We start from the raw sequence: 57,671 nt of genomic DNA, 5'->3' as shown, positions 1-57,671 counted from the left end.
AACCCGATAAGCGCACGCCCTGCATGACCACCTTCATCAAAGGCATCGTTGCCTACCCGTACTGGAACGTACCGAAAGGGATTGCGATAAAGGAGATGCTGCCCAAGATCAAAAAGGATGTTGGCTTTCTGTACAATCAGAACTTACAGGTGCTCGACGCACGCAACCGGGAGGTCGATCCGGAAGAAATTGACTGGGAGAGTCTCTCCGAAACAAATTTCCCGTACCGGATTCGGCAGGCTTCGGGTTGCGAAAACTCACTTGGGCTGATCAAGTTCGATCTGGAAAATCCGCTCGCTATCTATCTGCACGATACCAACGGCCGCGATCTGTTTACCCTCACCAACGACCGCTGGCGTAGTCATGGCTGCGTTCGGGTGCAGAAACCGGTTGAACTGGCCAATTTTGTGCTGGGTAAGCAAACCTTCGACGCCGGTTTCATGAACCGCTGCCTGATCGATCAGAAACCGCAGACCTTAGCCATGCCCAAGCCATTTCCGGTCTTTATTACGTATAATAGGGCAGATGTTGATGCGGCTGGGCAGCTCCGGTTTTATAAAGATGTGTACGCCTTAACAACAAAGGACGCTCAATAACCCGCTCGGCTGAATAGAGTATTCTGGGATGCTAAAGGGCTTAGGTGCCAACGTTTTAAGTTTGAAGGCTCATTGACGGATAAAAAAGTCTATGGGTTCTTCCAACGCTTGTTTAGGTAATGGAGTCATTCAGGCGCAACCATTACACATAGTACCTTATGAAAATTGTTTTTTTTAGTCTGGCTTTGCTGGGATTATTGACAGCGTGTGACAAGCAGGCAAACGTAACGCCAAACCCGGCATCGGATCAGAAAGTAGCGTATCAAAAAAGCGTTCGACTGGCGGGTACGGCCCTGGATTTAAAAGTAGCTCAGGTGGCCGATAGCCGGTGCCCAATCAACGCCCGGTGCATAACGGCTGGTTCGGTTAACGTGTTGTTCGAAGCCAGCGAACAGGGCGCAACCCAGCAGGTGGAAGTTGATTTGCCCGCTTACCCCGATAAACCGGTTCAGAAGCAGTTCACGGTGAACGGACAGACGTACCAGCTGAATCTGAGCGAAGTGCTGCCTTACCCCGAAGTGGGAAAGGAAATCAGACTCGAGGATTATACCGTACAGGTGTCTGTAGAAAAACAGTAATCGGGTCTGCGTGGATTGATACGTACCGACCTGCGAACCAAAAGCCCCGCCTATATCCCGGCGGGGCTTTTTTTCAAAGTAACGTAGGATGCAGCAGCTGGTTATATCACTCGGTTTTTAGAGGGGGACCAACCACCCGCATCTGGTTAGCTCCGAAAATGGCGGCAACTTCTTCCTGAGAAGGCTCATGCGTCAGGGCGGCCATGCTAACAAAGAAGTCTTCCAGTTTACCGGCTGGTTGCAGGATCACCAGCATCTTGCCTTTTTCGGCGACCTGTGTCCAGGCATGGGGGACATTGCGGGGAAGAAAGATACTGTCGCCTGTTTTTAACTGATGGATTTCTTCGCCTACCCGAAAGCGGTAAACTCCATCCAGTACGTAAAAGATTTCATCCTGCGACGGATGTATATGCAACGGTGTTCCTTTGCCGGCCGAAAGCGAAGTTTGTTCAAATATGGCCAGATCGCCATCGGTGTCACTACCCGAGATTTTTACATCCAGTACGTTAGCGTTAACGCCTTTAAGCTGAATATGGCCGTGCTTTCGGCCTTCGCCCGCCATAACTCTGAACCCTTTGCTACGTTGGAACGCTTTCTTTACTCCTGAAAAGGAAGGAGCGGTTATCAACGCGGAAAAGGCAGTGATAAATCGGTTTCTGTTCATTGTTCCAGAGCTAATGGTGAATTAATTGCTTTTCCAGGGCGAAATCGCCATCAGAGCCCGCAAAAAGAACAGTAGTGAGTGATATCCGCCTGGCTGTACATAGTGAATGTACGACAAGGTCTGTGAAAACGGCTGATGCGTTTAGTTTTCGGTTCGCGTTCACCAGTCCGTCATAGGTAATGACGACGGGGCTGGCTTTACAGACGGTTGAAACCTAAGGCCTGGCGGGGTAATTTGGAATATTCCGACCGAGGTAAATAGGCCGCTCGGCTTTAAACATATTGCCTGTGTCTGTAAGCTTCAGGATACCACTGCCACCGCGATTGTCCAGTCTACGTCGTTTGTCGGTGGTAAGCAGCGGGTCATCGTCAAACACGAACTCGTCGATATAATATTCATGCAATCCCGGTTCTTTAACAGTGATGTGAATGTGAGCCGGTTCGCTGAGATTGGGGTAGGGGGCAGGCCGAAGTGTAACAAATTTGTACTCACCCTTCGGGTTGGTTCGCAGCCACCCTCGAATGGACCCGTGTCGTTTACCCCACCCACTAGCCCCATCTTTGGCTATATAATGACCTGTTTCATCAGTATGATAAACATACAGAACGACCCCTGGCGCGGGTGTTTTGCCGTCGGCTTTGTAAACAATGCCATTAATGCCCAGCGGTTTCTTGCCAGTCCAGGTAACGCTGGGCATTCTTAAAAAACTCTCCAGCTTGTCGAAGGGTACCGGACTTTCATGAATGGCTTCGCAGCCTTCACAAGGCCCACCAACGGGTGAGCTCTGACCAAGGGCGCTTTGAGCAGCCAAGCTGCCGAGCAGTAGTATGCGTATTGACCAAGGATTCATAAGTCATCCGAAGGGCTTGATAATGAAGCAAAAGAACCAATTCTGATACTCATCACTAAAATGAAAAAACTCTATCTGATGTAATGCCGATCGCTACGCAGGCTATGAATGGCGATGGTATGAATCCAGTTCGATCACTGTGTTTTGAATATTTCAGGGATGAACCGGCCCAAAAAAAGCACCCAATTAGTTTAGGTGCCTTTGGTATTCATATCAACAAATCATTTGATTAAAGCGAAGCGATTGGGGTGTTGGCTTCCGCTAAAAAGGCTGAATTCTTCAGATAATCGGTATTCGGGTAATACACAAAAAGGCACGTACCATCTTTCACGGCCTGAATGATCCCCTTCGATTCCGCATACGGTACCGCCGGGCAACCCTGACTGCGGCCTAACCGGCCCGTTTTGCGAATGAAATCTTCGCAGACGTAATCGGCGCCGTGTAAGACAATATTCCGGTTGTAGGCGTTATCGTTATAGCCTTTTTCCATTCCCTGCAATTGCAGCGACAACCCATGTTTACCCATGTAGGTTTTTAGGGTCTGATAGAATCCCAGGCTGGTCTGGAATGATGACTGCGTATTCGAAAACTGATTCGGCACCAGATCGCCCGAATTGCGTCCGTGCGAAACATACGTATTAAATAAGAGTTTCTTATTTTGCAGGTCAACAACGTAGAGCCGTTTCTTGGTCGAAGGCTGGCTCATGTCGACAATGGAAAGAACCGGTTTGGTGGCTCCCATCTTCTGCCAGCCGCGCAAGGCATACTCAAATACACTTTTCTGCAAACCTGTGTGGCTCAGATTCAGTTGATCGTACACATCCAGGTGAGCAACCGTTCTGGAATCAGCCGCCTTTAGAGTGGTCGGCGCAGTTATGGCAACGGTACGGATGGTTTTAGGACCTGAGCTGCCAAAGTTGAAAAGAGCGAGCGTAACCAGCAGCAAAAGAACTTTCTTCATAAGCACAATCGGTCGTTATGGGTTTTATGAGGAAATCTACGAATAAAACCGTTTTGATGACGTTTTAATTCGCAAAAGGCACTACATTTTACTATGACCACCCCCACTACGTATGAACAGGCCGTGCGCACCGAACTCATTCGCTGGCAGCAGGCAATGCAAAAGCCGCCCTCGCGGGTAGGGCGATTATCGACGGCCGTGCAGCGTCGAATCAACCGAATGATCCCGCAAAAAGTACACGACGTAGTCACCGCAGCCATCAAGCAGATGACGCGGGCGGTGTTGTTTGGAGCCGAATTTTTCACGGGCGCACCCGCCGAAGGGCTGACGCTCAACCAGCGCGACGGGGCTGTGGCGGATCGGATCGAGTTTTACAAAAAAGCTGGAGCCGCGGAGGGCGGGGTGACGGGGGCTGGCGGGTTGTTACTGGCGTTTGCCGATTTTCCGTTGCTGCTCACCCTGAAAATGAAGATGCTGTTCGAAATCGCTACGTTATACGGCTACAAAGTGACCGATTATCGCGAGCGGGTGTATATTCTGTACATTTTCCAACTGGCTTTTTCGAGTCAGGAGCGTCGGCAGGCTGTGTATCAACACTTGGCGAACTGGCCGGAGCACAGCCGACAACTTCCTGAAGATATTAACCAGTTCGACTGGCAGACGTTTCAGCAGGAGTACCGCGATTACATTGATCTGGCCAAAATGGCGCAGCTCATTCCGGGCATTGGTGCCGCCGTCGGTATTGTTGTCAATTACAGGTTGCTCAATCAACTGGGTCGCACCGCCATGAACGCCTACCGGATGCGGCTGCTGGGCGAGAACAAAGCCATTGATAAGAGCAGCACTGACCTGCCTTACTTGTAGCATTATCCTGTTCATTTCTTAGGAATTGTGCTCGCTTGCTCCGCCAGCTTTTTGTGCGATTTATAGCCCAGAAACGTAACGGCAGGGTGCTGACCACCTATCGTGTTTTGCAACATCGGCTCAATTATGCTCAGGCCATTCTCGCTGTTGGTGAAGTAAACCACCGCCTGCTTCGAATCGCTGCTGGCAGCAACGTAACATTTGAAGTTGCCATTGTCGCCCCAGTGCCAGAAGTACTCACCCGCTGGCGTTTCTTCTACCCCAAAGCCTAGTCCCCAGTACAGATTTGTCGATAACGTATCGCTGCCTGAAAGTCGCCTGGGCAGGCGGGTCTGGTGCGAAAGCATCTGCTTAACAGTGCCTGCTTTCAGGCCCTTCGCGTCCAGAATCGCCAGAATAAACCGGGCGTAATCATCCGCGGTCGTCTGCAGCGAATACGCCATGTTCGCAACGCCTGATTTACCTTTTGGGTCGGGTTCGCCTTCCTCGTTATGAGGCAGGGCGAAATTAGCGTTAAAGGCGGTCTGCCAGACGTAGCTGCTGCGGTTCATGCCGAGTGGGATAAATACGCGCTCCGTCATAAGGTCGTTTATGGCCTTGCCCGTGATTTTTTCCACAACCTTTTGTAAATACACGAACCCTTCGCCCGAATACCCGAATCGTTCGCCGGGGGCGGCAATCATCGCCAACTGTTTCGACCGCCGGTTCTTCCGCCAGTTAGGAAAGCCGGTCCGGTGACTCAACACCAGTCGGGCGGTAATCTGCTTGTAGCGTTCGTCGTCGGCCACGTCCGGATACGGGAGGTACTCGTATAAGGATTTATCCAAATCCAGCATCCCCTGCTCTACCAACTGCAAAACGGCATAGGTGAATACGGGTTTGCTCAATGAGGCCGCGTCAAAAATGGTCGCTGAGTTTACGCGCTGCGTCGAATCGGATTTGGTGAGGCCATAGCCCTGGCTGTAAGCCACTTTCCCGTTTTGGATAATGGCAATAGACAACCCCGGTATACGAGCACTGACCATCAGGCGCATTATTGACGAATCGAGTGTGGCCGGGCGCAGATCCGGTTGTTGAGATTGTGCCTGTACACCGAGGGTCAAACACAGCAGCAGGGCGGTGAATCCCGTAGAACGTAATGAAGCGATGAGTGTCATGAGCGGATGGGAAGAGAACGCCTAAATGATGCAGTGTATGCTACAAACGTTGCCTGCTTATATTGCCTGCAAGGCCGTGCTACGGGATTGATCAGAGCTTATAGACCAATTGGGTTAATAAACTCAGTTCAAACGAAGGGTTGTACGTAGCCGAACCACCGAAGCGGCCCATGTTGTACGTCCAGGTGGGTTGTACCGAAAGCGCATAGCGGCTATTGATCTGATAATCGACTCCTGCGCTCAGAAGCGGCTGGAAGACGGGACCTTTACCCGTATCCAGCCGAAGGCGCTGCGTTGGTTCATTAGCACGCGCCACCACTACGCGTGACGTAAAGGGAAAGTCGACCAGTACGCCAAGACTGAAATACGGAGAAAGCCGTTTGGTCGAGGAGCGGTAATTGATTAATAACGGCACCCGAACCGCGCGGCTGCTCACCGTCGACGCACCTTCGCCCATGATCGGCAGGCGCTCCTGGCGAACACTCAACTGCCCATACCATACCCCCGACGCTACGGACCAGCCGGGCGCATAAGTATAGTGCACCATTACACCGGCCGAGTAACCCGTCGACCAGCGTCGGCCGTTGATGAAAATGGGTTCAACAACCTGGCCGTTGCTATTCGGGTAAAAGTAACGGCGGACGTAGCTGGTACTGGCAAAAACAGGCGCGGCTGTTACCGAAACCGACACCGTTTTCTGGCCGAAAGCGTAGGCGTTACAGAGCGTTATCAGCAAAAGCAGAACGTACAGCGGTTTATTCATCACGGAGAGAGCGGTTTCGACCCGCTGCTAAAGATACATGGACAACCGATTGCTCCTGTTAACTTCGTCCGAAAATTACCCAGCTGATTCCCCAAGCCATGCTCTTCCTAGGCCTCAGTATCTTGTTATCGGTGTTGTTGCTGCTGAACTTTCGTCTCTTTCCGCGCTACGAGGTCAATACGTTTCAGGCCATCGTGTTCAACTACCCCGTCTGCTTCCTGACGGGCTTACTGCTACTGCCAGCTGGTCAGTCGTTCTCGATTGACTTCAGTCAGACCTGGACGTGGCTGGCGCTGGGGCTTGGCGTTGGCTTCATTCTTACGTTCCTGCTGTCGGGGGCGTCGACGCAGCGCATGGGCATTACCGCTACGTCGCTGGCCAATAATCTGTCGCTGGTGATACCGGTCTGCTTCAGTCTGTTCGTGTTCAAGGTAGGCGGGAAAGTGTTTGATGGGCTGAACTACCTGGGGCTGGTGCTGGCTGTTGTCGCCGTTGGGCTCAGTACCTATAAAAAGCCGGAAGCCCAGCCAGTTCAGGGACCGGTAGCCGAAAAGCGGAATCGACTCAACCTTAACGTCCTGCTGCCGGTCGCCGTGTTTCTGTTTTATGGGGCAACGAATACGCTCATTAATTACATGAATCTGCACTACATTCCCTCAACGGATCAGACAGTTCAGGTTACGCTGACAATGGTGGTCGGCGCTATTGCGGCCGGTCTGCTCATGTTGGGCGTACGAATCATTCAGGGAAAAGAAACCATCCAGCCACGAAGCCTCATCGGAGCTGTTACGTTAGGCATTCCCAACTTCCTTAGTTTTTACACCTTGCTGCTGGCGTTATCAGCCTTCGGTGGGAATGGAGCCTTTGTGTATCCCATCTACAACATTGGCGTAATTCTGGTCGCTGCGCTCACGGCGGCTATCTTTTTTTACGAAAAACTCACGACTGCCAACAAAATCGGTTTAGTACTGGCGATTCTGGCTATCGGATTGATCTCGTGGCAGGAGCTACGCACCATCTGATTCGTTACCTACTGACAAAAGCTGATACTGGTCCAAATGGCGATGGGGAGTTGGTATGCCCAGTACTTCGCAGATTAGCAAAAACGTACTGGCTAAACAAAGTAGGTCAGTTGTCGGGGGAACACCGATTGCTGCCGAGACAATAGCGCAGCCAGTACGTTCGTCTCGATTGGCGGGCCAGGCAGCTTGCGATCTATGTTATTGGTCTGAGCTTTAGATGGATCTTTGGGCTTGCTGATGATTACCCCTATTTTATTCGCCTTTTTGCAAATTTTGTCATTAATTTACTCGTAAACCGAAGTAAGGCGTTTTGGATCAGCGACAACGTATTATCGACGAGAATGAGTATTTGCTAAAGCTCTGGCATAAAGCACAAGCCGGAGACAAAGTGGCGTTTTGCCAGTTAGCCGAAAGTCAGTACAGTTCCCTGTTCGCCTATGCAACGAATTTTACGAATGACCGGGAGTTTATCAAAGATTCGATCCAGAACATATTCATTCGCATCTGGGAAAAGCGGGCCGTTACGACCATTCAATTCATCGCCGTCTACTTATTCAAATCGCTGCGTAACGAGTTGCTGCAGGAGTTTCGGCGGAGTAAACAGCCATTTTCTTCGGTCTATAGTCAGGAAGTAAGCGAATTGTCGGACTGGCAGACCATTGAGACTGAGATCGAACAAAGCGAAACGGATTCCGAAAGCCAGCGCCGAATTCGGGAGGCTATCGGTACGTTGCCCAAACGGCAGCAGGAAGCCGTTTTTCTTAAGTTTTACAAGGGACTGGAAAACGACCAGATTGCCGAATTGATGGACATCAATCGGCAATCGGTCGCTAATCTGTTGTACAAAGCGTTGTGCGCGCTGAAAAGCCAGATGACCTTTTTCACGTACTGGATCATTCTGGTGCTTCTGCTGGCCAGCTGACTTTTCGGGCTTCTCCCTATTTCTGACGCATTACCCATTCCTGGCCGGGCTCATCGACGCGGAAGGTTTCAATATTGCCCTGGTCCTGGAGCGTTACGTAGGCAGTACGTCCGTCTTTGCCGCCGAACGCAATGTTCGTGGGCTTCTGCCCGATCAAGGTAATCTCCTGAACAACTGTTCCCTTAGGCGACACTTTGGCGACGGTGCCTTTGCCGTACCGAACGATATACAGGTTTCCTTTCGCGTCGCAGCGCATACCGTCCATGCCGAAATCCGGAAACTCGATCAGCAGGCGTTTTTTGCTCACCTGACCCGCAGGCGACAAATCGTAGGCCCACACTTTGCGCTGCGCCGACTCGTTCACGTATAGGGTCTTGCCGTCGGGGCTTACTTCAATGCCGTTCGTCGTGCCCATATTCGCTTCCAGCAGCGTCACGTTACCGTCCGGGTCGATCCGCCAGATGTTACCCGTGTTCTCTTTCCAGTTCGGGTCGCTGGCGTACAGGCGGTCTTTGCTGTCGATGGCGATGTCGTTGGGCTGGTTCATACGCGGTTCGTGGGCCAACGTACTGATTTGTTTGGTGCCAGCCGTCACTTTCAGGATGTTGTGCTTCGGGTAGTCGGCAATGAACATATCGCCCCGCTTATTGAAGCGAATGCCGTTGCCAATGCTGCCTGCGGGTAACTCGACAAATACGCTGGCCTGACCATCGGGAGTTACCTGGCCGATTGTGCCCTGCCGCGCGAAATTTACGGCGTATAACGTACCCAACTTATCAACCGCAGGGCCTTCAACGCCCGACGTAAAGCCGTTGGCAGGCGTCAAGATGCTGGATTTGAGGGCGGGGTTTTGCTGGGCGTTAGTCGAGTTTACGGCACCCGCCACCGCTAACGTACTGTAGGCAATCAACGAAAATAAGGATAAACGCATCGGCTGCTTGCTGAAGTTTTTTGGGTTATGAACGAGGTTTCTGCGTAACCACAACTGGATTGGCAATTCCGTTCAGATCATACACTATTTTTCCGTTACGGATGGTCATCTCGCAGGCTAATTTCTGTTTGCCTTCAATCCTGTAGCCGGTATAATCGAAGAAGCCAAAAACGCCCGTATCCCGTACCTCAAATTTGCCTTCGTGCAGGTTCAGGATGGCTATGTCGGCCACTGAACCCACCGACAGATGCCCCAGCTCTTCGCGCCGGATGGCTTTTGCCGGGCTCCACGTACTGGCTTTGATGACCTGCTGCAAATTCATACCCATCGCCAGGAATTTGGACATGACGTTAAGCATGTCTTTCATGGCGTTGTTCATGCTGCCTGTGTGAATATCGGTGCTGATCGTATTCGGTAAAAAGCCACTCTTGATAGCCGGGATGGCCTGCGAAAAGGCAAAGCTGATGCCGCCGTAGCCTACGTCGAAGATGAGGCCTTTTTTCTGGGCTTCCCAAACGAATGGTTTTACCTTGTTGTTGGCTACATCCACAATGGCTTCGCGGGTCTTGAGCTGACCAAAGCAGTGCGTATAGATATCGCCCGGCCGCAGGTGTTTCAGAAAAAGGTCTTCGAGCGACAAGGTAGGGGTGCTGCCGCCAAAATCGATCATGACGGGCATATTGGCCAGCTTCCCGGCTTCCACGGCCCGATCGGTTGGGGTCCAGTCGTAGCCGTTAAAATGCGCGAGTTTGACACCAACTACCTGCTCGGGGTACTTTTTGGCCATGTCTGCCGTTTTCTGAGCGTCCATGTCCTGGATGTTCTGTTCAAACTGACCGCCCCGCATCCCACTGCCGACTATGTTCAGCAGGGCCAGCACGCGCGTCTGCGACAGGTCGATGGTTTGCTTCTTGAACGTCTCGAAGTCGCGCCAGCCGGAGCATCCCGCATCCACGATGGTCGTTACGCCGTTCCGGAACGTAAAGCCGTCAGGAGGCAGGGCGTTTGGACCGTTGCTGTAGGTCTGGTCCAGATTGGTGCCAAAAAATACGTGCGTATGCATATCGATGATGCCGGGCGTTACGTATAGTCCCCTGGCGTTGACGACCTGTAAGGCACCTTTTGGGTCAATGGTTTTCGCCACCTGAACGATCTTACCTTCGTTAATGGCGACGTCCATGACTTCATCGATGTTGTTTTTGGGGTCAATGACGTGCCCGCCTTTGATGACAACGCTGTACGTCTGCGCAACAGCTGGCTGTCCAAACGAGCCGATAACTAGACACAGGATGAGATAGAGTTTCTTCATGGGTTGAGGGGTTCAACTTGGCTACAACGTGACTAATTCCAAAAAGCCCATCACAAACGTAATGGGCTTTTTGGAAGGATAATGTTAAACGGCTACTTTGGAAAGCTCTTCTTTCAGGCGCTTGGCTACGATTTTCTCCTGACCGGGTTTCAGCATCCAGACCGTAACGTTAATGTTACTCGGACCACCACCGCCGACTTCAATGGAGGGGTCGCCCTTCCGCAGGGCTTCCTGCAAATCTTTGCTGGTGATCTTGAGCCTGGTCGGGTCCCAGGCAATACGTAGCGTAGGGGTGTGGTTACCCAGAGGTGGAACATTCACCTCCGTTTTTACCCCATTGATCGACTTGACGGCATTGTCAACGTGCGCAATACCCTCTTCCCAACTCTTCCAGACTTTGTCGTGATCCTGGTTAATGAACCGCTCCAGGGCCACGTACATACCCAGAATTTCTTCTTTGTTGACTTTCATACCCCGGCCGATATTAAAACCGCGGGGAGGCATGTGAAGCCGGGCGGCTGCGATGATGTCTTTTTTGCCCATCAGCAACCCCGCGCTCTGCGGACCACGCATCGCCTTCCCGCCCGAAATCACCACGAAGCTGAAGCCCATGTCGTTAAAGCGCCACAGGTTTTCGACCGGCGGTACGTCGGCAGCAATGTCGATGGAGGTCGGGATGTTGTGCTTTTTGCCGAGCGCCACCCATTCTTCGTGCATGATCTTGCCTTTATCGGCTTCGATGTGCAGGAAGTGCATGAGCGCTGTCCGCTCGTTAATGGCCTTCTCAACGTCTTCGGCCGTTTCGACCGGGATGATCTTACAGCCGGTGTTGGTCAAGGCGTGGTTGTAGACGATGTCATGCGCTTTCTGGCAGATCACCTCTGTTTTCATGCCGGTACCGGCCAGATGCGGTAGTTTTTCGACCTTCTTCTGATCCATACCGGTCAGGATACCCGCCAGCCCCAGCGTCATCGCCGAGAAAGCTCCGGAGGTAACCACCGCCGACTCCGCATGCGTCATCTGGGCAATCTTCGCGCCTACCTTATCCTGAATTTCGTCGAGCAGGCAAAACTCTCTGGCTCCGTAATTGATGGCATCGAGCACTTCGTCGGGCATGAGTGAACCGGTCATGTACGTCAACGTACCGGCGGCATTGATGAACGTCCGTACGCCCAGCTCTTTAAACAAGTCGCGTTTGGGAGCGGCTGCCAGCGCTTCGGTAGCCGCTAAGGGTAAGCCACCGCCGAGTAGTCCACCGAGAACGGGAACACTCGACAAGCGCTTGATGAGTTTACGTCGGCTTAACATAGAAGTTGTCGGTACGGGTTAGATATAGGCAATGCAATCCATTTCAACCAGCGAATCGCCGGGAACGCCACCGTACACGGCCACCGTGGTACGAACGGGGGGCTTGCTGCCAAACCGACCTTTGTACACCTCGTTCATCGCTTTGTAATCGTTCAGATCGTGCAGGAACACGCTTACCTTCAAAACTTTCTCCATCGAGGAGCCCGCTTTGATCAGTTCTTTTTCCAGCTCTTTGAGAACTTCGTCGGTATGGACTTTAATGTCACCTTCTTTATGATAGCCTTTTCCGGCAACGAAGACCAGGTTGCCAAGCTTGGTAGAGCCCGAAAACAAGGGCACATCCTGATGATTGACTACGTTGAAGACTTCTTTTTCGGCGGCTGGTTCAGCTACGGCTTTGGCTGCGGTGCTCAGACCGGCAACTCCGGCTACAGATGCGAAAAGACGCTTAAGGATGGAACGGCGTTCTGCTTTCATGAGAGAATAATTGAAAATTAAACGGTTACTTTTTACGATTAACTGCGCCCTTAGGCTTATCTGTAGGTTTCTTGTCGATACTCTTTCTGACTTCCGTGACTTCACTGGCGGTGACAGCATCCGCTGCGTTGCCAAAATTGCTTCGGATGTGAGTCAACACTTCGGCAATGTCTTCGTCCTTGAGAAAACTGTGCTGCGGCATTACGTTGTTGTACGACTGCCCTTTTACTTCAATCGGGCCTTCCAGGCCTTTCAGCAGAACGGTGATCAACTTCTTTTTGTCGCCGGTAACCCACTCTGAGCCCGCTAACGGCGGAAACCGCTGCGAGTCGCCCAGGCCGTTACGTTGGTGGCAGGCCGAGCAGTAAACGCCGTACACTTTGCCGCCCGCAACCGGCTTGCCTTTATCCAGATTGTCGGCTATCAGGTCCGGATCACGGATGTTGGACATGCTCTTACGTTTATCCATCTGCGCTAGTTGCGCCTTGCCGAAGCTGGTTTTATCGCCTTTATACGTAATGCGCCAGATTTTGCCTTTTTCGGTTTCCGCTACGTACAGAGAACCGTCCGGCCCCATCGAAATTCCCATGGGTCGGTAGACGGCATCGCTGACGTTAACGATCGGGTCGACTTTAGCGAAACCGTCGGCGAACACCTCCCAATCGCTCGTTGGTGCGCCAGTATTTTTGGCCGGGACAAAGCCGATAAAATAACCGGCCTGCGGATAGGGAGCGCGGTTGGTCGAGCCGTGGAAGGCGATGAACGACCCGTTTTTATAATGCTCCGGAAAGCCATTTTTCGCTGTTGTGCCCTGATAGAAAAGCAGGTCGTTGGGAGCCCAGTGAGCAGAGAAACCGATGATCGGCTTTTCGTAGTCACCACAGCGGCCGACGGTTTTTCCGTCGCCACCGTACTCGGGAGCGAGGACTTTCTTGCCCTGAATCTGATCGTAGTAACAGTAGGGCCACCCGGCGTTCATACCGTCTTTAACGAGTAACAGCTCTTCGGCGGGCAACACGGCACTTTGCCAGGAAGTATACACCCCTGCCCACAGCATCAGCAAATCATCGCGACCATGCTGAAGGGCGTACAAGTTTTTGTCTTCGGGGTTCCAGTCCATGGCTACTACGCTCCGCAGGCCACTGGCGAAGCGATACCCATCTTTCTGCGTCTGGCCGATTTTGTTCGCATCGAACCGCCAGATTCCCCCGTGATCTTCGAGCATCGGGCAAGGGTCGATACCGGGTGAGCTGGGCATACGGTTCGTTTCCTGGCAGGCGTTGGAGGCCGCCCCGAACGGTACGTACATATTGCCTTTGTCGTCGAACGTAATGGGCTTGGCAATGTGCTCGTGCATGCCGTGCTTATGATCGTCGGTCAGAACAACCTCCATTGGCTCCTCCGGTACCAATTTGCCGGGCGTCAGTTTTTGGCGGTACACGTATAGTTCGGAACTGAAATAGAGGTAGCCGTTGTAAATCCGCATGGCCGTGCCGTAGGCCCGTTCGCGCGCGTTGCCGCCAAACGTTTTGATTACGTCGGCCCGACCATCGCCGTTGGTATCGCGGAGGGCGATAACCGACTCACCCTGGTCGCGGGCGAAGCGGGCTTTTACGTAGATGTCGCCGTTGTCGTTAACGGCAATGTGCCGGGCGCGGCCGGGCAGGCTGTCAACGACAACGGTAGCCTCGAACCCATCGGGCAGGAACAGACCGCCGTTTTCATCCGTCTGAGCGGGTAACCCGTTGCCGGATTCGCGCTGGACAAAACCAGCCAAGGCAACCAGCGTCAGGACTAATCCTTTGGCGTAAACTTTAGAGGTCATAGAAGGGAGGGAATAATGAATGGGTAAAGCCGGGAACGCTGTCTCATCTCCTCATCGTGTCACAATGGGGTTGGCAATGCCGTTTAGGTCATAGACTACCTTACCGCCTTTGATGGTCATCTCACATTCCAGCTTCTGCTTGCCCGCCATTTTGTAGCCCGTTTTGTCGTAAAAGCCGAAATTGCCGGTTCGCATACTGAAAATGGCGACATCAGCGATAGCGCCTTCTGACAGATGGCCCAGGTTTTCGCGGTGGATGACCTGAGCGGGCGTCCAGGTGCTGACTTTCACGACGCTCGGCATGTTCATACCCATCACCAGAAATTTGGACATGATACTGAGCATGTCTTTCATGGAGCCGTTCATGCTGCCCGTGTGCAGATCGGTACTGATGGTAGTGGGATAAAACCCACTTTTTACCGCCGGAATGGCCTGCGAATAGTTGAAACTAGCTCCACCGTAGCCCACGTCGAACACAATGCCTTTTTTGCGGGCTTCCCAGGCAAACGGCTTTACTTTTTTGGTCGCTTCATCCACGATCGTCTCGCGAACATTGCCTTCCAGCAGCGTATAGGCATGGGTGAAAATGTCGCCCGGCCGCAGGTGTTTGAGGAAAAGGTCAGCGAGGGGGAGCGGGGGGGTGTTGCCGCCGAAGTCGATCATCACGGGCATGTCAGCCAGTTTACCAGCTGCAACGGCATGATCGACCGGGGCCCAGCTTGGTCCCTGAAAGTGAGCCACCTTAAAGCCGACGACATCGTTCTTGTTTTCGAGGGCCACTTTAGCCGCCATCTTCGGGTCCATGTCAGCAGTGTCCTGCTCGAATTTACCACCCCGCATGCCTTCGCCGACAATATTCATGAACGACAGTACCCGCGTTTTTGACGGATAGATAACGTTCTGCTTGAACGTCTCGAAGGATTTCCAGCCCGCTCCTCCGGCATCGACGATGGTCGTTACGCCTACCCGAAACGTGAATCCATCGGGAGAAACCGCCACCAGCCCATTGCTGAGGTAGTGATCGGGTTCGGTGCCGTGGAAAACGTGGCCGTGAATGTCGATCAGGCCGGGCGTTACGTACATACCTTTGGCATCGACAACCTGCCTGGCCTGTTTGGCGTCGATTGACCTGGCGACCTTTACAACTTTGCCGTCGGTAATCGCTACGTCCATCAGAGCGTTGATGTTATTCTTCGGATCGATCAGATGCCCGCCTTTGATGACAATCGTGTAGGACTGAGCCCAGACCGAATTGCCAAGTAAACCAAGCGCAATAAAATAGGAATATAGGGTACGCATAGGTGCTGCGAATTGACGGATTATACTAGGCCGACGCTTTGGTAAATTCTTCTTTGAGACGAGCGGCCACGATTTTTTCCTGGCCGGGTTTCAGCATCCAGGTCGTGATGCTGATCCCTGCGGGTTCACCCACTACCTCGATGGACGGATTACCGTTGCGTAGCTGCTCCTGGAGCGCTTTGGGCGTGATTTTCACTTTGTCGGCCGCCCAGGAGATATGTAGCGTGGGGGTGTGGTTACCCAATTCCGGCGCAAAAGTTTGTGCCGATACGCCGTTCACCGACTTGGCGGTGTTGGCGATGTGCGCTGTTCGCTCTTCCCACATTTTCCATTCTTTCTGATGGTCCAGGTTCACGAACTTCTCCAGGGCGACGTACATACCCAGAATCTCTTCCTTGTTGACCTTCATGCCCCGGCCAATGGTTGAGCCGCGGGGGGGCATGCTGAGCCGGGCGGCTGCGATGTATTTTTTCTTGCCCATCAGCAGACCCGCACTTTGGGGGCCGCGCATCGCCTTCCCACCCGATACGCAGACCAGGTCGAAGCCCATGTCGTTGAACTTCCAGAGATTCTCGACCGGCGGTACGTCGGCGGCAATGTCGATCATGGTTGGGATGTTGTGCTTTTTGCCGAGCGCCACCCACTGCTGGTGCGTAATCTTGCCTTTGTCAGACTGGATGTTCAGGAACCAGAGCAGGGCGGTTCTGTCGCTGATGGCTTTTTCGACATCCTCAATTGTCTCTACCGGGATGATCTTGCAGCCGGTATTGGTCAGGGCGTGGGAGTACCCAATGTCGTGCGCTTTTTGGGCAATCACCTCCGATTTCATACCCGTGCCTTCGAGGTGCGGCAGTTGCTCTACTTTTTTCTGATCCATGCCCGTCAGGACACCGGCCAGGCCCAGCGTCATGGCCGAGAAACAACCGGCCGATACCACGGCCGACTCGGCGTGCGTCAGGGCGGCAATCTTTTCGCCAACCTTCGTCTGCACGTCGTCGAGCATCATGAACTCCTTCGACGAAGCCAGGATGGTATCAACGACATCGTCCTCCATGAGCGAGCCGGTCATGGCCGTATACGTACCGGCCGCGTTGATGAACGTCCGGATGCCTAACTCTTTGACCACGTTACGTGCCGCCAGCGCCGGAGCGGCTACGGCAGATCCGAAGGGTGTGGCCGTACCTAAAAAGCCGCCGAACAAAGGCAGGGCCGACAAACGCTTGATGAGACTTCTACGATTGAGCATAATTACAGGAGAGAGAAACAAAGAGATAATTAGTCAAAAATCCAGGTTCCGAATTTGTCGAATTCGTGGAAACTGCCACTCGTTTTTCGCCACGACCAGGTTGTGTAGCCTTTGTCGTAGTCAATCCGGTACAGGTTACCCCGCCATCGGCTGCCCGGCGTGGGCGGTGCCTGAACGAGAGGGGCCAGCAGCCGATACGGAATAAACACCTCGGCTGTCCAGCCGCTGATGGTTGCCTGGCTGATTTTGTCGCCACCCTGTACGCTGGTCGCATGCTGGGTTCTGGAATTGCCCTTGTAATTCCAGGGCTTCCATCCGTTAAATCGCCCGTTGATATTCGGTACCAAAATTGCCAGTTCGTAATTGAGGGGTGACAGTTCATATTCAAAATAGATCGGCACCGATGGGTCGGGCCAGATAAACACCTCCACTACGTCTTCTTTGAACAAAGCGGTAAAATCTTCCTCAATACTTGCCGTCAGCTTCTGGTCTTCGCACTGGAACAATACGTAGAGGCCGGTGACCGAGTACAGCAGTTTGGTATTGGTCGTCAGCATGCTCCCCGCCGATTCCTGAATTGAAATTGGTAGCCAGGGCGTCTTTGTCCAATTGAGGTGATCGCCTTTGCCGTTGACCTGAAAATCTTCTGTTTTGCGAATGTGAACTGCCGACGAGTCTTTCTCCTGCGCGTAGGCATGTGGGGCTACGTAGCACTGATACAAGGCCAGAAAAAGGAGTGCCCAACAGATTCGGTTCATGGCTGGAGTAACTGATTAATCGCAAAACAGAAGAAATCCGCGTCAGATAAAGGCAATGCAATCCATTTCAACCAGCGATTTGTTCGGTACGCCCGACCGTACACCTACTGTGGTGCGGACGGGTGGTTTGTTGCCAAAGCGGCCTTTGTACACCTCGTTCATCGCTTTGTAATCGTTGGGGTCATGGAGCAGAACACCAACCTTCAACACCTTCTGCATTGACGAACCCGCTTTCACCAGCTCTTTCTCCATTTCCTTGAGTACGTGATCGGTATGAGCTTTTACGTCGCCTTCAAAGTGAGCACCGATGCCCTGGATGAAGACCAGATTGCCCAGTTTCGTTGAACTCGAATAGAGCGGGTTGTCCGGCTGCGCGTCCAGATCAACGAGTTGGCTTCGGGTCAGCGATTCGGCGCGTGCAGTTGAGCTTGCTGTAAGTCCGGTCAGACTGGCTACGGATGCGAAAAGGCGTTTTAAGAGGGATCGGCGTTCGGCTTTCATGACGGTTTAATGAACGGATGAGTTAGTGTACCCTCGCCCGGCGAGGAGAGGGGAGAGGGTACTGGTAATAGTCAGAAAAAGCCAGAATTTACTTGTCCCACCAGACGACACTGGAAAGGGTATTGGTGCCACCCTGCCGGGTCCGCGCTTCAACGAAGTTGGCATTGTTGTAAATACCTTCCGAATCGGGAATCACAAAGCGGGTTGGAATTTGGCCGCCGGTAAGGTTTCCGGGATAATTCGTTGGGGTAAGTACCGGATAGCCCGTACGTCGCCAGTTGGCGAAGATCTCGTATTCGTCTTCCAGGAAAAGCGAAACCCATTTCTGGGTGCTGATCTGCTCAATCTGCTGGGCCACCGTTCCGCCTTTGTACGGATTGGCAACCAGATACGCGTTGATTTTCGCATCCGAAATGACACCACCCGTACCAAACAGCGACCACTGCCGCATGTTCGCTTTCACGGCGTTGGTGTACGCCACTTCGGCCGTACTGCCACTGTACCAGCCCCGCACGGCGGCTTCGGCCAGCAGCAGGTTCGTTTCCGCATTGCCCAGCACAACCAACGGCGCACTGTATTTCAGCAACGTATTGGGATTTGGTTCCGAGAACGAGTTGAAGTTAGCGGGCAGATTGTTGAAGGCCGCATTGGGCATACCACTCTGGCGAGCCGTTGTTGTATCGGCGGTAAACGTTTTGTTATCCGTCGTTGTCCAGACAATCGAAATGACGTTCAGCCGGGGGTCTTTCGTGTTTTTCAGGTAATCGATCAGCGTTTTTGCCAGTTTGCCGCCCTCTACGTTGTCGCCACCCGGCGTAATGTAATCCGTGCTGAGCAATCCGTTGGCGATGAAATTACGGCTGGCAATCTGCGACCCATCTACGTAGGCAATCACGGCGCGGTCGGCGTCATCGAGGATAACCCCACCGGCAATGGCTTTTTCAACCCAGGTTTTCGCCAAAGCCGGGTCAACCTGAGTTAAGCGCATTCCTAAACGAAGCATCAGCGAATAGGCAAACTTCTTCCATTTGGTAATGTCGCCACCGTACATCAGATCGGCATTGCCGAAAGTGACTTTGGCCGGGTCGAAGGCGGCAATCGATTCGTCGAGTTCCTTCAGCAGATCGGCATAAATAACCTGCTGCGTATCGTACTTAGGCGCGTAATTTTTACTAGCCAAGGCTTTCCCCGCGTCGAAATACGGGATGTCGCCGTATAGATCGGTCAGCCGGTGGAAAAGGTACGCTTTCCAGATGCGGGCGGCCGACAGCTTGTTTACATTGGCAGCGTTTCCCGATACGGCATCAATCACCTGACTAATCGAAATCACCGAACCTTGTCCGGCTGCAGTACCCGCGAAGGCATCCCAGCTGGCGGTCGAATAGTTGTAATTGAAGTACTTATCACCGGCCGCAGGCACCTCTTTATACGTAGCGAAATGCTGCATCGACTGACCGATGGTCAGGTAAGCCGCCCCCGTAAAATTGGTGCTTACCCCATCCAGCAGCGCTCTGGTAAAGAGGTACTGGGGAACAACCTGAGAATATTTATTGGGGTCTACGTTCATTTCCTCAAAGCCTTTGTCGCAGGCCGACAGCAGCAGAAATAATGGAGCCGAACAGAGTATCTTTTGAATCAAACGCTTCATGGTTCAGAGAATTACGTGATTAGAATTTCACCATTAGATTCACGCCCAGGCTACGGGTTCTGGGAACACCGAACGCTTCCAGACCCTGGGCATTCGTGCTGGTGTAGCTCGACTCCGGATCGAAATACTGGTTCTTTTTGTCCTTGTAGAGGATAGCCAGATTCCGGGCAACCAGCGAGATCGATGCACTTTGAATCTTCAGAAACGACAGTTTATTAACCGGAAGATTATAGCTCAAAACAACCTGGCGAAGCTTCACGAAGTCGTTGTTGAACATGAACAATGCCGTGTAGTTCTTGTCGTTGTCGTAATACGTATCCACCTCTTCTTTCTTCCAGGTTTTGGTGAAGGGAGCTCCTTCCGGCGTTACCCCCGTTACGGTGATGCCGGTTTCGCGACCGGGCAGGGTTTCCTGCGGCAAGCCGAAGCGATACGCATACTGGTACAGGTTTGAGTACACGATGCTGCCGAATTTGCCGTCGATCAGGAAATTCAGCGAGAAGTTCTTGTACCGGAAGTTATTGGTAATCCCCATCGTCAGCGGTGGCGTGCCCTGGCCGATTTCTTCCAGATCACCCCGGACGGCGTACCCACTGGCCGGATTGAAGACGACGTTACCGCCCGCATCGGTTTTCTTCCGATACCCCCAGACGGTTCCGTAAGGTCGATCCAATACGTTACGGACCAGGCCACCGCCTACGCCGGAGCCAATGTCGATGCCGGTCAGCCCTTCGGCCAGCCGTTCGATCTTGCTTCGGTTGTACGCCATGTTATAGCTCACATCCCAACTGAAATTACTCTGTTTGATGGGCGTTCCGGTGAGCAGCAGCTCAACACCCTTGTTGCTCAGTTCGCCTACGTTCAGCAGCGCCGAAGTATAGCCCGAAGACACCGCGATGTTGGTCGTTACAATATCATTCGTGGTTTTTCGGTTGTACAGCGTCAGGTCAATACCCAGGCGGTTGTTCAGGAATTTCGCTTCGATACCGCCCTCATACGTAGTAGAGGTCAATGGTTTCAGGTCGGGGTTCGGAACCTGTGACGACGATAGGACCTGCACCGGCCGACCGTTGTGGCCGCCCTGCTGCATGGAGTAGTACTGGTAGATCTGGTACGCATTTACGGTAGCGCCACCGACCTGCGCCCAGGAAGCCCGGAGCTTGGCAAAGCTGATCGCCTTGGGCAACTGGAACGCATCCGACAGGATGAACGAGCCGCCGACGGAGGGGTAGAAGATGTTGTTGCTCTTCGGATTCAGCACCGAAAACCAGTCCTGACGACCCGAAAGGGTCAGGTACGCTACGTTTTTATACCCAAAGTCCACCGAGCCAAATATGGAGTTGATCGCACTTTTCAGGTACGTCGGTGTCGTGGTCGAAGCGGCCAGATTGGTGTAACTGTAGAAGTAAGGAACCGTAAATTCGCTGCCCGCAATCTGGGTCTGGTCATACATGGACTGCTGCGCGTTGCCGCCCAGTAAAGCCGAGAAGCTCAGATTGTCTTTCAGGAAATTCGTGTTGTAGTTCAGCGTTAGCATCCCGTTCGTTTCCGACGACATCACTTTGCGGGCGTCATACGTACCGAGGGGTTGAAACGCGTTGTTGGTCGGCTGGACGTATTCGGACTGGAAGCTGTAGTAGTCCTGGCTGACGCTGCCCTTGATGGACAGATTATTCAGAATGTCGTACCGGATGCTTCCCTGGCTGAGAAACCGATTTTTCCGGTCGTCGTTCTTGAACTTGTTGACCACGAAATACGGGTTCGGTGCGGCCGGTACGGGGTTCCACTCCACTTCTTTACCCGTCACTGGATCATAACCCGGAGCCAGCGAACGAATGTCGACCGTATTAGCAATCAGGTACGTAGCCCAGTGCGGGTTCATATCCGCATACCCCACCTTTGGGCGGTTTATACCTTCTTCCAGATTGTACTGAAACACCGTTTCAATGCTCAGTTTTTTACCCAGAAACGCATTAAGGTTGAGGTTGGCAATACGCCGGGTGAACGACGAATTCGGGACAATACTGTTCGAACTGGTGTTATTGAGGCCCAGCCGGAAGTTGACGGTTTCGTTACCACCCGTAAAGGCTACCGAGTTGATATAGTTGCTGCCAGTCCGGTAAAAATTCTTCAGGTTATCTTTCTGAGGTGAGTAGGGGTGAAGCTGGCCGTCAACCTGAATCGTGGGCTGACCATCCATCCGGGCACCGTAGGACAGGCGACCGGTACTTTTAGCCTCGGTCAGGGTTGTGGGTTTTTTGCCGTCCAGGCCCTGGCCATATTCGTACTGCCAGTTTGGGATCACGGCAATGTCTTCGAAAGTTGTCGTGCTGTTTATTTCAATGCCCAGGCCTTTCTGGCCGCGCCCTTTCTTAGTCGTAATCAGAATAACGCCGTTCGACGCCCGGGCACCGTACAGGGCCGCAGCCGGACCGCCTTTCAAGACACTGATCGACTCAATATCGTCGGGGTTGATCCCACCAATGCCATCGCCCCGGTCGACGTTCATGCCATTACCATCCGACGCGGTGCCGCCACCGGGAATGCTGTTGTCCATGGGCATTCCGTTGATGACGTACAGGGGCTGGTTGTTGCCGTTCAGCGAGCCGTTTCCCCGGATGATGATCCGGCTGGAACCGCCCGGACCCGTCGACATACCCGTAGCGTTCACACCCGCAATTTTACCCGTCAGGGCGTTCGCTACGTTGTTTTCGCGGGCCTGCGTAAACTCGCTGCCTTTTACTTCGGAAACGGCATAGGCCAGGGCTTTTTTCTCTTTGGAGATACCTAAAGCCGTGACAACCACTTCACTCAATGTGCTGGATTCGGGTTCCAGATTTACGGCCAGGCTGGTTTGGTTGCCAATGGGTACTTCCTGCCGTTTGTACCCTACAAAGCTGAAGACCAGTACCGCATCCTCCTCGGGAGCATCAAGCGCAAACGTACCGTCGGCGATGGTGCTGGTCCCACGCGTCGTACCTTTGATCACCACACTAACACCGGGCAGTGGTGCCCCTTTTTCATCCAGTACAGTACCCGTTATTTTTCGTTTGGGAACTTCCGCCCGATCGGAAACTTTACTTTCCAGCCTGCTCTCCTGCCGTTTTAAGATAATCCGTTCCTGAAATACGTCGTAACCAACCTGATAAGGAGCCAGTACGGTCGTGAGTATCTGACCGAGCGGCTCTTCGCGGAAGGTATAGGAAAGCTTGCGGCTGCCCCCAAAAATCTGGGGGTTATACATGAACTTAACGCGGGCAACCTGCTCAATTCGCTCCAGCACCGTTTCGACGTCGGCACTGGTGAGCCGAAGCGTCACCTTCTGCTCCAGTACTTTCTGGCCGCTGACGTCAACGGCGTGCGCCAGGGAAACGAAGGCCACAGCCAGGAAGACTTGATAAAGGCCAGCGTGCATAATTTTCTGTAATGTCGTTTGAAACTGTATTCGTTTTGACATAGTTTTGGCTTTTGTCGGGTTCACAATTCGGCAAAAAGGAGTCCTGGTCCGGCTTGCGGACATCATCGTAGGCAATACATGAGGGACATTCGGAGTCGAAGATGTTGGCGCATTTTCGACTCTTTTTTATTGGGGCGAGGTAATGCTGTGCATAGGCAATCGGTTAGTTTAGTGGTTGTTAGGGAACTAGTACGTTCGCGGCTTACAGCCTTTACTGTGAATAATGATGTATCCGTCCAGCTGCTCAAACGTCGCGTCGATCGTATGCCCGATCAGGGTTAACTTTTCGTACAGCGGTTCATCGGCCAGGGCTGCCGTCAGGTAACAATCGCGCATCAGGTCTTCGTCGAACACAATCCGGATACCGTAAGCCTGCTCAAGTGTCGCAAACACCTCCGCAATGGGCGTCCGACGGAACGTAAAGAGCTGTTTCGGAGCCGATGGCGCGAGCAGGACCGGTTTTTTGACGATGCTCTTTACCAACCTCGATTCCTCGGGTGAGAAAACCAACTGCTGATTGGGCGTTAAGACAACCCCTTCGGCTTTTGACTCTTTCACTGAATTCGTTGCCGTCGCCCGGCTCTGCGGATAAACCGATACCTTACCCGTTCTGACAATTACCCGGGCCTGTTTCGCTCCTTCGTAAGCCTGCACAATAAAGCTCGTTCCCAATACTTTCGTAACCAGCCGATTGCTGTGTACGTAAAAGGGCCGGGTCGGGTCTTTTATGACGCTGAAAAACGCTTCGCCTGACAGATACACCTCCCGTTTACGGCCCGAAAACGATTTCGCGTAACTCACGCGGCTTTTGGGGGACAGCAGAATGGTGCTCCGATCAGGCAGACTCACCCGCAGAGGCTCGCCCGTTGCGTTGCTGACCTCCGTCAGGGAGCTGGCCGCGTGGTCAACGAGTTCGGCATACGTAATCTCACGCTTCGCGCAGGCCGAAAAAAACAGATGCCAGCCCAGCAAGCTAATCAAGACCAGAAAACTGGCCGCCATGCCGTATCGAACCGGCGTAAACTGCCACCAGCCAGACTGAACAGCATGCCGCTTCGGTAGGTCGAGGGCTTCCCGGAGCCGGACAATTTCCTGCTTTACTTCCTGCTTCGAGATGGATTCGCCCTCGTCAATCTGCCGCTTGTAATCAGTGTGCAGCGTAACCAGCAAGTGATACGCTTTGTCTACGACTTCGCTCCGGTCCGGATTGCCGAGCAGCCACTGCTCCCAAAATGCCTTGTCAATGGGGTTATCAAAAAGTTTCCAACGTTGAAATGAAGTATCAGCAGCTAATTCTTCGGGCTCAAAATCTCTGTATTCGTGCATAAACGCCAATGATACTTTCGCTTTGTTAAAGGAAAGATGCAGGACGTAGCGGTGAATACTCTCTTTGGAAAAGAATATTTTGAAAAATTTTATAAATGATGCCTGGTGGAGCCTTTAGGTGGAAGAAACGATGTCAATTGGACGTATGCGATTACAACCGTAACTAACTTTTAGTCAATCAAAAGGGATTGTCGGCAGAAGACGTGAATCCCACCTGATTACGTTCATTTTTTGTCTTTCCTCTTTTGGTCGGGATGACATAGTGTGATTTTAGTCTGATCATACAGAGGTTTTCTGTTGGCTGCCCCTGCATTACATCCGTACGTAGCCAACCCATTGTCATGAGAAGAATCGTAGATTGGGTGGAGAAACCGTAACGTTGTTAAAAAAGGCAGTGCCTGCTCCTGAGGCCAACCGGCACCAAAAACAGGCACTGCCTTTTATTCATGCAAAGCTTAAGGCGTTGCGGCCGCTGCTGTGCTATCCGCTTTGCGTTTGGCTTCTTCCTTCGCGCGTTTCTTGAAAAAACCACGTAACAAAATGTTATTCTGAGCCGCTTTCAAATCCTCATTCAGCAGCACAGTGCCCTGATTCAGGTTACGTAACGTATTGCGCAGGTTGGTAGCCGTTTCCTGATCGGTCAACAACACACCCAGCGGACTGTTGGTATTGTTTAGTTTTTCCGAAGCCCGGTTTATGTTCTCCGAGGTGCGGTTGAGATTGCTGACGGTCTGGTCGGCGGAACTGGCGGCACTTTCGAGTCGATTGGCCGAGCGGCTTAACCGGCGAAATACGGCGGTATCGGTAACCAGTTCGTTCGCCAGTGTGCCTTTCGTGTTCAGTTTACCCGCGAACTGCGAAACTGAGCGCGTTACGTTCGCCGTATTTTCCGAAGCCCGTTCGAGGTTCTGCATCGCGCGTTTGAAGTTGAGCGCGACCATCGAATCGGTCAATACCGCCCCGACGGTTCCTTTCCCGCGTCTGATGTTGCCAACCAGCGCTTTAAAATCGTTGGTCACCTTAAGCAGGTTGCGGTTATTTTCCTGAAGCGTCGTCATGATCTGATCGGAACTCAGTGCTTCCTGCGTTTTTAACCGATCACCTTCCTCAACCTCGGGGTGGTTGGGCGTGCCACCGGTAATTACGACAATCTTATTGCCGATGAGTCCATCTGAACTGATGGTAGCACTGGCGTCTTTACGGATATACTGCTGAGAGCTTTGCTCAATGTTCATGTCTACTTCTACCTGGGCGTTTCCGAAAAAGCTCACTCGCTTAACCGTGCCGATTTTGACGCCTGAAAACCAGACATTGTTGCCCGCTTTCAGGCCGGCCACATCTTTAAAAACGGCAATAATCTGAATGCTTTTGGTGAAACGCTTTTGTTGGCCACCCAACACGAAGACTCCGGCAATGAAAATGACAATCCCCAGCAGAATAAAAATGCCGACGACAACGGAGCGTTTTGTTGATTCAGTACTCATTCGAATCGGATATAATGGTGGTGTAAGTGCAGTAGGTGTAATTGTTGAAGTGCGCAAAATGTTTTACTGTAACCTGCTCACTCTACTTAAATTGATCTACCTGAAACAGGTGATTAATTCACGAAATTGTAATTGTAAAACTGCTGAACCCGCTCGTCGGGATCTGCAAATACCTCATCGAACGTACCGACCCGCTCAAATTTACCGTCCAGCAGCATGGCCACCCGATCACCGGTTGTTTTGGCGCAGGTGAGATCGTGCGTAATGATAATAGATGTAGCTTTATGGCGTTCCCGCACTTCGTTGATCAGGTTGTTGATGTCGATACTGGTAATCGGGTCAAGGCCGGCGGTAGGTTCATCGTAAAGCATAATTTCGGGCTTTAGAATCAGCGTGCGGGCAATGCCGATCCGCTTCCGCTGGCCACCCGACAGCTCCGATGGCATCTGGTTGATGGTCTGCGACAAACCTACGTCGTCGAGAGCTTCTTCAACCGCCCGGTCGATGTCGGCCCGGCTCAGATTCCGGATGTTTCGTACGAGCGGAAATTCAAGGTTTTCGCGAATGCTCATGCTATCGTACAGAGCACTGCTTTGAAACGAGAACCCCACTTTTTGCCGGAACGCATCCAGTTCACGACCCCGCAGACGTTCTACATCCTCGCCTAATACCCGAACGATACCCGCATCGGGCTGGAGCAGGCCCACGATAATTTTGATCAGAACGGATTTTCCGGTACCTGAGCGGCCCAGCACGACTACATTTTCTCCGCGGTTTACGTCCAGGTCTACCCCCTGCAACACGTGTAAATCGCCGAACGATTTACGCAGCCCGCGAATGGTAATAACTGGTTCATTGGTTGGTGTCATGGCAGTGTAATGAGTAATCAGAAGCAGCAAAAAATCATCCGGAATGAGTACCCGATGGCTTGTCAACTACCCCGTATTGCCCCTACAATCTGTAAGGAGATTAATTCTTCGATAAAGACCAGGAACATCGACGTAACTACAGAAGAGTTGGCGGCCTTCCCCACGCCTTCGGTTCCCTTTGAGGAATGATACCCTTTATAGCAGCCTACCATGCCGATTGTGAAGCCGAACACAATCGATTTAAGCAGGGACGCAAAAATGTCGAGGTACGTAACGGCCCCGAACACCTCCTGGATGTACGATGTAAAACTGGTCTGCTCGTTCAGATTGACATTGATGTACGCGCCCATGAGCGCTACAAAAATCGTGTACATCGTCAGGATCGGAATGGTAAAGGAAGTTGCCAGTACGCGGCTGACTACCAGAAACTTGAATGGGTCGGTTCCCGACACTTCCATGGCGTCGATCTGCTCTGTTACGTTCATCGACCCCAATTCGGCCCCGATGCTTGACCCTACTTTTCCGGCGGCAATCAGGGCTGTGACCAGCGGCCCTAACGCCCGCACAATGGCAATCGCGATCAGCGACGGCAGCCACGACGTAGCGCCAAACTCCGATAGAGACGGTCGAGACTGGTTGGTAAAGACGATACCCGTGATGAAACCCGTGGTAGAGATGAGCAACAGGGACCGATAGCCGACTTCGTAGCACTGCCGGATAATTTCCTTAAACTCGTAGGGAGGTAAAAACACTTCCCGGAAGAAGCGGCCAACGAAGGAGCCTACGTCGGCTAAATTTAGAAAGATTGCATCCAGCCGGCGACCGACAACGGGCCGATCGGATGTTGATTTTTGAGGATTGGTGGTATCAGACTGCATTTAGCGGCTTAATGTAGTGGGGCCAGGTATTAACCCGGCTTCATGTAAGGGTATAACTGATTTGTACGTTGGTAGTTTAATTTTACCCGTACTACGTCTGTTAGCCAGTTGGTTAACTTAGTTTGTGGGATAGAATAGCAGTATTGTCCTAAAAAAAGCCCGGCCTGCCAATACGAATTGGCAGGCCGGGCTCTCGGGACTAGACGCTTGGATTAACTCGCCCGCTGGAGCGTCGCTGACAAGGGATAATAAGCCGTTTGCGGCAATGGAGCTAAAAATGAAGAGTAATCATTGAGACGTGACAACACTTCTTTGTACACCAGCACCCGAAACAGATAATACTGGGTTTCGCGCGGCAGCCGCATCCGGTAATAATCACGGTGATCCAGCCGTTTCAGCTGGTTCTTCAAATAGCTCGGTCCGGCGTTATAAGCCGCAGCTACTAACGACCACGAACCCAGTTGGTCATAGAGTTTTCGCAGGTACTGGCAGGCCGCTTCGGTTGCTTTGTGAACATTGAAGCGTTCATCAACCCGACCACCTACTTTCAGCCCTAGCTCACGGGCCGTTCCGGGCATCAACTGCCAGTAGCCAGCCGCGCCAACCCGCGAAACGGCCTTGGCCCGCAGGCCACTTTCAGCCAGTGGTATATACCGGAAGTCGTCGGGGATGTCGTATTTTTTTAATATGGGATTGATGATCGGAAAAAACGCATCGGCTTTCTGGCGAAGATTTCCCAGGTCTCTGGCCTGACTGCGGAACAACGTAAACACATGTTTCCACCGGTCAACGACATCGGTCTGATCCAGCGGTAAGCACTCCCCGCAGAAGTTAACATCGAGCAGAGGAAGGGCGGGCGCATCGGCAACCGGCTTCACCAGGGATGTCATGATGCTGGACTGGGGCTGAAGCATTGACCCGGTTGCGTCGGGCTGGGCAATAACACCGAAAGAACTCGAATTGGCGTGAGAAATTGGTGAGGGGGCAATCTTGGCGGCAACTGTGACAGCCGGGCGAAGGGCGGCCATTAATACTGAAAATCCAACACGTATAAGCAAAACTAAAAATAGATGGTACTGAGTCTATAACGCCAGTAGAATATATATAGTGCATTGATAATCAATATAATACATGACGTTTGTTGATATGATAGTAGGCTGGTGACGAGCGAGGTCAAAAACTGATTGAGTCTCAGGAGTTTTCACGGAAAAATCTAATACCCTGATTTTTAAATAAATTTCTGATAACCGGGTAGGACCACGTCGGGCGAATGCGGATAAACTAGTGGTGGGTCAGCGTAAAAAACCGACCTTTGTAGCCGCAAACCTCCGGCACAAGCTGTCGGCTGGATCAGGAACGCTTATGATTGAAATTGGACGAATAAATACCTTAGTCGCGCTGCGCGAAACCAGCGTTGGGTTCTTTCTGGGCGATGAGCAGGGCAATGACGTGCTGCTGCCCAACAAATACGTGCCCGATACGCTGGACGTTGACGATGAGATCGACGTTTTCGTATATACTGACTCCGAAGATCGGCCCATCGCAACCACCTTGACCCCCGCCATTCAGCGCGACGAGTTTGCTGCGCTGCAGGTGGTGGCCGTGACCAGCGCCGGAGCTTTTCTGGACTGGGGCCTGGAAAAAGATCTGCTCGTGCCGCACCGCGAACAAAGTCGGCCAATGCAGGTTGGGCAGTGGCCCGTCGTGTTCATGTATCTGGATGAAGAAACCAACCGACTCGTGGCGTCGAGTAAGATAAGCCGCTTTTTAGATCCTGATGCGGGCGACCTGTACGTCGGCGAAGAGGTGCAGTTGCTGGCCTACGAAACTACCGACCTGGGCGTGAATGTGATCATCAACAATCGCCATAAAGGGCTGATTTACGCCAACGAGATTTTCCGAACGGTACGTCCCGGTGATCCGCTGATTGGATATATCAAAAATATTCGGGACGATGATCGCATTGATGTCAGTCTGCAACGTACTGGTTTTGAGAATGTGGAGCCCAACGCCCGACGCATTCTGGCTACGCTCAAAGCGGAAAACGGATTTCTGCCCCTGACCGACAACAGCCCCCCCGAACAGATTTACGAAACGCTGGAGATGAGCAAGAAAACCTTCAAGAAAGCCGTCGGAACGCTCTATAAAGAACGGAAAATTGTCATCGAAGAAAAGGGTATTCGCCTGGTGTAGCGAGAGCGCACTGTGTTGCCTGTAAACTATATACGCTACGTAAAAACAAAAGCCCGCTCCATCCAGAAGCGGGCTTTTTGGTGAAAACAGGTTCTGGTCGCTAAACGCTGCGGCCCTGAATCAGACGCAGAATAATGGCGATAACCGCAATGACCAGCAAGACGTGAATGATACCGCCAAGACCGAAACTATTGAAGCCTAAAAAACCAAGCAGCCAGATGATGATCAGCACCACGGCTATAGTATACAGCAGATTACCCATAACGTTTATTGGTTTATTGAATTAATTAGGTGTATTACAAGCAACTAACCAACGCACCATCATTTGGTTTTCAGAATCTACTAACCCGCCCGGTTCCGACCCGTTAAATGGGGAGTTTACCACCGACTCAAAGGCTTGAAAAATCCTTGTTTTATCTAGCCCGTACAGGGTGAAAATGGGCCGGGGGCTAAGGTCTGGTTGGTTTGCGGGCGCATTTACCAGTATATTCGGCGGCCCAATTCACGTTAAAAATGAAAGTAAGAAAAGCCGTGATTACCGCAGCTGCCCGCGGAGAACGATTATATCCGGTAGCCGATACCATTCAGAAAGCCATGCTGCCGGTTATCGATATCGATGGATTATACAAACCCGTTATTCAGGCCATTGCTGAAGAAGCTTTTCTGAGCGGCATCGACGAAATCTGCGTCGTTGGTGCTCCTGGCGACGGTGAACGTTATATCAATGCCTTTACGTCGCTGCGGGATAACCTGGTTAAATCGTTTAAAAGCGTCGACTGGGCCAGAGAAGAGGCCGATAAGATTGATAATCTGCTCAGCCGGGTTCAGTTTACCGAGCAGCCTGAGCCATTAGGCTATGGTCATGCCGTGTATTGCGCCAGGGAGTTTGTGGGGAATGAACCGTTCCTGTTGCTGCTGGGCGATTACTTATACGTATCAAACCTGACCAACAAGCGGTGTGCTGCCCAACTGATTGAGCTGGCTACCCAGGAAAACTGCTCCGTGTCGGCTGTTAACCCGACCATCGAGCATCAGATCGGTCGCTACGGCACCTTGACGGGTAAACACGTACCGAACAGAATGGGGGTTTATCAGATCGAAAAACTGATCGAGAAACCGTCCCTGAGCGTAGCCGAGCTTGAACTCCAGACCCCTGGTCTGCGCGTTGGCTATTACCTCTGCTTCTTCGGCATGCACGTACTAACCCCCACCGTTTTTGCTATTCTACAGAAACACATTGCGCAGGGAAGTGCGAATACCCCGCTGACGCCGACATTACAGGAACTGGCCGATACGGAAACATACCTGGCGCTGGAGGTGAAAGGAAATCGCTACGACTTAAGCGGACGTAACGGGCTGTTGCGGGCGCAGATGGCGCTTGGCCTGGCGGGGGAAGCGCATGATGAAACGCTGACGTCTATGGTCGAGCTGTTGGCCGAAGCCAATACGCGAAAAGCGCAGGTGGTTCAATGAGGTAAAACAGAGTCCCTCTGTCTGGAAGGGCTTCTTGTGTTTGATACATAGAAAAAGGCAACATGAATGTTTTCATAGAAACAATTACGTCTACTGACCCCGCTGCTCGTAACCGATCCTTTTTTGACTTAAGTCGTAATCTATCTACTCATAATCTGCTGAAAGCCCTGCGTGAACTGGACGATTTTCGGAAGTCCACGCCGAATCTGTACGATAAAGTCAGAGCCATTCTGTTCTTATACGCTGGTTTTCGCTTTTTCCTGATGGAGGCTACCGAGACACCGGCTATCGGCAAAATACCGTACGCGGGCTTCGAAGATTTGCTGGCCCGTCGGTTTGAGCAGGCCATTGCTACGTTCTTGCAGGACCTGGACAAACACGGCCCGAACGCTACGTTATTCAGCGCTTTGGCCGATAGCTATCACCATCTGTCGTTCCAGATTCTGGCCGATCAGGTTCGGAAAAGCGTTCGGTCGAGCAAAGGCAATCAGTGGATGTTCCGCGTTGGGCATCGGGACGAACACCCGATCCGCATCCATCCTAAGCTGCTCCAACGATCCGACAACTCGCTTTTTTACCCCATCCTGCACGAGCAGACGTCCGTCCGGATGGATTTAACCCATAGCGGGTGGTCGGATATTTTCTTCCTGGGGATGGATTATCCCGAAGGGGCCCGCGTCATCAATATTTCGATCGATCTCGGCGTATTCGGTCGTGATAAAGACATTCGCCCGCCTTTGCATTGTTACGTGCGGGTTATCTCCGAGCCGGTGCTGCGGCTGACCAGCGTTGACCTGAACACGACTAAAGACGTGCATGATCTGGCCGATCTGTTCAACTTTGGGAACGACTACCTGAGCCTGGTCAAAGCGGGCGTGATTGCCTCAGGACTCATTCCGCCCTCGTTTGAAGGCACGAACCAGTCGCTGGCTGATATTCTGGCCCGGATTGTAGCGCCGGGGATGGGAATTGAACTGGTGACCAAAGTAAATGACATTCCGAAGGGCTCGCGCTTTGCGGTTTCTACCAACCTGCTGGGTTCGATCATTAGCTTGCTGATGCGAGCAACGGGACAGACCCGAAATCTGGAAGGTGGGCTTGACGAAAGCGAACGTCGGTTGGTGGCTTCGCGGGCTATTCTGGGCGAGTGGATCGGTGGGTCGGGTGGTGGCTGGCAGGACTCGGGTGGGGTTTGGCCAGGTATTAAAGCCATTCAGGGCACCTTCGCCCAGGAAGGTGATCCGGAACACGGCATCAGTCGAGGCACCTTATTACCCCGCCACCGCGTATTGACCGGTGAAGCTGTGCATCCCGAGATTCAGGCGAAAATTATGAATTCGCTGGTGTTGATGCACGGCGGTATGGCCTCCAACGTAGGGCCGATTCTGGAGATGGTCACCGAAAAGTACCTGCTCCGGGGCGATCACGAATGGGTAGCCCGCCAGCAAACGAATCAGATTTTCGACAATATTCTGGGTGCCATTCAGGAAGGTGACATCAAGAAGCTGGGCGCGAACACGGCCCGTAACTGGGAAGGACCCATCAAAACCATTATTCCGTGGGCGTCGACTTACTTCACGGAGCAGATTATTGCCAAAGCTAAAAAACAGTTTGGCGACGATTATTATGGTTTTCTGATGCTGGGCGGTATGTCGGGGGGCGGTATGGGCATGTTTGTCAATCCGGCTCGGTACGAGGATTACAAAATGCAGGTGCTGGACATTCTCCGAAAAACAAAGAACGAACTGTCCGACTCACTGCCTTTTGCGATGGAGCCGGTGGTATACAATTGGAGTATCAATCCAAAAGGCACCTGGGCCAATCTGCACGAAGGGAATGATGCCTTAATGCCGGAGCAGTATTACGGCATCCACGTATCGGAGTTGGTGCGAAAAGATCCGGCTTCGATACCGTATGTTCGCCGGGCCGAAATCGACTACTTTACTACGTATTGCGAGCAGAACAATCAGGCCTATCCCTTGCTGCGGACCATTGTCAGCAACCTGTTCAAAGTGTCTGACCCAACCTCGCAGGGCAACCGGAGTGCTGAGAACGAAAAAGCCGATCGGATCAAGAAAGAGAACGGCTTCGATTACATTCAGCATGAGGAAATTCGCGAAGAGCTGCAAAAAGGGCGTATTGGTCTGTCGCGCAACCGCCTACCGGCCGAAACGTCGATTGAGGATGTGCAGCCCAACGAGATTGCTCAGCTCGAAGCGTTAGCCTCGTCCCTTCAACCGGGTGAAGCCGCTATTCAAGCGGGTAAAGTGGCTGTTATGAGTCTGGCCGCTGGTGTTGGCAGCCGCTGGACCAAAGGGGCCGGGGTAATCAAAGCCATCAATCCCTTCGTCGAGATAAATGGTGTGCACCGAAGTTTTCTGGAAATACACCTGGCCAAAACGCGCAAAGTAGCCGAACGTTACGGAGCCGTCCTTCCGCACCTTATCGCGACTAGTTACCTGACCCACGAGCCGATCCGGAAGAAGTTAGCACAAACGAGCAACTTTGGTTACCAGGGACCTACTTTGCTGTCGCCGGGCCGTTCGATTGGGCAGCGATTCGTGCCGATGGAGCGTGATTTGCGGTTCATGTGGGAAGAAATGCCGCAGGAAACGCTCGACGAGAACAAGCAGAAAGTGCGGGATGCCGTTCGGCAGACCATGATTTCGTGGGCCAAATCGAAAGGCGAGGGGACTGACTACGTCGATAACATCGCGGCTCAACGGTTTTCGCCACTGGGTCACTGGTATGAGGTATCGAATCTGTTACGTAACGGCACGCTGGCCAAGTTACTCGCCGAGTATCCGCAGGTCGAAACGATCATGTTGCATAACATCGACACGTTGGGTGCGGATGTCAATCCGGCAGCGTTGGGTCATCATCTTGCCTCGGGGAATGTGCTCACGTTCGAGGTTGTTCCCCGACGAATTGAAGACCGTGGGGGCGGATTAGCCCGCGTAAATGGGACCATCCGCCTGTTAGAAGGCCTGGCGCAGCCTCGCGAAGAGGACGAGCTTAATCTTAGCTATTACAACACGAATACAACCTGGATTCAGGTTGATCCGCTGCTTCAGCTGTTTGGCCTGACCCGCGCCGATCTGCAAACCGGTGATGAGGCCCAACTGGCAAAAGCGGTACGTAGCGTGGCCCACCGGATTCCCACTTATGTGACCATCAAAGACGTAAAATACCGCTGGGGACACGGGCAGGAAGATATTTACCCCGTTGCGCAGATTGAGAAATTGTGGAGCGATATGTCGGCACTGGCTGATGTGGCGTGTGGCTATATTGAAGTGCCCCGATACCGCGGGCAGCAGTTAAAAGACCCCGCTCAACTGGATTCTTGGGTGACGGACGGCAGCAAAGACCATGTAGCCTCTTTATGCCTCTTTGCTGAATAAGCGCAGGTCGCAGTTGTTTGTCAAGTTTAGTATTCTGAAATTGTTGGTGCAAAGAGTCTATTTATACAGGCGGTTTCAGCGGTAGATTGCCACTGAAACCGCCTTTTCTCGTTACGTTTACCCCTTTTATTGGCAATTGCCAACGTTTATAAAATGCCCTTACGTTCTCAAGATTGGTTTGGCCGCACCGGTAAAGACGGCTTTATATATCGGGCCTGGATGAAAAACCAGGGCTTCCCGCATCACGAATTCGAAGGCAAACCGGTTATCGGTATCTGCAACACCTGGTCGGAGCTTACTCCCTGTAACGCGCACTTCCGCGAACTGGCCGAAGCCATTAAGCGGGGCGTGTGGGAGGCCGGTGGCTTCCCGCTCGAATTCCCGGTGATGTCGCTCGGTGAATGTCAGATTAAACCGACTGCCATGCTGTTCCGAAATCTGGCCAGCATGGATGTCGAAGAAAGTATTCGCGGTAACTCGCTGGATGCCGTTATTCTGATGTGCGGCTGCGATAAAACAACGCCTTCCCTGGTGATGGGTGCCTGTAGCGTTGACCTGCCGACGATGGTCGTATCGGGAGGGCCGATGCTGGCCGGCCGTTTTCAGGGTCGTAAGATTGGAACGAGCGATCTGTGGCGCTTTGCGGAATCCTACAAAATGGGTGAAATGAGCCAGGCCGAGTTTATCGCGGCCGAAGCCAGTATGGCCCGGAGTCAGGGGCACTGCGCCGTGATGGGCACGGCCTCGACGATGGCGGCTATGGTTGAATCGCTCGGTTTGGCCCTGCCCGACAACGCGACTATCCCAGCGGCTGATTCACGTCGGAAAGTACTGGCTCATTTAACGGGTATGCGGGCCGTAGAGCTGGCAAGAGAAGGCATTACTCCATCGAAGATTCTGACTCGGGAGGCCTTCGAAAATGCAATCATAGTGAACGCAGCACTGGGCGGTTCAACGAACTTTATCCTGCACCTGACGGCCATTGCCGGACGGGTTGGCGTTGACCTGTCGCTGGATGATTTTGATCGGATTTCGGCCAAAATCCCGCTGCTCGCGAATTTGCAGCCCTCGGGTGAACACTTCGTTGAAGATCTGTTCTATGCGGGTGGCTTACCGGCCATTATTCGTGAACTGCGCCAGTACCTGCACAACGACGCGATAACTGTAAACGGACAATCAATCGGTGAAAACTGCGCAGAAGCCCAATGCTACGATCCGGCCGTGATTGCGTCGGTCGATAACCCGTTCAAGCCCGAGTCTGGTGTAGCCGTATTGCGGGGAAACCTGTGTCCGAACGGGGCTGTGTTGAAGCCATCGGCCGCAACACCTGCCCTGATGCAACATACCGGACGTGCGGTGGTATTTGAAAATATTGACGACTACAAAGCCCGCATCGACGATCCAGACCTCGACGTTGACCCAAGCTGCGTGCTGGTTCTGAAAAACGTAGGTCCTAAAGGATACCCGGGTATGCCGGAAGTAGGCAATATGCAGTTGCCTGCCAAGGTTCTGGCGTTGGGTGTACACGACATGGTACGCATCTCAGATGGACGGATGAGCGGTACGGGCTTCGGAACGGTTGTTTTGCACGTATCACCCGAAGCGGCTGTAGGAGGAAATCTGGCCCTGGTCCAGAACGGCGATCTGATTACGTTGGATGTTGAAAATCGCAGCCTGCATCTACACGTTTCTGATCAGGAACTGGCTAGTCGACTGGTTCATTTTAAACCGCTTGACCTGGGTTATGAACGGGGCTACGTCAACCTGTACATTCGCCACGTTACCCAGGCACACGAAGGGGCCGATTTTGATTTCCTGCGGGGTGCTTCCGGCAGCGAAGTAAAGCGCGATTCGCATTAATGTTCTGTATTCTGTTCCGGTAATCTCCGAATTAATGTAGGCATTACCGGAACAGAATATGAGCCGGGAATGACTTTTCCATGAATCAACAATTTACTAATCAGACCGCTATTATTACGGGAGCGGGAGTTGGTATCGGTTTCGCTATTGCCAAAGCACTCGCTAAACAAGGCGCTAACGTTTTACTGAATGACTTCGACGATGCATTAGCGCACAAAGCCGTTGATGAGATCCGGCAGGAGGGAGGCAATTGCCAGGCATTCCCCGGTGATGCGTCGGACGTACCGTTTATACAGCAGATGGTGCAGACGGCTGTCCGCGAGTTTGGCTCGCTGGATCTGGCGATTGCCAACGCCGGCATCACCATCTTCGGCGACATTTTCACAACAACCCCCGAGGCATTCGAGAAAATTGTCAACCTGAACCTACGGGGCAGCTTTTTTCTGGCGCAGACAGCCGCTCTTCAGATGCGGGAGCAGGGGCGGGGCGGTAGTGTGTTGTTTATGTCATCGGTTGTGGGCCATCAGGCGCATCCCGGTTTACCGGTCTACAGCCTGACGAAAGCGGGTCTGGAAATGCTGGCCAGACAGTTGGTTATTGATTTTTCACCCATCGGCATTACCGTGAACGCCATTGCTCCCGGCGCAACGCTAACCGAACGGACCTTAGATGATCCGTCGTACATCCCAATCTGGTCGCGCATCACGCCCATGGGTCGCCCCGCTACCGTTGACGACATCGCCAATGCTGCCTTGTTTCTGCTATCGCCCCAGTCGCGTCACATCACCGGTCAAAGCCTGATTGTTGATGGAGGCTGGACGAGCGTGGGTATTCCACCGCTGTAAATAGCTTTAATTTGCAGATAAATACGGTGTACATCAAGTAGTTATACGCTTGTTAGTGAGGTGTTTGTGCCAGAACTTTAGTTGAATTTAACAAACAGCCATGCAACGAGTAGTACTGCTATTGATTCTGGGAATACTGCATCGTGCTGCGGTGGCACAGGAATTCCCCAAAGGATTCTCGTTACCCATTGAAATAGGACAGGGCTTCAATCAACCCGCTGGTACACCGCTTTATCTGCTGACACTTCAGGCGGTTCCGCAAGTGACGCTGGTACCGGGAAGACTTCAGCTGGGGGCAGTTCTGGGCGGCTTTTATCCCGCTACACATGTGGGTGTCCTGGCAGGGCCGCGCGTAGCGCTCAAGGTGTTGGCGGGGAAACCTATCCTGTCGGCCAGTTCCTTTAATCTGCATATACTCGCTGAGTTCTTATGGGCGACGGCTCCTGAGCTGACAAAAGGCCGACAACTACTGGGCGGTGGTATCGGGATTGGTAGTTCGGATTTAGCTACCGTTTCGCTCAGGCTGCACCGCGATCTGGCGCATTCGGCAACCTGGTTCCAGGTAAGTATCGGGTATAATCTGGTCAAGAAAACTCCTCCACCCTTATAAACCCGATTGTCATGGCTAAAACTGCCTTAGTTATCAGTGGAGGAGGCTCGAAAGGTGCCTTTGCGGTTGGCGCTCTGTCGTTTATTCATCAGCATGTTCAACCCATCGACCGCTTCGATGTCTATTGTGGTACGAGTACCGGTTCGTTAATTGTGCCGTTGGCGGCTCTGGGCGAAATGGCTCTTCTCGAACAGATTTACACCACTACCCGCCAGGCTGACGTACTCAATATGGGCGGTATCGGAAACCTGATTACTGGTGTATCGCTGCACGACGCAACCCCTCTGAAACGCCTGATCGAAACCAATCTGACCGACGCTCGCTTCAACCGGCTTAAGACTTCGGGTAAACCCGTATTTCTGGCGACGGTCTGTCTGCAAACGGAGCGATTGGTTTATTTTGGGATGCAGCCCGCATCCGGAAATGCAGCGTATGATGTCAACCTAATTCAAACAGCTACTGACCTACGCAGGGCCATGCTGGCATCGTCGTGTCAACCGGTATTCATGCAGCCTGTCGAGTGGAGACCCGGCACCGTACCGGTACGGCAGTATGCGGATGGAGGCATTCGGGAACTTACACCCTTGCAGGCGGCTATCGATAACGGAGCCGAAATCATCATCGCCATTACGAATAGTCCGGCCAAAACTCCCGAAGACAACCAAATGCTGCGAACAGCCACCGCTATGCTGGAGCGAACAATTGATCTGTTTTCCGAGGATGTGGGTGACAACGATTATCGGCTGGCTACGCTCATTCAGCAGACCAATACGTATATACAGACCGTAAAAGCGCAACTGCGGACACAGGGAGTCGCGCAGGCAACTATCGACTCCGCTTTTGCGTCGGGCAGTAGTCCAGCCGCCGGAACGGCGATTACTAAAATTGTTGAGGTTCGTCCAGCCGCTAAACTTACCGAAGGAGGGCCGGGTGGTCTGACGTTTGATCCAACGGCTATGCGGCAGATGTTTCAGAAGGGTGTTCAGGAGGCAACAAAGGTCTTTACCAGCCTACCCTCGCCGATCGTATAAGGCCGATCGGTATGGAACGGCTTAACCCTTACGTCCAGTAATCATACTGCATGTACCGGGCTGTTTCGTCGGCGACTTCTTTGCCAAGCAGCTTCCCAACTACGTACAAGGCCATGTCAATACCGGCCGAAATCCCCGCTGAGGTGATAACCCTGCCGTTGTCGACAAACCGTTCGGCGGGCTTAACCATAGTCGACGGCGACATCTGTTGCAGGCTGTCAGCTGCCAGGAAATGAGTTGTGGCGGACAGACCATCCAGCAAGCCTGCTTTTGCTAAGATCAACGCGCCGGTACACACCGACAAGACCAGCTCGGCACTTTCCGCTGTTCGCCGGACCCAGTTCAGAATAGCCGGGTTATCCATTTCGCGCCGGGAGCCGTAGGGCGTGCCATCTGGATGATAACCCCCTCCGCCCGGAATGACCAGTACATCGGCTTTAGGGTGATCGTTGAGCAGATACGTTGGCGTTATGCATAGCCCATTTCGCGCATAGACGGGTCCGCGCTCGGCCACGGTAAACACCTGAAAAGGCGGTTGATTGCCCGTTTGTCGGCCTGCGACGCCAAAGACTTCAAACGGCCCGGCAAAGTCGAGAACTTCAATTTCATTGAACAGGAGAATGGCAACGGTACGCATAGAGGGTGATGGCTAGCTCCGCTTCGTTTTCCGTCTGCCGATCGGCAGCTTCGAAAGAGCAAAGCGAGTTGATAACAACGATCCTTATTTTCTGCCTAACGTAATAAGCACGACGCCGACCAGGGCAATAACGGCACCCACTAGCGACTGACTGGAAAAGATTTCCCCGGCGAACGTAACGCCCAGCAGCATAGCCACCACGGGGTTAACAAACGCGTACGTGGAAAGCAACTGGGGCGACGCATTCCGGGCGAGCCAGGCGTAGGACGAAAAGCCGATGATGCTGCCAAAAACGACGAGGTAAAACACCGATCCAACGGCTTTGGCTGGTGCATCAAAAATGCTCAGGGGTGTAACCGGCTCCATGATCAGGCTGATGATAAACAAGACCATACCACCTACGATCATCTGAATACCGCTGGAAATATTGGCTGCAGGTAGTGACACACGGGGAGCCAGTAACGTACCAATTGCCCAGGCGAAGTTGCCGAATACAACTAGGCTCGACCCGATCAGATTGGCGTGGACACCGCCCGTGCTTTGCATCTTATCCGGTTTTATTAAAAAATAGATACCGATCAAACCCACTGCCAGACCTGCCAGTGCCAGGTTGGTTGGCCGTTGCCGACCGAATGATACCCAGTTAAGCGTTAAGAGAAAAACGGGTAACATGCCGCCCAGCAAAGCCGCCATTCCCGTTGGAATATACTGAAGCCCAAGGGTTAGACAACCGTTTGAAATGGTCAGAAGTAAAACGCCGATGATACCAGCCGAACGCCATTCCGCACGGGTAGGAGGGGGCGTACCGGTAAAGCGAGCATAGCCGTACAACAGCCCGCCCGCAATTAAGTACCGAACAGAAGCCATGTACAACGGCGGCATCCGTTCGGTCATGAAGTGAATAAACAGGTACGTAGATCCCCACAGAACATAGACAGAAAGCAGCGCTGACCAAAGGGTTACGCGATTGGGGGCGATTGTGGCGGGTGAACTAATGGCTTGCATACAACAAGGACGTCGATTCAACCTGTAACAACGACATCTTTACTTTCTATCCGTTACGTGCCAAAAATTTAATTTTTCTAAGATTGTTGCTAGTAAACGTAAAGAAAATATAATTAATGTAAGTTTTGGGCAAAGAGATAAAGTAATTCAGAAGTTGATTTGCGAATTTTTGTCAGTCCGGCAAAAACAGGCTATACTAATTCTGAAAAGCTTCAACTGTGTAAACACACATCGCAACTACTAATGGCTTACGCTCACTCGTACGTAAACGGATTGCCGGACGGGATATAGGTGACCTTGATGCCCGGTACCTGAGGTTTTAGCCAGGTCACGAGCCATTCCATACCGGCGGCTTCGCTCATAATGTGGCCCAGGATCACCAGAGAAATCTTTTGCCCCCGGCTGCGGGCGTCGCGGATGTATTCGGGGGTTTCCCACTCACTGGATTCTCCGCAGAAAACAACATCGGGTTTTGCCTTCGAGATCGCCGTTATCTGATTGCGGCCACCCGATGCGCCCGGCAACAGGAGAACGCGCTGACAGACCTGGTTCCGATCGCCAACCAGACGTACCGTTTTAATGGCTAACTTCTCCTTCACGTGGCCGATGAGCTGATGAAGGGGCGTTGCGGGCATCGTCAGCAGGTGCGATGTATCGGCGTTGGTGAATTTGTCCCAGCCCAGTTGCGACAGCATACCGGTCCAGATGCCGTCGGGACGGTGCGAGTGCCAGTAGTCGTGAAACCGCCAGACCGCAATGCCGTGTTTTTTCAGTAACTCCTGCTTGTGCCGCAAAACTTCATCATCGCTCAGCCAGTCGGTTTCGTCGAGGTGATTGTAAAAGGTAGGCTCGTGGGCGATGATGAAGTTGGCACCGGCAGCCGCGGCTTTTTCGATCACGTCGGCCGTGGCAAACATGGTCGATACAATGCCGGTCACCGGCTGCGATCGGCTCCCCGACTTCAACGTATCAACCGTCTTGGGAAAGGGCGCGCCCGGAATGGTTTTCAAAATCAGGTCCATCACCTGACCAACGGTCATTGAGGCTTTAACGGCAGTCCCGTAGGCTGAACCTAACAGGGGCGTATTGATAAGCATGGACGTACCCAGAACCTGGGTCAGATTGGCTAAGAATTGTCGTCTTCCCTGGGCGTTGTGCATAATCGTTAGTGGGTTTTATCAGCCTGTATGAGCGAAAGCGCTTACAGGCCATCCTTTACTTTTTGGCAAAACTGAACGCATCCTCAAAAGCGGTCAGTAATTGATCGTTTGTCCGGTTCAGCAAACTGTCATTCACCAGTAGCTTCATGTAGCCGTCGGCTTTAGCGGACGGTAGGCCGATATTATATTTTTTCCAGAACACTTCACCCAGTTTTCGTACGTCGACTGCTGGCGATAGTTGCGCATTGAAAATGTTAGTGCCACCTTCAATTGGAGTGATTTTTACTTCAGACAACTGGTTGAGTTTGTAAGGGCTGCTAAGGCCGGAGCCGCTGATAGGCTCGACAGGAAATTTCTTCGGGTAAACATGCGGGCTTAAAGAATAGATAAGCAGAAAGAGCTAAACCGGTTGTAGCCCGAAAATGCGGCTGTATTCGTCGGGATTAAATCCTAACGCAATAATCCGTCCGTTGTGCTCGATCAGCGGTCGGCGGATGGCCGAGGGCTTGTCGATCATAAACGTAATGGCGGCTTCGGTATCGGATGGTTTTTCCGAGTCAGGCAGTTTCTTCCAGGTCAGTCCGGCTTTATTCACGAATTCATCCCAGCTTTTCTGCGTTAACCAGCGTTCAATGATGGTGCGGTCGACGCCTTGCTTTTTGTAATCGTGAAATTGATACGTAATACCGTGCTCGGCTAACCAGGTGCGCGCTTTTTTGACGGTATCACAGTTTGGAATTGCGTATAACGTATACATCTCCTGCAGTTAAATGGAAACAACCAGTCGTTTACCGGGAGCAACGGCCTGCTGCCAGGCCGTTTCGATAGCCGACAAGGTAGTTAGTTCGGTATCAATTACGAGCTTACCGTCGGCGGCAAGCTGAAACATTTCGGGAAGCATGTCGGTCGTGTATTCGTGCATTTGCTGCTTAGAAATACTGCCCAGACCAGACCCCAGCAACTCAATGGCGGAACTGCGTAAGGTGCCCGACGCTACGTCGATGTGTTCACCCGCCATGCTGCCCACGGCAACAATCCGAATGGGGTGCGCAACTGTGTTGGGGCTTCCCTCTTTCAGCGTATTGATGATTAACGTAATAGGGTGCCCCCACAGGTAGTCGATGACAATGTCGATTGGTGTATCGGCGTGGATCGCTCTAAGTTGCCCGCTAAAGGCGTCATCGTCCTGGTGGAGCGAGATAATTTCATCGGCACCCAGCGTTTTCAGCTTTTCCAGCGACTCCTGATTTCGACCCGTGGCGATTACTTTCGACGCGCCGTAGTGTTTAGCCAGTTGAACGGCTACCATGCCGGTAACGCCCGTCGCTCCGTTGATCAGCACAACCGCATTGGCTTGTATATTAGCCCGGAAACGAAGGGCCAGTGCTGCGCCCATAACCGCATTCGGCAGGGCCGCAGCCGTTACGTCGTCAAGCGTATCGGGCAGTTTAACATAGCCCTTACCGGCGATTACCGCTTTTTCGGCAATCGTTCCGGTTAATCCCTGCGCATAAACCCGGGTTCCATCGTCCAGTATGCCCACTCCGTCGAAGCCTACAACTGCCGGTAGGGAAGAGTAACTGGCGTAGTGCTTGCCACTGGCCCGTGCTTTATCCAGATTTTTAATGGACGCGGCCTTTACGTTCATGACTAACTGGTCAGCGTTTTGCGGAGTTGGATCCGCGAAGTCTTCGTATACGGGGAGGGTACCTAATTGGTGTAATACAGCGGCTTTCATAGTCTGCCTGGTGGTAAGAATGTTCTAACGTGGTTGTAATTTATTACCGCCAACACCGGATTTTGCGGGTGAGTTTACGTATGCGCCAAAAAGTCACGAATCGTCTGCTGATAATCCTTCGGCAACAGTTGTAAAACGCCAGTTTAACCGCCTGGCTCGTGTGGCAGTGAAGTAAATAGCCGATCAGGACCCTATGCGTTATTAATTTTGACCCTGTTGGCGCTATTCCTAACTTTGCGGAAGCCGCAGGCTAACGGTTTTTTTGAACCCATCCTGCCAGGCTTGTCTACTTCTTCCCGCGTGTGTATGCGTTTACGACTAGTACTTCTTTTTCTGTTCTTCTCTCAGGTTGTTTATGCCCATTTAGGTACGCTCACCGGTTCGGTGATCGACGCAGATACGCGCCTTCCGCTGCGCGGGGTCACCGTGCAGTTGGTTGGGGTCGGGAAGGCTGCATTAACCGATGAACTGGGCCGGTACCGCTTCGATGGACTGGTGGCCTCGCCCTATAAAGTTGAATTTTCGCATGTCGGATACGCGCCTTTCGTGCAGGACATAACGATCACTGACGACCAGACAACGCACACCCAAACCCGGCTGCGAACCGCCCCAGTTACGCTGAATTCCGTGACCGTCTCCGCGCTGAAAGCCCATGATCAGCAGTTAATCAGCAACCTGGATATTCGGTTACGTCCGGTTACCAATTCGCAGGAGATTCTGCGGCTGGTGCCGGGCCTGTTTATTGGTCAGCACGCGGGTGGCGGCAAGGCAGAACAGATTTTTCTGCGGGGCTTCGATCTCGATCATGGCACTGACATTCGGCTGACGGTGGACGATATGCCGGTCAATATGGTCTCGCACGCCCACGGCCAGGGGTATGCCGATCTGCATTTTGTCATTCCCGAACTGGTCGAAGGCGTTGATTTCAGCAAAGGACCGTACCGGACCGACAAGGGCAATTTTGCCACGGCTGGCTGGGCGAATTTCCGCACGCGGGCGGCCATTGACCGGTCGTTTGCCAAAGTAGAAGTGGGTCAGTACAATACCATCCGGGCCGTAACGGGATTAAATCTGCTGGGCCCCAATGGCCTGTTCAACCGGGATACTACCGCCCGTAACCGCAGCCAGTCGGCCTACATCGCTTCAGAGTATTCATACAGCGATTCGTATTTTGATAACCCGCAGCACTTCAAGCGGTTCAACGTATTGGGGAAATACCACAGCCATCTGTCTTCAAATACAAACTTAACCTTAACGGCATCAACCTTCTGGAGCAAATGGAACCACTCGGGGCAGATACCCGACCGAGCGGTCGAATCAGGTTCAATCGGCTGGTTCGGCTCTATCGATCCGACCGAGGGTGGTGAAACCAGTCGTACCAATCTGAACGCGCAATTGGTCACCGTGACACCTAACAATCACATCATTAAAAATCAGTTATTCTACAGCAACTACAACTTTGAACTGTATTCGAACTTCACGTTCTTTCTTCGTGATTCAATCAATGGCGATCAGATCCGGCAGCGCGAACGACGCAATCTGTTCGGCTACAACGGGAGCTACGCCATACCGTCGCAGATCGGTCGCAGCCAGTGGACCACTACGTTCGGAGCGCAATATCGGCAGGACATCACCCGCGGTTCTGAACTGTCGTACACTAAAAATCGGATTGAAACGCTGAATCGGGTGCAGTATGGCAATATTAATGAAATCAATGCGGCTCTCTACGTTGATGAAGTAATCCAGCTATCCGACCGATTTACGCTCAATGCGGGACTACGTTACGATTTTTTTCGCAGTCAGTACGAGGATTTGTTGGTAGCTCCCGCAATTACCCGGTCAGCAACACAAGGCATTCTGTCGCCTAAACTGAACCTGTATTATACTGCTAATCCGAGTCTGCAACTATACCTGAACACAGGGCGGGGCTTTCACTCGAACGATACGCGGGTCGTGGTGCCGCAGAATGGCCGGGAGATTTTGCCGGGTGCCTATGGTTCCGACCTGGGCATTATTGTTAAGCCAACTCCTAAACTGTTGATAAATGCGGCCGCCTGGTACTTATGGCTGGCGCAGGAGTTTGTGTACGTAGGTGACGAAGGAGTTGTGGAACCCAGTGGCCGGTCACGTCGAACAGGCATTGACGTATCGGCGCGGTATCAACTCACCCGGCATCTCTACGCCGACCTCGACCTGAACACCGCCCGACCACGGGCTGTTGGTGCCGAAGCTGGGCAGCGCTTTCTGCCGCTGGCTCCTGTCTTTACATCTACCGGTGGGCTGTCGCTGCAAACCCGTTCGGGCATAAGCGGTTCGCTACGTTATCGATACATGGCCAACCGACCTGCCAACGAAGATAATTCTATCGTGGCCAGGGGCTATTTCGTGACCGATTTGCAACTGAACTACACGCGCCGGAGCCACGCCTTTGGATTGTCGGTTCAGAATCTGCTGAACACCCGTTGGAAAGAAACTCAGTTTGCTACGGAAAGCCGATTGCAGGGCGAAGCAACTCCCGTTAACGAAATTCACTTTACGCCTGGAACGCCATTTTTTGCTCGCCTGAGTTATACGCTGTTCTGGTAGGTTAACAGTCCGGCGAATAGTGCCAAGGCGTCTGGTAACCAGCCTATCGTTATGGCCTGTTTGTAATAGACCAGTAGGTCGAACCAGAATATAACCACTTGATTTATCCGCTCATTACGCCCTGAATTTCGCCTGTTCGGCATTAATACCGAAGTTTGACGAAGGCGTACTTCACAAGCAGAAAACGCGCACTGGGTCAGATCGAGAAAATCATATCACTGTGAGTCGGTAAGGACCATAGAGGGTGACGCTGCCTGATTACTCGGTGAGCTTCAGATAAAAAATTATCTTGGCTATCGCTCTGCGCATTGATCAAAATCAGACCCGATGTAGCCGTACTCCGGGAGAACGGTGGCATCTCCATAAGCTTAGGCGTAGTGAGGCTGTTTTTGTACCATTTATACTTACTAGGAGTGCCGCTGACAATCACGTTTATGGGGGGAAAGCGCTACGGCATACGGCAAGGCGTATAAAACGCCCAAAGCCCGGTGTGGCCGGGCTTTGGGTAGAACCGTCTCAGGTGAGACTAGCTAAAGGCGTTGATGTGCTTCTGAAAGATAGCCTCGTATTTGCTGGCGGCTGCCGTTTGTTTGGCTTCCTTACAGGCTTCTACGATGGTTTGCAGGATATACAGGTCAGCATCCGGATTGCCAAAGCGTCCCTGGCCACTCTTAGCGTAGCTCAGGTTCTGGTCGGCCCGGCTGGCCATAGTGTCCGCAATTTCGAGGGCTTTCTTCGCATCGCCAACCTCGAACAGGAAGCGTACGTAGTTCGACGAAATCTGGTCGAACGGAATGCTCTTGTCGGGTATCACTTTCAGCGAGTAGTTCAGTACGTCGCGGGCTTTAGCCATGTTGCCTTCGCGGATGAACTGATCGGCTAGACGGAAGAAGGCAATACGGGCTGAGATGACCGGCGGTCCTTTATAGGTTTCGTCGTAGTACACGTCTGGGTTGTCGAATTGACGCCAGAAGGTTTTCTTGGTCATGTTGGTGTACATGATATCTGAATTGACGTACCCGTCGGTAGCACCCGGCACCGCTACCGGCATCAGCCGATACGCGTAGCCTTCCAACTGCATGTAGTTTTTCAGATTCAGGTAATTGTCGCTGGCGAGGGTGCTCGAGAAATAGATCGGACGCTGCCAGTTGTTGGTCGCGATGATGTCGAGCATGATCAGGTCAGGCTTATACAGGTCTTTCTTGCCGATCGTCCATTGCAGCGTATCCTTCATCAGCGGACGTAACATGGCCGGTACAAACTTCGCCTTATCGATAGCGCCCTTGTCGATGGGCAGGAACAGCACCGACGACGGAAGCACACTCGTCATGTCGCCGTTGGTGAGCGGTACCTGAACGGCGGGGCTGCTGGACTTGATCAGGCTGATGTACTGTTTCAGGTCAATACCGTCCTTTACGCCCCCTACTTCGTAAAAAGGCACTATGTCGTTCTTGCCCTTGTTGAAATTTTCCATCTCCAGCGAGATCGGCAGCGCTTCAGACTCGTACGTCTTGCGCTTCATTTGCTGAATATACCATTCGGTACCCAGCAAGCTGAGGTTACACACCCGCACGTCGCGCCGGAATCCTTCGACCTCCTGAACGTACCAGAGTGGGAACGTATCGTTATCACCACCGGTAAACAGAACCGCGTTCGGCGCGCAGGAATTCAATAGATTCTTGGCAAAGTCGACCGACTGAAAGCGGTTGTCCCGGTTGTGATTGTCCCAGCTTTTAGCCCCCATCATAACGGGTACCAGCAACGACAGACCGACCACCAGGCCGTTACGGGTCGTATCTGATTTGAGTGTATTGCGTAACCCTTCGGCGATTGCCATAGCGCCCAGCCCGAGCCAGATCGCGAAGAAATAGAACGAACCAACGTAGATATAATCCCGTTCGCGCGGTTCAGAAGGGGGGGAGTTCAGGAACACCTGCAACGCGATACCCGTGAACAGGAAGAGGAGCCCAACAATCAGAAAATCGCGACGGCCCCGGTAATACTGGAAGACGATACCGAACAAGCCCAGAATGAACGGCAGCATATAGAAGTTGTCGCGGGCTTTATTGGCCTTCAGCAAATCTGGTACGTTCTGATCTGACGACCAGGGCAGCAGATAACCAGCCCCTTCTTCGTCGCTCTCCCGACCCGCGAAATTCCACATGAAATAGCGCCACCACATATGCCCCAGCTGGTAGCTGAACATGAACTTCAGGTTATCGCCCATCGTGGGTTTCTGCCCTTCGGCCAGGCCCAGCATCTGGCGGTACAACTGCGGGTGATTCTGCTGACTGCTGTAGACGCGCGGAAAGAGCATCTCGTCGCCCGGTGAATAGATGTATTCGGGCTGATAATCGAAGATAACGTATTTGTTGCCTTCTTTCTTCCACATGGGGGCACCGCGCTTCTGATCGACGGGCCGGGACGTAAAGACGGGGCCGTAGAGCAGCGAACGGCTCCCATACTGCTCCCGACGCAGGTACGACAGGAAGTTCAGCGCATCGCTGGGGTCGTTTTCGTTAATTGGCGGATTGAAATCGGCCCGTACCAGCACCTGCATATAAGACGCGTAGCCAATCAAAACGAACGCCAGCGCGAGCAGGGAGGTGTTCAGGACGGCCCGCTGCTTCCGGACCGACCAGATAATGCCGTAAATAATAGAGCCCAGGAACACAACCACGAAGAAAATCATGCCTGAGTTGAAGGGCAGCCCAAGCGTGTTCACAAAGAACCGCTCCACCACGAAGGCCATACCCGGCAGGCCGGGAATAATGCCCGAGTTGATGATGCCGAGAATAACCAGACCGACCCCAAAAGCTGCAGCACCGCCCCAGAAGGTCGGTTTAGCTGTTTTCTTGAAGTAATAGATCAAGGCTAACGCTGGCAGCGTAACCAGGTTCAGCAAGTGAACGCCGATCGACAGCCCCGTCAGGTAAGCGATAAAGATCAGCCAGCGATTGGCCGCTGCTTCGTCGTTGATACGTTCCCAACGGAAAGCCGCCCATACGACGATGGCAGTAAAGAACGACGACATGCCGTACACTTCGGCTTCGACGGCCGAAAACCAGAACGTATCGGAGAACGTATAGGCGAGCGCACCGACCAGCCCGGTACCGATAACGAGCAACGTATCGGCGGTAGAGTAATCCTGCTCGGCTTTGTTCAGCAGCTTCTGCGCCAGCATGGTGATGGTCCAGAACAGGAACAGGATGGTGAAGGCGCTGGCCAGCACCGAGGCCATGTTTACCCAGTAGGCTACGCTGGTCAGATCGCCAAACGACAGCATGGAAAAAAGCCGGCCCAGCAGCAGGAAGAAGGGCGCACCGGGTGGGTGGGGCACCTGAAGTTTAAACGAACACGCAATGAACTCGCCACAATCCCAGAAACTGGCCGTACGTTCGACCGTCATCGCGTAGGTGAACAGCGCGACGACAAACGTAACCCAGCCCGTGATGGTGTTCAGGCGTCGGAATGATTGCATACAGATAAAACAGTTAAACGAAAGCTACTTTTTGTGTAAACACTGCCCAAATTTAGCAAAATAAAGCCCGTACCGGGTGGGAGCAGGCTGTTAAAGTTTGTTAAGGTCTAATCCGGACACAGTACAACCGACTTACTCTGGAATAGGCAGGTGCGGTTTTAAAATGAATGCTTAATCGTTTGTCCCTGTTCAGTATAGAGTCAAAACGGGTCATTCGTGCCCTCATTTTCAAAAAGTGGGGTCACGAATTTGGGGGTCACTGAGCACCGCTCTTACCTTCCGGGCCGCTTCCAGCAGATGAATCGCCGGCCCTTCGTGAATTTCAATGCGACCCGCTTCAAAAATAAAGTGGTCAGGCTGGATTCCTTATCGAACCCAATGCATGCAACCGTTCTAAGCAATCCTAACTTAGCTGCATTATTGGGTGTAGTCGCGTATAGCGTTGATAGAAATTGGAAAGCTGACTTCGATCGACGATCGAAGTCAGCTTTCCGTTGAAACTAGCTACTTATAAACCTTTCCGGATTGATTGGAGTATTTCTAAGCAGTTGAAGAATAGAATCATGAAATCTCCAGTATTACTATTCCTTTTGGGGCTAATCGCTTTTATCTGCTTCGTTGGTTATTGTTATGCGCTTGTTGACTGGATACATGACTACAGAACAGGTTTATACCATCATGAGCGTTTGGAAGCTGTTTATGAAACCTCAGCCCTTGTTATTTACACGGCTTTCGGGCTTCGCTTCACAACCAATAAGGTTAATTTTTTCAATTAATGGGTGAATGGATTCACTCTGTGATCTAGTCGAAAAAGAAAGCCCGAACGGTTAAGTCCGGGCTCCTTTATTATATATCTCTAACTAATTTATTTACGGCTTAACTACCTTCAGACTCTGCCGTTGGGCGGAAATACCGTTACCTGCTTCACTGACCACCTGCAAGAGATACATACCGCTGGCTTGCCCCTGCATGTCCCAATCAATTAGGTGTTGTGAGTCGGCCTGCTGCCAGTGCTGCTGACGGATCGGTTTACCGCTCAGGTCAAGTAGCTCCACCCGCAACGAACGTCCCTGTGCGCCACGTACTACAGCCCGCAGTCGATCCTGCTGGATAGGGTTAGGCGCTAGTTCCACCTGCAACGGTGTTTCCAGACTAGCTATCTCACGAGCCCGGCAACTCGCGTCCACTGTCAGCCGGTAGGGACCGTAGACCCTGACTGTGCCCGAGCGATCAGTGACTTTCAGATAGAAGTTACCTTGTGTATTACTCTGGGCGTTGATCAGGGTTAAGCTCGACGTAGCCGTGCCTCTGAAGAGCTGGGGCGTCTCCATGATCTTGGGGTTAGTTAGGCTGTTCTTGTACCACTCATACTTGACTGGGTCGCCTTCGACCGTTACGTTGATCACCGCCGTTCCACCCCGGCAAACGGTGGGGTTGTTGCCCCCCAGCACGGTGGTAGAGGCCGTGGCCGAACAGCTGTTGTCTTGGCGGGTCACCGTCACTGAGTACACCCCTGCTGTGGTGACCTGAGCCTTGTTGCTGCTGCCTTGTTGAGCAGCGTTTGGGCTAAAGCTATAGTTGTAGCTACCGCTTGGGGTAGCTGTTGCGGTCAGTGTTACGCTGGTGTTGGTAAAGGACAAGGGACCCGAGTTGGTCAGCGTAACGCTTGGGGGTACGGTGTTGCCCGTCACCTCCGTCGTAGCTGTAGCCGTACAGCCGTTGGTGCCTGTTGCCGTAACGGTGTACGTGCCGGGCGTATCGACAGTCGCCATCGGTCCACTGGCGCTAAAGCCTTCTGGCCCGGTAATGCCATACGCTATCCCAGTGCTACTGCTGCCCGCTGTCAGACTCACACTAGTTTGAACGCAGGTCAACGTGCCGCTACTGGCTAGCGTGATGTTCTCAGGAGCTGCGGTGTTGCTGGTTACCTCCGTCGTAGCAGTAGCAAAGCAGCCACCTGGATTCGTTACCGTCACGCTGTAAGGCCCGGACTGAGAAGCAGTGATGGTTCTACTGGTAGGCCCACCAGGTTGAGGTCCGTTGCTAAACTGGTACGTTGCACCCGTTTCTCCTCCGCCTGCGGTGAGTTGAACGCTGGTTCGGATGCAGGTAAGTATCCCGTTGTTGGAAGCAGTCAGAGTGGGTGTAGGGGGAGGAGTGCATTGGCCTTGAAAGATACCAAATTGACCTATAACAATACCATTACTAGCTGCTTCTCCTGTAATCGTAATTGTCTCAATAGTTAACCCCGGCTGAGTGACGTAAAAACCAAAGTATTGAGCGTTGGCATTAGCTCCCAGCGATTTAACGGGAATGGGGCCAGAAGTGGCAGAGTTGTTTTGAGTATTGGCCGTTATGGTATAGGTCTGAGAACCAGAATTATTTAAAACATAGAAATAAAAGGCTTTAGTGTCTGCCGGTAAAGCTAATGTAATAGTAGTATTATAATTAAAATAGATTCTCCTGTGTAACCATTCCCTCAGATGAAATCTATACTCGCATCAGCTGCTGGCTGTGGCGTATAAATTACTTGGGCAGGACTCAGTCCTATCGAACCGGTAAGGGGGCTGGGTATGGAAGAAACGCTACTCCCATTGGCTCTTGAATCGATAACGGAGGTCATAGGATAACCACCTAAAGACGCTGGAGGGGCATTTGTTCCAGGCGAGCCGTCAAAAACAACCTGCGCCTGTAGGCTGAGCGAAGCAGAAAGTAGTAAGATAAAAGTAAATAGGTGCTTCATGGGTTAGATGTTAAATTGAAAATGAAGATGTTAAATTCTCTGTAAAGCTACTCTACCTGCGCTGTAGTCTGTAAGTAACCGGCAGAATATATAGGCTGAGTTGGAGAACGGAGGATATAAAAAAGCCCAGTTGCGTAGCGACCAGGCTTTCCTCATGCTTTATATCATACCCACTAGCAAAGGTGCGCCCGTCAAGCTTATACTCGGAGTGATTTACGGGGCTGTCTAGAAGTTTAGCTTGCGTAAGTTCTGTCGTTCCTCAGGATGACAGAAGCGCTACCAGTTCATCTCTTTTTATAAATCTTGAACCGCTTCCTAACATTACGACGCGCAGGCGTGTTCTACGGGCTCAACTACTTGATTTATCAGCAATGTCTATTACCCTTCAGCAGGCCCAGCAGGCAATCGAAGCCGCCAAACAGAAAGCCGTCGAGATCGGCACGTTAATGAACATCGCCATTGTCGATGCCGGTGCGAACCTGACCGCCTTTGTGCGCATGGATGGAGCGTGGCTTGGCTCGGTCGATATTGCCATGCGCAAGGCCCGTACCGCCCGCTATTTTGACATGCCCACCGGGGAAATCGGTAAACTGTCTCAGCCGGGAGGGACACTATTCAACATCGAACACTCGAACGGAGGGTTGATCAGCTTCCCCGGTGGTATTCCCATCAAAAACGCACAGGGTGAAATCATCGGCGCTATCGGCGTCTCAGGCAGTACTGTGGAAAACGATAACGCAGTAGCCCAGGCGGGAGTCGATGCGCTGATGTAGGGCCAGGTCAGGAATGCTTCTACAGGTACGAATCAGGCCCGTTCTTATTTTTATCTCATGCCTGCATTGACATTTCGGTATCAACTGCCTAAAAAAGCCATCAAAGGCGATTGCCCGAACTGCGGGCCGAAGCATCGCAGGACGTTGAGCCGGTATATCGACACCAGAACGGGCGAACCCTTGCCCGACATATACGGCCGCTGCGACCGGGAAAGTAATTGTGGCTACCACCTCAATCCGTATCAGAAAGGACCAGCCGGGTTGTCTTATCACGACGAGGTGAAAGCCCGCACCCGGCTGGGCTCCATGCCGAAAAGCTGGTTTAAATCAGCCGCCAGGCAGAAGTATAAAGGCGAATCGAAACAAAGTGTCATTACGTGGTTGATCCAGAAAGAAGGCGCTACACTTGAGCAGGCCGACTACGTAACCAATTTTCTGTTCGACAGTCCGGCCGCCGAATCGGCGGTAACTCCGCTCAAACCCAGTCAGAGCCCAATCTGCACCATCCCTCAGGAGGTAGTTCAGCAGTCGTTACGTCAGTACGAACGTAACCAGTTCGCCCGTTTGTTACGTCGGCATTTCGGTACACCGGTTGCCGACGAGCTGCTGAGCCGGTTTACTATCGGTACGTCGGGCCGGTGGCCGGGAGCCTGTGTGTTCTGGTATATCGACGAGCAGCAGCGGGTACGGGGCGGACAGATCAAGCTATTCGACGATACGTTCCATACGGTTAAATACGTGGTCAGGGATGGCGAAAAACGCAGCCGAACCACCTGGGTCCATTCAGCCTACGCCCGCCGTTGCGACCAACAGCAGCAACCGTATCCAGACTGGCTGACGACTTACCTCGATGAGCGGAACGACGTACAGAAGTCGCCCTGCCTGTTTGGCTTACCGCAATTGGCAACCACACCCGCCGACAAGCCGGTGGCTATCGTTGAAGCGCCAAAAACGGCGGTGATCAGCACGCCCTATTTTCCTGATTTTGTGTGGCTGGCGGTTGGAGCGCTGTCTTACCTCAATGCGGAACGACTAGCCCCCGTCCGGGATCGCCGGATCGAACTGTTTCCGGATCTGTCGAAAGACGGAAGCGCGTTCGAGCGCTGGAATCGCGTAGCCGGGGACCTGATCGGGCAGGGGTTTACGATAACCGTTTCGACGTACCTGGAAGATAACGCGACATTGGAGGAAAAAGCGGCTGGACTGGATTTAGCGGACTTCCTGCTGGAGCAGTGGACAGAATAGACAGTTCGTATTGCTGAGGCTAGTAAGGCGTCGAATCGCCTTAGTATGGAGACGCACCTTCCTAATTCTACGGGAACGTATCGAATTTGAGTTCGATAAGTACACAGGATGCGCAGTTCATGAACTCGATCCGAAAACTACCGGCTTTGCCGGAACTGCCATTCAGTGCAGGATGCCGCCGTAAAGCCTGGCAGTTTAGCAGCCATTTACATCCTGTTTGTTGACTTCCAGAAACACCTCTATCAAGATAAGGTTGCTCGCGCTATCTGGTCGCTCCGAGATGCATAACCAGGCTATACGAAGTCGATTATGAATAAAAAGCGGGACATTCCCCGTAGTTTACACCTCAATTCACAAACGTACTTAGCTAATGTTCCGACAAATCAGACACCAGCACCTGTACTATGGGCTGGCCTTTTTACTCTGCCTGTTCATACCGTTCGACATCTTTGGTCAGACCGGGGGACTGTCCACGGTAGCGCCCCGAATGCGCGTTATCGTCGATAACGATTTCAGCGGTGATCCCGACGGGCTGTTTCAGTTGGCTCACCTGCTGTTGTCGCCTTCAGTCGAAGTACGGGCCATCATCGGGTCGCACCTGAACGCCAGTGATGGGTTTGATAACTCGAAAACACAGGCCGACAATGCCGCTAAAAAAGCACGGGAGTTAATGCAGGTTATGAACGTGGGCAGTACCATCCCCGTTCTGGCGGGGTCAAATACAGCAATGGTCAACGACAGCACACCCGTCAAAAACGAAGCTGTCAATCTCATCGTCCGCGAGGCCCTGCGTACTGACACCAGATTGCCCCTGTACGTAGTGTGCGGAGCTGGACTGACCGAAATAGCGTCGGCCGTGCTGACCAATCCAAAAATTGCCGACAAACTCACCTTGATATGGATCGGGGGTCCCGAATACGCTGAGCTGGCTACCCCGCCACCGGGCTACTCGGAAGTGGAATACAACCTCAACATTGACCAGGCAGCTGCCCGTGCCGTCTTCAATCGGTCAGCGTTACCGCTTTGGCAGGTGCCCCGCAATGTGTACCGGCAGTGCCTGTTATCGTACGCGCAGTTGCTCACAAAGGTGAAGCCGCGGGGCAAAACCGGAGCGTACCTAAGCGGGACGCTCGAAACCCTGATGGCGCGCATCCAGCGGTTCATCAACATCGGTGAAACCTACATCCTGGGCGACAGCCCGCTGGTATTGCTCACGGCCTTGCAGTCGTCTTTCGAACCGGACCCATCATCGAGCCAATACGTTGTTCGGCAGGCTCCTCGCATTAATTCGAGCGGAGTATATGCCACCAACCACAAGGGGCGGCCCATTCGGGTTTATACTCAGTTGGATACGCATCTGATGTTGGATGATTTTTTCGCCAAGCTCGAACTCATGAGTCCTTGAGGTGAATTGTGCCCTGCTGGCGAATCAAGTAGACTCTGCGAACTTTCTCTCCAGGCCATTCTTCGAAACACGGCTTAAGCTCATAAGGAATATCAGAAGGCACTAAAAAAGGACCGGCAGTGGGGTTGTTTCCACCCAGTACAGTGGTCGAAACGATGGCCGTGCAGCCATTTACGTTGGTTACCGCCACGGAATAACCCCCTGGAGCTGTTACGGTAGCCGTGTTTCCCGTTCCCTGCTGAGTAGCGCCCGAACTAAAGCTGTAGCTCTAGCCGGGACTAGACGTAGTGCTCAGCGTAACGGGAGTAGTGGTAAAAGATAGAGGACCTGAAACGGTCAATGCTGCTTGGGGAGAGACGTTGACAGTTACGCGAACGGATACCGTTGCGAACAGAAATCACCGGGTCGGTTTCGGCGTGCTGATCAAACCAATGCAGAGCCGTTCTGACGCTGAATAGCGTTTCGATCAGGTGAATGCCGACGTTTACTTGACCTAGTTTACGGGTAAATTCGCGGGCAACCAATTTCTCATCTTCAATTAGAATGGCGTTCATGACGTCAGGTCGATTTGTGGGCTCAGGAAGTAGACGGATCTAAAAAAGCGACCAGGAGCAACTTTTCGGAATCGGATGGTCAGTGGAAGTTGTTAAATGGTAGGTTACTCCGGTTAAGTCGTTACACCATTTACCAGAGCTGATTGATGACTTATCCACCCAGGCCAACGCATCAACCCTGAATTAACGCAGGTGAAGGAAAAAAACTTGGCATTAAATACCGACGGGCCCAACTTGACTTACTATTGACTAACCTTGATATGACCGACGAGCAAATTCATATCGTACAACGAACCTGGCGAATGTTGCGGCCCATTGACCCTATTCTGCTGAGTAGCGTATTCCTGGCCCGTTTACAGATGGAAGCACCCGCTTGGAAACTCATCGCTCAAGGCCAGCCGCAGGCGGAAGCATCTACGCTGATTCTTGAATTCAGCCGAATTATTGCCCGTCTGGACCAGCCTCAGAGCATAAATAGCTCGTTAATAGCGTTGGTGACACATTACCTACCGGACGCGCTCACGCCACAGCAGATTCTGGCCTTAGGGCGGACATTGCTGTGGACAATTGAGCAAGGGTTAGGTGGCGACTGGAATCAATCGGTTGAGCAGGCTTGGCGTCAGTGTTACATCAACCTGGGTGAGTTGCTGACGGGTATAAAAGATACTAATTAAATTAAGTTGCTGTAAATCAAAATTGTATCTTGAGTTTGTCTCTTTTGCGGAATCAACGTCAGTGGTCGGGCTATATTATCCCGATTGACGTTTCAACGGAAAGCAATATCAACAATGGGATGTTTTCGGGGACGCATTCAACCGGGAGTATTTACCAATCGGCTTTAACGACTATACGTATCAGGATAAGTTCAAAAAGATGAACCTGCCTATATATACCAGCTATGAGAATCTGACAGAAAAGAAACTACTTGAGATAACCTGGTGTACTTCCGAAGGAATCGAACGGAATGATAAAGGGGAAATAACGACGGTGTGGCTTTATGCTGATGATGCAAATCCAACAGATGCCTTAGTTGGAGCTAACAAAGCCTGGGAGAATTATTTCAAAAGATTAAGAACATTATCTGGTTTAGTAGAGAAATATACTTAAGTTAATGACCTCCTCCCAGTAAACTGGACCAACCTAAAGTAGAGAGATCGGGCGATTTTTCGGTACTTTAACAACCAATAATCGCTTATGAAGAAGACCAAATTCACCGAAGCGCAGATTGTTTTCGCGCT

The 57,671-nt window shown here is 52.4% G+C and carries 50 protein-coding genes (1 of these 50 running past the window's edge); 18 read left to right on the top strand and 32 right to left on the bottom strand.

Features of this window, described 5'->3' with window-relative positions; all coding sequences use genetic code 11:
* Positions 1–596, top strand: the final stretch of a protein-coding gene (locus ACYVBJ_RS22100) for a L,D-transpeptidase family protein (RefSeq protein ID WP_460984473.1). It extends 619 nt beyond the left edge of the window; the window shows 596 of its 1,215 coding nt (coding positions 620–1,215); its start codon lies beyond the left edge, outside the window; its stop codon occupies positions 594–596.
* Positions 597–754: 158 nt separating this feature from the next.
* Positions 755–1,174: a hypothetical protein gene (locus tag ACYVBJ_RS22095; RefSeq protein WP_460984472.1), complete on the top strand. Its 420-nt coding sequence runs from the start codon at positions 755–757 to the stop codon at positions 1,172–1,174.
* A gap of 106 nt (positions 1,175–1,280) precedes the next feature.
* Here ACYVBJ_RS22095 and ACYVBJ_RS22090 read toward each other — a convergent pair whose 3' ends face one another.
* The 3 genes from ACYVBJ_RS22090 to ACYVBJ_RS22080 form a co-directional block, all read right to left on the bottom strand.
* Positions 1,281–1,838, bottom strand: coding sequence for a cupin domain-containing protein (locus ACYVBJ_RS22090; RefSeq protein WP_460984471.1), 558 nt, complete (start codon positions 1,836–1,838; stop codon positions 1,281–1,283).
* Between the two features lie 214 nt (positions 1,839–2,052).
* Positions 2,053–2,688: a dioxygenase family protein gene (locus ACYVBJ_RS22085; protein ID WP_460984470.1), complete on the bottom strand. Its 636-nt coding sequence runs from the start codon at positions 2,686–2,688 to the stop codon at positions 2,053–2,055.
* A 229-nt stretch (positions 2,689–2,917) separates the two neighbouring features.
* Positions 2,918–3,649 (bottom strand): murein L,D-transpeptidase catalytic domain family protein, encoded by a 732-nt coding sequence (locus ACYVBJ_RS22080; RefSeq protein ID WP_460984469.1) that lies wholly within the window; start codon positions 3,647–3,649, stop codon positions 2,918–2,920.
* 93 nt (positions 3,650–3,742) lie between these two features.
* Here ACYVBJ_RS22080 and ACYVBJ_RS22075 point away from each other — a divergent pair, with 93 nt between their 5' ends.
* Entirely contained in the window at positions 3,743–4,513 is a 771-nt protein-coding gene (locus ACYVBJ_RS22075) for an EcsC family protein (RefSeq protein ID WP_460984468.1), read from the top strand.
* Between the two features lie 11 nt (positions 4,514–4,524).
* Here ACYVBJ_RS22075 and ACYVBJ_RS22070 read toward each other — a convergent pair whose 3' ends face one another.
* Positions 4,525–5,670, bottom strand: a complete 1,146-nt coding sequence (locus ACYVBJ_RS22070) for a serine hydrolase domain-containing protein (protein ID WP_460984467.1) — start codon at positions 5,668–5,670, stop codon at positions 4,525–4,527.
* 91 nt (positions 5,671–5,761) lie between these two features.
* Entirely contained in the window at positions 5,762–6,433 is a 672-nt protein-coding gene (locus tag ACYVBJ_RS22065) for an outer membrane beta-barrel protein (RefSeq protein WP_460984466.1), read from the bottom strand.
* A gap of 98 nt (positions 6,434–6,531) precedes the next feature.
* Here ACYVBJ_RS22065 and ACYVBJ_RS22060 point away from each other — a divergent pair, with 98 nt between their 5' ends.
* A complete protein-coding gene (locus ACYVBJ_RS22060; protein WP_460984465.1) occupies positions 6,532–7,455 on the top strand; it encodes an EamA/RhaT family transporter in 924 nt (307 codons plus the stop codon).
* A gap of 310 nt (positions 7,456–7,765) precedes the next feature.
* Positions 7,766–8,377, top strand: coding sequence for an RNA polymerase sigma factor (locus ACYVBJ_RS22055; protein WP_460984464.1), 612 nt, complete (start codon positions 7,766–7,768; stop codon positions 8,375–8,377).
* 16 nt (positions 8,378–8,393) lie between these two features.
* Here the strand turns inward: ACYVBJ_RS22055 and ACYVBJ_RS22050 are convergent, their stop codons facing one another.
* The 16 genes from ACYVBJ_RS22050 to ACYVBJ_RS21975 all read right to left on the bottom strand — a co-directional run bounded on the left by ACYVBJ_RS22050 (position 8,394) and on the right by ACYVBJ_RS21975 (position 28,721).
* Entirely contained in the window at positions 8,394–9,308 is a 915-nt protein-coding gene (locus tag ACYVBJ_RS22050; protein WP_460984463.1) for an SMP-30/gluconolactonase/LRE family protein, read from the bottom strand.
* Positions 9,309–9,333: 25 nt separating this feature from the next.
* Positions 9,334–10,617, bottom strand: a complete 1,284-nt coding sequence (locus ACYVBJ_RS22045; RefSeq protein WP_460984462.1) for an amidohydrolase/deacetylase family metallohydrolase — start codon at positions 10,615–10,617, stop codon at positions 9,334–9,336.
* 84 nt (positions 10,618–10,701) lie between these two features.
* A complete protein-coding gene (locus tag ACYVBJ_RS22040; protein WP_460984461.1) occupies positions 10,702–11,925 on the bottom strand; it encodes an aminotransferase class V-fold PLP-dependent enzyme in 1,224 nt (407 codons plus the stop codon).
* An 18-nt stretch (positions 11,926–11,943) separates the two neighbouring features.
* A complete protein-coding gene (locus ACYVBJ_RS22035; RefSeq protein ID WP_460975651.1) occupies positions 11,944–12,402 on the bottom strand; it encodes a RidA family protein in 459 nt (152 codons plus the stop codon).
* A gap of 25 nt (positions 12,403–12,427) precedes the next feature.
* On the bottom strand, positions 12,428–14,227 hold the full coding sequence (locus ACYVBJ_RS22030; RefSeq protein WP_460984460.1) for a PQQ-dependent sugar dehydrogenase: 1,800 nt from the start codon (positions 14,225–14,227) through the stop codon (positions 12,428–12,430).
* 51 nt (positions 14,228–14,278) lie between these two features.
* Positions 14,279–15,526, bottom strand: a complete 1,248-nt coding sequence (locus tag ACYVBJ_RS22025; RefSeq protein ID WP_460984459.1) for an amidohydrolase/deacetylase family metallohydrolase — start codon at positions 15,524–15,526, stop codon at positions 14,279–14,281.
* Positions 15,527–15,551: 25 nt separating this feature from the next.
* Positions 15,552–16,772, bottom strand: a complete 1,221-nt coding sequence (locus ACYVBJ_RS22020) for a selenocysteine synthase (RefSeq protein ID WP_460984458.1) — start codon at positions 16,770–16,772, stop codon at positions 15,552–15,554.
* A 29-nt stretch (positions 16,773–16,801) separates the two neighbouring features.
* Positions 16,802–17,530, bottom strand: coding sequence for a carbohydrate-binding family 9-like protein (locus ACYVBJ_RS22015; protein ID WP_460984457.1), 729 nt, complete (start codon positions 17,528–17,530; stop codon positions 16,802–16,804).
* Positions 17,531–17,572: 42 nt separating this feature from the next.
* The gene (locus tag ACYVBJ_RS22010; protein WP_460984456.1) at positions 17,573–18,031 is read right to left on the bottom strand and encodes a RidA family protein; all 459 of its coding nucleotides are present in this window, start codon (positions 18,029–18,031) and stop codon (positions 17,573–17,575) included.
* Positions 18,032–18,119: 88 nt separating this feature from the next.
* Complete coding sequence (locus ACYVBJ_RS22005; RefSeq protein WP_460984455.1) at positions 18,120–19,679, bottom strand: SusD/RagB family nutrient-binding outer membrane lipoprotein; 1,560 nt, start codon at positions 19,677–19,679, stop codon at positions 18,120–18,122.
* Between the two features lie 19 nt (positions 19,680–19,698).
* Positions 19,699–23,136: a SusC/RagA family TonB-linked outer membrane protein gene (locus tag ACYVBJ_RS22000; protein ID WP_460984454.1), complete on the bottom strand. Its 3,438-nt coding sequence runs from the start codon at positions 23,134–23,136 to the stop codon at positions 19,699–19,701.
* Between the two features lie 186 nt (positions 23,137–23,322).
* Positions 23,323–24,462 (bottom strand): FecR family protein, encoded by a 1,140-nt coding sequence (locus ACYVBJ_RS21995; RefSeq protein ID WP_460984453.1) that lies wholly within the window; start codon positions 24,460–24,462, stop codon positions 23,323–23,325.
* A 455-nt stretch (positions 24,463–24,917) separates the two neighbouring features.
* Positions 24,918–25,946, bottom strand: a complete 1,029-nt coding sequence (locus tag ACYVBJ_RS21990) for an MlaD family protein (RefSeq protein ID WP_460984452.1) — start codon at positions 25,944–25,946, stop codon at positions 24,918–24,920.
* A gap of 113 nt (positions 25,947–26,059) precedes the next feature.
* A complete protein-coding gene (locus ACYVBJ_RS21985) occupies positions 26,060–26,815 on the bottom strand; it encodes an ABC transporter ATP-binding protein (protein WP_460984451.1) in 756 nt (251 codons plus the stop codon).
* Between the two features lie 62 nt (positions 26,816–26,877).
* Entirely contained in the window at positions 26,878–27,693 is an 816-nt protein-coding gene (locus ACYVBJ_RS21980; RefSeq protein WP_460984450.1) for an MlaE family ABC transporter permease, read from the bottom strand.
* Positions 27,694–27,905: 212 nt separating this feature from the next.
* The gene (locus ACYVBJ_RS21975) at positions 27,906–28,721 is read right to left on the bottom strand and encodes a lytic transglycosylase domain-containing protein (RefSeq protein ID WP_460984449.1); all 816 of its coding nucleotides are present in this window, start codon (positions 28,719–28,721) and stop codon (positions 27,906–27,908) included.
* A 334-nt stretch (positions 28,722–29,055) separates the two neighbouring features.
* Between ACYVBJ_RS21975 and ACYVBJ_RS21970 the strand changes: the two genes are divergently transcribed.
* Positions 29,056–29,886, top strand: coding sequence for a CvfB family protein (locus tag ACYVBJ_RS21970; protein WP_460984448.1), 831 nt, complete (start codon positions 29,056–29,058; stop codon positions 29,884–29,886).
* Positions 29,887–29,986: 100 nt separating this feature from the next.
* Here the strand turns inward: ACYVBJ_RS21970 and ACYVBJ_RS21965 are convergent, their stop codons facing one another.
* Positions 29,987–30,148 (bottom strand): lmo0937 family membrane protein, encoded by a 162-nt coding sequence (locus tag ACYVBJ_RS21965; protein WP_460975664.1) that lies wholly within the window; start codon positions 30,146–30,148, stop codon positions 29,987–29,989.
* Positions 30,149–30,399: 251 nt separating this feature from the next.
* Between ACYVBJ_RS21965 and ACYVBJ_RS21960 the strand changes: the two genes are divergently transcribed.
* The 6 genes from ACYVBJ_RS21960 to ACYVBJ_RS21935 all read left to right on the top strand — a co-directional run bounded on the left by ACYVBJ_RS21960 (position 30,400) and on the right by ACYVBJ_RS21935 (position 39,106).
* Positions 30,400–31,359, top strand: a complete 960-nt coding sequence (locus tag ACYVBJ_RS21960; protein WP_460984447.1) for a UTP--glucose-1-phosphate uridylyltransferase — start codon at positions 30,400–30,402, stop codon at positions 31,357–31,359.
* Between the two features lie 62 nt (positions 31,360–31,421).
* Complete coding sequence (locus ACYVBJ_RS21955) at positions 31,422–34,760, top strand: UTP--glucose-1-phosphate uridylyltransferase (protein ID WP_460984446.1); 3,339 nt, start codon at positions 31,422–31,424, stop codon at positions 34,758–34,760.
* A gap of 153 nt (positions 34,761–34,913) precedes the next feature.
* Entirely contained in the window at positions 34,914–36,620 is a 1,707-nt protein-coding gene (locus ACYVBJ_RS21950) for an IlvD/Edd family dehydratase (protein WP_460984445.1), read from the top strand.
* An 80-nt stretch (positions 36,621–36,700) separates the two neighbouring features.
* Entirely contained in the window at positions 36,701–37,465 is a 765-nt protein-coding gene (locus ACYVBJ_RS21945; protein ID WP_460984444.1) for an SDR family NAD(P)-dependent oxidoreductase, read from the top strand.
* Between the two features lie 100 nt (positions 37,466–37,565).
* Complete coding sequence (locus tag ACYVBJ_RS21940; protein ID WP_460984443.1) at positions 37,566–38,075, top strand: hypothetical protein; 510 nt, start codon at positions 37,566–37,568, stop codon at positions 38,073–38,075.
* Positions 38,076–38,086: 11 nt separating this feature from the next.
* Positions 38,087–39,106, top strand: a complete 1,020-nt coding sequence (locus ACYVBJ_RS21935) for a patatin-like phospholipase family protein (RefSeq protein ID WP_460984442.1) — start codon at positions 38,087–38,089, stop codon at positions 39,104–39,106.
* 28 nt (positions 39,107–39,134) lie between these two features.
* On the opposite strand, the gene ACYVBJ_RS21930 is transcribed toward ACYVBJ_RS21935, so the two are convergent.
* From ACYVBJ_RS21930 to ACYVBJ_RS21900, 7 genes are all read right to left on the bottom strand, one after another.
* The gene (locus ACYVBJ_RS21930) at positions 39,135–39,743 is read right to left on the bottom strand and encodes a DJ-1/PfpI family protein (RefSeq protein WP_460984441.1); all 609 of its coding nucleotides are present in this window, start codon (positions 39,741–39,743) and stop codon (positions 39,135–39,137) included.
* 84 nt (positions 39,744–39,827) lie between these two features.
* Positions 39,828–40,748: an EamA family transporter gene (locus ACYVBJ_RS21925; protein WP_460984440.1), complete on the bottom strand. Its 921-nt coding sequence runs from the start codon at positions 40,746–40,748 to the stop codon at positions 39,828–39,830.
* 254 nt (positions 40,749–41,002) lie between these two features.
* Positions 41,003–41,908 carry a Nif3-like dinuclear metal center hexameric protein gene (locus ACYVBJ_RS21920; protein ID WP_460984439.1) on the bottom strand — a complete coding sequence of 302 codons (906 nt, stop codon included), beginning with the start codon at positions 41,906–41,908 and terminating at the stop codon, positions 41,003–41,005.
* A gap of 55 nt (positions 41,909–41,963) precedes the next feature.
* Entirely contained in the window at positions 41,964–42,203 is a 240-nt protein-coding gene (locus ACYVBJ_RS21915; protein ID WP_460984438.1) for a hypothetical protein, read from the bottom strand.
* Positions 42,191–42,277, bottom strand: a complete 87-nt coding sequence (locus tag ACYVBJ_RS21910; RefSeq protein ID WP_460985259.1) for a twin-arginine translocation signal domain-containing protein — start codon at positions 42,275–42,277, stop codon at positions 42,191–42,193. The genes ACYVBJ_RS21915 and ACYVBJ_RS21910 overlap by 13 nt, the downstream gene beginning before the upstream one ends.
* 31 nt (positions 42,278–42,308) lie before the next feature.
* Entirely contained in the window at positions 42,309–42,665 is a 357-nt protein-coding gene (locus ACYVBJ_RS21905; RefSeq protein ID WP_460984437.1) for a Spx/MgsR family RNA polymerase-binding regulatory protein, read from the bottom strand.
* A 9-nt stretch (positions 42,666–42,674) separates the two neighbouring features.
* On the bottom strand, positions 42,675–43,646 hold the full coding sequence (locus ACYVBJ_RS21900; RefSeq protein WP_460984436.1) for a quinone oxidoreductase family protein: 972 nt from the start codon (positions 43,644–43,646) through the stop codon (positions 42,675–42,677).
* Positions 43,647–43,952: 306 nt separating this feature from the next.
* Here ACYVBJ_RS21900 and ACYVBJ_RS21895 point away from each other — a divergent pair, with 306 nt between their 5' ends.
* Complete coding sequence (locus ACYVBJ_RS21895) at positions 43,953–46,232, top strand: TonB-dependent receptor (protein WP_460984435.1); 2,280 nt, start codon at positions 43,953–43,955, stop codon at positions 46,230–46,232.
* Between the two features lie 526 nt (positions 46,233–46,758).
* Here ACYVBJ_RS21895 and ACYVBJ_RS21890 read toward each other — a convergent pair.
* Both ACYVBJ_RS21890 and ACYVBJ_RS21885 read right to left on the bottom strand, forming a co-directional pair.
* Complete coding sequence (locus tag ACYVBJ_RS21890; RefSeq protein WP_460984434.1) at positions 46,759–49,713, bottom strand: glycosyltransferase family 117 protein; 2,955 nt, start codon at positions 49,711–49,713, stop codon at positions 46,759–46,761.
* A gap of 869 nt (positions 49,714–50,582) precedes the next feature.
* Positions 50,583–51,689, bottom strand: coding sequence for a T9SS type A sorting domain-containing protein (locus ACYVBJ_RS21885; protein ID WP_460984433.1), 1,107 nt, complete (start codon positions 51,687–51,689; stop codon positions 50,583–50,585).
* Between the two features lie 1,138 nt (positions 51,690–52,827).
* Here ACYVBJ_RS21885 and ACYVBJ_RS21880 point away from each other — a divergent pair.
* From ACYVBJ_RS21880 to ACYVBJ_RS21870, 3 genes are all read left to right on the top strand, one after another.
* The gene (locus ACYVBJ_RS21880) at positions 52,828–53,229 is read left to right on the top strand and encodes a GlcG/HbpS family heme-binding protein (RefSeq protein ID WP_460984432.1); all 402 of its coding nucleotides are present in this window, start codon (positions 52,828–52,830) and stop codon (positions 53,227–53,229) included.
* 57 nt (positions 53,230–53,286) lie between these two features.
* Positions 53,287–54,474 (top strand): DUF6371 domain-containing protein, encoded by a 1,188-nt coding sequence (locus ACYVBJ_RS21875; protein WP_460984431.1) that lies wholly within the window; start codon positions 53,287–53,289, stop codon positions 54,472–54,474.
* Positions 54,475–54,844: 370 nt separating this feature from the next.
* Positions 54,845–55,879 carry a nucleoside hydrolase gene (locus ACYVBJ_RS21870; protein WP_460984430.1) on the top strand — a complete coding sequence of 345 codons (1,035 nt, stop codon included), beginning with the start codon at positions 54,845–54,847 and terminating at the stop codon, positions 55,877–55,879.
* A 278-nt stretch (positions 55,880–56,157) separates the two neighbouring features.
* Here the strand turns inward: ACYVBJ_RS21870 and ACYVBJ_RS21865 are convergent, their stop codons facing one another.
* A complete protein-coding gene (locus tag ACYVBJ_RS21865) occupies positions 56,158–56,433 on the bottom strand; it encodes a hypothetical protein (protein ID WP_460984429.1) in 276 nt (91 codons plus the stop codon).
* A 245-nt stretch (positions 56,434–56,678) separates the two neighbouring features.
* On the opposite strand from ACYVBJ_RS21865, the gene ACYVBJ_RS21860 reads away from it, so the two are divergent.
* Together ACYVBJ_RS21860 and ACYVBJ_RS21855 are read left to right on the top strand one after the other, a co-directional pair.
* Positions 56,679–57,107 (top strand): hypothetical protein, encoded by a 429-nt coding sequence (locus ACYVBJ_RS21860; RefSeq protein ID WP_460984428.1) that lies wholly within the window; start codon positions 56,679–56,681, stop codon positions 57,105–57,107.
* Positions 57,108–57,306: 199 nt separating this feature from the next.
* Positions 57,307–57,540 (top strand): hypothetical protein, encoded by a 234-nt coding sequence (locus ACYVBJ_RS21855; RefSeq protein WP_460984427.1) that lies wholly within the window; start codon positions 57,307–57,309, stop codon positions 57,538–57,540.
* Positions 57,541–57,671: the final 131 nt, after the last annotated feature.

Source organism: Spirosoma fluminis, assembly GCF_054778895.1.
The sequence above is the reverse complement of the archived record's forward strand: the minus strand, read 5'-3'. Positions and strand labels throughout refer to the sequence as shown.

What these genes read in the sequence shown, in the direction of transcription:
- ACYVBJ_RS22095 (WP_460984472.1), top strand. Translation starts at nt 755, where the DNA reads ATGAAAATTGTTTTTTTTAGTCTGGCTTTGCTGGGATTATTGACAGCG.
- ACYVBJ_RS22090 (WP_460984471.1), bottom strand. Translation starts at nt 1,838, where the DNA reads ATGAACAGAAACCGATTTATCACTGCCTTTTCCGCGTTGATAACCGCT.
- ACYVBJ_RS22085 (WP_460984470.1), bottom strand. Translation starts at nt 2,688, where the DNA reads ATGAATCCTTGGTCAATACGCATACTACTGCTCGGCAGCTTGGCTGCT.
- ACYVBJ_RS22080 (WP_460984469.1), bottom strand. Translation starts at nt 3,649, where the DNA reads ATGAAGAAAGTTCTTTTGCTGCTGGTTACGCTCGCTCTTTTCAACTTT.
- ACYVBJ_RS22075 (WP_460984468.1), top strand. Translation starts at nt 3,743, where the DNA reads ATGACCACCCCCACTACGTATGAACAGGCCGTGCGCACCGAACTCATT.
- ACYVBJ_RS22070 (WP_460984467.1), bottom strand. Translation starts at nt 5,670, where the DNA reads ATGACACTCATCGCTTCATTACGTTCTACGGGATTCACCGCCCTGCTG.
- ACYVBJ_RS22065 (WP_460984466.1), bottom strand. Translation starts at nt 6,433, where the DNA reads ATGAATAAACCGCTGTACGTTCTGCTTTTGCTGATAACGCTCTGTAAC.
- ACYVBJ_RS22060 (WP_460984465.1), top strand. Translation starts at nt 6,532, where the DNA reads ATGCTCTTCCTAGGCCTCAGTATCTTGTTATCGGTGTTGTTGCTGCTG.
- ACYVBJ_RS22050 (WP_460984463.1), bottom strand. Translation starts at nt 9,308, where the DNA reads ATGCGTTTATCCTTATTTTCGTTGATTGCCTACAGTACGTTAGCGGTG.
- ACYVBJ_RS22045 (WP_460984462.1), bottom strand. Translation starts at nt 10,617, where the DNA reads ATGAAGAAACTCTATCTCATCCTGTGTCTAGTTATCGGCTCGTTTGGA.
- ACYVBJ_RS22040 (WP_460984461.1), bottom strand. Translation starts at nt 11,925, where the DNA reads ATGTTAAGCCGACGTAAACTCATCAAGCGCTTGTCGAGTGTTCCCGTT.
- ACYVBJ_RS22035 (WP_460975651.1), bottom strand. Translation starts at nt 12,402, where the DNA reads ATGAAAGCAGAACGCCGTTCCATCCTTAAGCGTCTTTTCGCATCTGTA.
- ACYVBJ_RS22030 (WP_460984460.1), bottom strand. Translation starts at nt 14,227, where the DNA reads ATGACCTCTAAAGTTTACGCCAAAGGATTAGTCCTGACGCTGGTTGCC.
- ACYVBJ_RS22025 (WP_460984459.1), bottom strand. Translation starts at nt 15,526, where the DNA reads ATGCGTACCCTATATTCCTATTTTATTGCGCTTGGTTTACTTGGCAAT.
- ACYVBJ_RS22020 (WP_460984458.1), bottom strand. Translation starts at nt 16,772, where the DNA reads ATGCTCAATCGTAGAAGTCTCATCAAGCGTTTGTCGGCCCTGCCTTTG.
- ACYVBJ_RS22015 (WP_460984457.1), bottom strand. Translation starts at nt 17,530, where the DNA reads ATGAACCGAATCTGTTGGGCACTCCTTTTTCTGGCCTTGTATCAGTGC.
- ACYVBJ_RS22010 (WP_460984456.1), bottom strand. Translation starts at nt 18,031, where the DNA reads ATGAAAGCCGAACGCCGATCCCTCTTAAAACGCCTTTTCGCATCCGTA.
- ACYVBJ_RS22005 (WP_460984455.1), bottom strand. Translation starts at nt 19,679, where the DNA reads ATGAAGCGTTTGATTCAAAAGATACTCTGTTCGGCTCCATTATTTCTG.
- ACYVBJ_RS22000 (WP_460984454.1), bottom strand. Translation starts at nt 23,136, where the DNA reads ATGTCAAAACGAATACAGTTTCAAACGACATTACAGAAAATTATGCAC.
- ACYVBJ_RS21995 (WP_460984453.1), bottom strand. Translation starts at nt 24,462, where the DNA reads ATGCACGAATACAGAGATTTTGAGCCCGAAGAATTAGCTGCTGATACT.
- ACYVBJ_RS21990 (WP_460984452.1), bottom strand. Translation starts at nt 25,946, where the DNA reads ATGAGTACTGAATCAACAAAACGCTCCGTTGTCGTCGGCATTTTTATT.
- ACYVBJ_RS21985 (WP_460984451.1), bottom strand. Translation starts at nt 26,815, where the DNA reads ATGACACCAACCAATGAACCAGTTATTACCATTCGCGGGCTGCGTAAA.
- ACYVBJ_RS21980 (WP_460984450.1), bottom strand. Translation starts at nt 27,693, where the DNA reads ATGCAGTCTGATACCACCAATCCTCAAAAATCAACATCCGATCGGCCC.
- ACYVBJ_RS21975 (WP_460984449.1), bottom strand. Translation starts at nt 28,721, where the DNA reads ATGGCCGCCCTTCGCCCGGCTGTCACAGTTGCCGCCAAGATTGCCCCC.
- ACYVBJ_RS21970 (WP_460984448.1), top strand. Translation starts at nt 29,056, where the DNA reads ATGATTGAAATTGGACGAATAAATACCTTAGTCGCGCTGCGCGAAACC.
- ACYVBJ_RS21965 (WP_460975664.1), bottom strand. Translation starts at nt 30,148, where the DNA reads ATGGGTAATCTGCTGTATACTATAGCCGTGGTGCTGATCATCATCTGG.
- ACYVBJ_RS21960 (WP_460984447.1), top strand. Translation starts at nt 30,400, where the DNA reads ATGAAAGTAAGAAAAGCCGTGATTACCGCAGCTGCCCGCGGAGAACGA.
- ACYVBJ_RS21955 (WP_460984446.1), top strand. Translation starts at nt 31,422, where the DNA reads ATGAATGTTTTCATAGAAACAATTACGTCTACTGACCCCGCTGCTCGT.
- ACYVBJ_RS21950 (WP_460984445.1), top strand. Translation starts at nt 34,914, where the DNA reads ATGCCCTTACGTTCTCAAGATTGGTTTGGCCGCACCGGTAAAGACGGC.
- ACYVBJ_RS21945 (WP_460984444.1), top strand. Translation starts at nt 36,701, where the DNA reads ATGAATCAACAATTTACTAATCAGACCGCTATTATTACGGGAGCGGGA.
- ACYVBJ_RS21940 (WP_460984443.1), top strand. Translation starts at nt 37,566, where the DNA reads ATGCAACGAGTAGTACTGCTATTGATTCTGGGAATACTGCATCGTGCT.
- ACYVBJ_RS21935 (WP_460984442.1), top strand. Translation starts at nt 38,087, where the DNA reads ATGGCTAAAACTGCCTTAGTTATCAGTGGAGGAGGCTCGAAAGGTGCC.
- ACYVBJ_RS21930 (WP_460984441.1), bottom strand. Translation starts at nt 39,743, where the DNA reads ATGCGTACCGTTGCCATTCTCCTGTTCAATGAAATTGAAGTTCTCGAC.
- ACYVBJ_RS21925 (WP_460984440.1), bottom strand. Translation starts at nt 40,748, where the DNA reads ATGCAAGCCATTAGTTCACCCGCCACAATCGCCCCCAATCGCGTAACC.
- ACYVBJ_RS21920 (WP_460984439.1), bottom strand. Translation starts at nt 41,908, where the DNA reads ATGCACAACGCCCAGGGAAGACGACAATTCTTAGCCAATCTGACCCAG.
- ACYVBJ_RS21910 (WP_460985259.1), bottom strand. Translation starts at nt 42,277, where the DNA reads ATGTTTACCCGAAGAAATTTCCTGTCGAGCCTATCAGCGGCTCCGGCC.
- ACYVBJ_RS21905 (WP_460984437.1), bottom strand. Translation starts at nt 42,665, where the DNA reads ATGTATACGTTATACGCAATTCCAAACTGTGATACCGTCAAAAAAGCG.
- ACYVBJ_RS21900 (WP_460984436.1), bottom strand. Translation starts at nt 43,646, where the DNA reads ATGAAAGCCGCTGTATTACACCAATTAGGTACCCTCCCCGTATACGAA.
- ACYVBJ_RS21895 (WP_460984435.1), top strand. Translation starts at nt 43,953, where the DNA reads ATGCGTTTACGACTAGTACTTCTTTTTCTGTTCTTCTCTCAGGTTGTT.
- ACYVBJ_RS21890 (WP_460984434.1), bottom strand. Translation starts at nt 49,713, where the DNA reads ATGCAATCATTCCGACGCCTGAACACCATCACGGGCTGGGTTACGTTT.
- ACYVBJ_RS21880 (WP_460984432.1), top strand. Translation starts at nt 52,828, where the DNA reads ATGTCTATTACCCTTCAGCAGGCCCAGCAGGCAATCGAAGCCGCCAAA.
- ACYVBJ_RS21875 (WP_460984431.1), top strand. Translation starts at nt 53,287, where the DNA reads ATGCCTGCATTGACATTTCGGTATCAACTGCCTAAAAAAGCCATCAAA.
- ACYVBJ_RS21870 (WP_460984430.1), top strand. Translation starts at nt 54,845, where the DNA reads ATGTTCCGACAAATCAGACACCAGCACCTGTACTATGGGCTGGCCTTT.
- ACYVBJ_RS21865 (WP_460984429.1), bottom strand. Translation starts at nt 56,433, where the DNA reads ATGAACGCCATTCTAATTGAAGATGAGAAATTGGTTGCCCGCGAATTT.
- ACYVBJ_RS21855 (WP_460984427.1), top strand. Translation starts at nt 57,307, where the DNA reads ATGAACCTGCCTATATATACCAGCTATGAGAATCTGACAGAAAAGAAA.